This is a genomic window from Mycoplasma sp. CB776, from assembly GCF_054343395.1.
On record NZ_JBTGVD010000001.1, the window covers coordinates 1 to 57671 of the forward strand.

General features: G+C 23.0%; 53 protein-coding genes, 2 tRNA genes and 1 other RNA gene (1 of these 56 running past the window's edge). 31 read left to right on the forward strand and 25 right to left on the reverse strand.

All coding sequences use genetic code 4. From position 1 onward, the window contains the following. Positions 1-87: 87 nt before the first annotated feature. The 7 genes from ACXX86_RS00005 to dnaX form a co-directional block, all read right to left on the reverse strand. Positions 88-2541 (reverse strand): glucose PTS transporter subunit IIA, encoded by a 2454-nt coding sequence (locus ACXX86_RS00005; RefSeq protein ID WP_458560905.1) that lies wholly within the window; start codon positions 2539-2541, stop codon positions 88-90. A 100-nt stretch (positions 2542-2641) separates the two neighbouring features. Next, a complete protein-coding gene (rsmI, locus tag ACXX86_RS00010; RefSeq protein ID WP_458560906.1) occupies positions 2642-3364 on the reverse strand; it encodes a 16S rRNA (cytidine(1402)-2'-O)-methyltransferase in 723 nt (240 codons plus the stop codon). Continuing rightward, positions 3351-4202: a hypothetical protein gene (locus tag ACXX86_RS00015; protein WP_458560907.1), complete on the reverse strand. Its 852-nt coding sequence runs from the start codon at positions 4200-4202 to the stop codon at positions 3351-3353. The genes rsmI and ACXX86_RS00015 overlap by 14 nt, the downstream gene beginning before the upstream one ends. Beyond that, positions 4195-4836, reverse strand: coding sequence for a dTMP kinase (gene tmk / locus ACXX86_RS00020; RefSeq protein ID WP_436359012.1), 642 nt, complete (start codon positions 4834-4836; stop codon positions 4195-4197). The genes ACXX86_RS00015 and tmk overlap by 8 nt, the downstream gene beginning before the upstream one ends. Positions 4837-4840: 4 nt before the next feature. After that, a complete protein-coding gene (locus ACXX86_RS00025; RefSeq protein WP_436359014.1) occupies positions 4841-5413 on the reverse strand; it encodes a toprim domain-containing protein in 573 nt (190 codons plus the stop codon). Then, positions 5413-5694 carry a YbaB/EbfC family nucleoid-associated protein gene (locus tag ACXX86_RS00030; RefSeq protein WP_436359015.1) on the reverse strand — a complete coding sequence of 94 codons (282 nt, stop codon included), beginning with the start codon at positions 5692-5694 and terminating at the stop codon, positions 5413-5415. The genes ACXX86_RS00025 and ACXX86_RS00030 overlap by 1 nt, the downstream gene beginning before the upstream one ends. A gap of 13 nt (positions 5695-5707) precedes the next feature. Continuing rightward, positions 5708-8044 (reverse strand): DNA polymerase III subunit gamma/tau, encoded by a 2337-nt coding sequence (dnaX, locus tag ACXX86_RS00035; protein ID WP_458560908.1) that lies wholly within the window; start codon positions 8042-8044, stop codon positions 5708-5710. 131 nt (positions 8045-8175) lie between these two features. Between dnaX and trpS the strand changes: the two genes are divergently transcribed. From trpS to ACXX86_RS00050, 3 genes are read left to right on the forward strand one after another with little or no spacing between them, the layout of a single operon-like run. Next, entirely contained in the window at positions 8176-9162 is a 987-nt protein-coding gene (gene trpS, locus ACXX86_RS00040; protein ID WP_436359017.1) for a tryptophan--tRNA ligase, read from the forward strand. Position 9163: 1 nt separating this feature from the next. After that, positions 9164-10906 (forward strand): threonine--tRNA ligase, encoded by a 1743-nt coding sequence (gene thrS / locus ACXX86_RS00045; protein WP_458560909.1) that lies wholly within the window; start codon positions 9164-9166, stop codon positions 10904-10906. Next, positions 10906-11304, forward strand: coding sequence for an MAG3450 family membrane protein (locus tag ACXX86_RS00050; protein ID WP_436359020.1), 399 nt, complete (start codon positions 10906-10908; stop codon positions 11302-11304). The genes thrS and ACXX86_RS00050 overlap by 1 nt, the downstream gene beginning before the upstream one ends. Before the next feature lie 13 nt (positions 11305-11317). Here the strand turns inward: ACXX86_RS00050 and ACXX86_RS00055 are convergent, their stop codons facing one another. Genes ACXX86_RS00055 through asnS form a run of 10 tightly spaced genes read right to left on the reverse strand, consistent with a single transcriptional unit; the run spans position 11318 to position 22198 of the window. After that, positions 11318-12184 (reverse strand): DegV family protein, encoded by an 867-nt coding sequence (locus ACXX86_RS00055; RefSeq protein WP_436359021.1) that lies wholly within the window; start codon positions 12182-12184, stop codon positions 11318-11320. A gap of 53 nt (positions 12185-12237) precedes the next feature. Next, complete coding sequence (locus tag ACXX86_RS00060) at positions 12238-12993, reverse strand: sugar phosphate nucleotidyltransferase (protein ID WP_436359022.1); 756 nt, start codon at positions 12991-12993, stop codon at positions 12238-12240. Beyond that, positions 12977-13339 carry an HAD hydrolase family protein gene (locus ACXX86_RS00065; protein ID WP_436359023.1) on the reverse strand — a complete coding sequence of 121 codons (363 nt, stop codon included), beginning with the start codon at positions 13337-13339 and terminating at the stop codon, positions 12977-12979. The genes ACXX86_RS00060 and ACXX86_RS00065 overlap by 17 nt, the downstream gene beginning before the upstream one ends. Then, on the reverse strand, positions 13330-14322 hold the full coding sequence (locus tag ACXX86_RS00070; RefSeq protein ID WP_458560910.1) for a hypothetical protein: 993 nt from the start codon (positions 14320-14322) through the stop codon (positions 13330-13332). Before ACXX86_RS00070 ends, ACXX86_RS00065 begins: the two co-directional genes overlap by 10 nt. Then, positions 14323-15417, reverse strand: a complete 1095-nt coding sequence (locus tag ACXX86_RS00075) for a WavE lipopolysaccharide synthesis family protein (protein ID WP_458560911.1) — start codon at positions 15415-15417, stop codon at positions 14323-14325. It abuts the gene before it with no gap. Between the two features lies 1 nt (position 15418). Continuing rightward, positions 15419-16984: an MHO_4530 family protein gene (locus ACXX86_RS00080; RefSeq protein ID WP_458557307.1), complete on the reverse strand. Its 1566-nt coding sequence runs from the start codon at positions 16982-16984 to the stop codon at positions 15419-15421. Positions 16985-16988: 4 nt separating this feature from the next. Then, positions 16989-19181, reverse strand: coding sequence for an ATP-dependent helicase (locus ACXX86_RS00085; protein ID WP_458560912.1), 2193 nt, complete (start codon positions 19179-19181; stop codon positions 16989-16991). Further along, on the reverse strand, positions 19168-19869 hold the full coding sequence (locus tag ACXX86_RS00090; protein WP_458560567.1) for a hypothetical protein: 702 nt from the start codon (positions 19867-19869) through the stop codon (positions 19168-19170). The genes ACXX86_RS00085 and ACXX86_RS00090 overlap by 14 nt, the downstream gene beginning before the upstream one ends. Beyond that, positions 19842-20837 carry a glycosyltransferase family 2 protein gene (locus ACXX86_RS00095; protein WP_458560568.1) on the reverse strand — a complete coding sequence of 332 codons (996 nt, stop codon included), beginning with the start codon at positions 20835-20837 and terminating at the stop codon, positions 19842-19844. The genes ACXX86_RS00090 and ACXX86_RS00095 overlap by 28 nt, the downstream gene beginning before the upstream one ends. A 14-nt stretch (positions 20838-20851) precedes the next feature. Next, complete coding sequence (gene asnS / locus ACXX86_RS00100) at positions 20852-22198, reverse strand: asparagine--tRNA ligase (RefSeq protein WP_458560569.1); 1347 nt, start codon at positions 22196-22198, stop codon at positions 20852-20854. A 160-nt stretch (positions 22199-22358) separates the two neighbouring features. Here asnS and tpiA point away from each other — a divergent pair, with 160 nt between their 5' ends. The 13 genes from tpiA (at position 22359) to tsaD (ending at position 35064) form a co-directional block, all read left to right on the forward strand. Further along, the gene (gene tpiA / locus ACXX86_RS00105; protein ID WP_458560913.1) at positions 22359-23087 is read left to right on the forward strand and encodes a triose-phosphate isomerase; all 729 of its coding nucleotides are present in this window, start codon (positions 22359-22361) and stop codon (positions 23085-23087) included. Between the two features lie 100 nt (positions 23088-23187). Beyond that, entirely contained in the window at positions 23188-23454 is a 267-nt protein-coding gene (rpsO, locus tag ACXX86_RS00110; protein WP_436359033.1) for a 30S ribosomal protein S15, read from the forward strand. An 80-nt stretch (positions 23455-23534) separates the two neighbouring features. Next, on the forward strand, positions 23535-24761 hold the full coding sequence (locus ACXX86_RS00115) for a YbhB/YbcL family Raf kinase inhibitor-like protein (protein ID WP_458560570.1): 1227 nt from the start codon (positions 23535-23537) through the stop codon (positions 24759-24761). After that, positions 24761-25132: an IMPACT family protein gene (locus ACXX86_RS00120; RefSeq protein ID WP_458557300.1), complete on the forward strand. Its 372-nt coding sequence runs from the start codon at positions 24761-24763 to the stop codon at positions 25130-25132. Before ACXX86_RS00115 ends, ACXX86_RS00120 begins: the two co-directional genes overlap by 1 nt. A 14-nt stretch (positions 25133-25146) precedes the next feature. Next, positions 25147-25956 carry an energy-coupling factor transporter ATPase gene (locus tag ACXX86_RS00125; protein ID WP_436359038.1) on the forward strand — a complete coding sequence of 270 codons (810 nt, stop codon included), beginning with the start codon at positions 25147-25149 and terminating at the stop codon, positions 25954-25956. Further along, entirely contained in the window at positions 25941-26846 is a 906-nt protein-coding gene (locus ACXX86_RS00130) for an energy-coupling factor transporter ATPase (protein ID WP_458557299.1), read from the forward strand. Before ACXX86_RS00125 ends, ACXX86_RS00130 begins: the two co-directional genes overlap by 16 nt. A gap of 1 nt (position 26847) precedes the next feature. Continuing rightward, positions 26848-27771 carry an energy-coupling factor transporter transmembrane component T family protein gene (locus ACXX86_RS00135; RefSeq protein ID WP_458557298.1) on the forward strand — a complete coding sequence of 308 codons (924 nt, stop codon included), beginning with the start codon at positions 26848-26850 and terminating at the stop codon, positions 27769-27771. 12 nt (positions 27772-27783) lie between these two features. Then, entirely contained in the window at positions 27784-29901 is a 2118-nt protein-coding gene (gene ligA / locus ACXX86_RS00140; protein WP_458560914.1) for an NAD-dependent DNA ligase LigA, read from the forward strand. A gap of 56 nt (positions 29902-29957) precedes the next feature. Continuing rightward, positions 29958-30048 (forward strand) — tRNA-Ser (locus tag ACXX86_RS00145). A gap of 53 nt (positions 30049-30101) precedes the next feature. After that, positions 30102-31223 (forward strand): hypothetical protein, encoded by a 1122-nt coding sequence (locus tag ACXX86_RS00150; RefSeq protein ID WP_458560915.1) that lies wholly within the window; start codon positions 30102-30104, stop codon positions 31221-31223. A 78-nt stretch (positions 31224-31301) separates the two neighbouring features. Then, positions 31302-32924: a DUF2130 domain-containing protein gene (locus ACXX86_RS00155; RefSeq protein ID WP_458560476.1), complete on the forward strand. Its 1623-nt coding sequence runs from the start codon at positions 31302-31304 to the stop codon at positions 32922-32924. Beyond that, positions 32917-34110, forward strand: coding sequence for a replication-associated recombination protein A (locus ACXX86_RS00160; RefSeq protein WP_458557294.1), 1194 nt, complete (start codon positions 32917-32919; stop codon positions 34108-34110). The genes ACXX86_RS00155 and ACXX86_RS00160 overlap by 8 nt, the downstream gene beginning before the upstream one ends. A 6-nt stretch (positions 34111-34116) precedes the next feature. Then, positions 34117-35064: a tRNA (adenosine(37)-N6)-threonylcarbamoyltransferase complex transferase subunit TsaD gene (gene tsaD, locus ACXX86_RS00165; protein ID WP_436359051.1), complete on the forward strand. Its 948-nt coding sequence runs from the start codon at positions 34117-34119 to the stop codon at positions 35062-35064. Between the two features lie 8 nt (positions 35065-35072). On the opposite strand, the gene ACXX86_RS00170 is transcribed toward tsaD, so the two are convergent. The 5 genes from ACXX86_RS00170 to ACXX86_RS00190 all read right to left on the reverse strand — a co-directional run bounded on the left by ACXX86_RS00170 (position 35073) and on the right by ACXX86_RS00190 (position 41224). Beyond that, positions 35073-35915, reverse strand: a complete 843-nt coding sequence (locus ACXX86_RS00170) for a deoxyribonuclease IV (RefSeq protein ID WP_458559492.1) — start codon at positions 35913-35915, stop codon at positions 35073-35075. A gap of 25 nt (positions 35916-35940) precedes the next feature. Further along, positions 35941-36717 (reverse strand): Nif3-like dinuclear metal center hexameric protein, encoded by a 777-nt coding sequence (locus ACXX86_RS00175; protein WP_458560916.1) that lies wholly within the window; start codon positions 36715-36717, stop codon positions 35941-35943. Next, positions 36710-38041 (reverse strand): RNA polymerase sigma factor, encoded by a 1332-nt coding sequence (locus ACXX86_RS00180; RefSeq protein ID WP_458560478.1) that lies wholly within the window; start codon positions 38039-38041, stop codon positions 36710-36712. Before ACXX86_RS00180 ends, ACXX86_RS00175 begins: the two co-directional genes overlap by 8 nt. Positions 38042-38118: 77 nt before the next feature. Continuing rightward, positions 38119-39846: a DNA primase gene (gene dnaG / locus ACXX86_RS00185; RefSeq protein ID WP_458560479.1), complete on the reverse strand. Its 1728-nt coding sequence runs from the start codon at positions 39844-39846 to the stop codon at positions 38119-38121. A 13-nt stretch (positions 39847-39859) separates the two neighbouring features. Continuing rightward, entirely contained in the window at positions 39860-41224 is a 1365-nt protein-coding gene (locus tag ACXX86_RS00190) for a glycine--tRNA ligase (RefSeq protein WP_436359059.1), read from the reverse strand. Positions 41225-41281: 57 nt separating this feature from the next. Between ACXX86_RS00190 and ACXX86_RS00195 the strand changes: the two genes are divergently transcribed. Together ACXX86_RS00195 and ACXX86_RS00200 are read left to right on the forward strand one after the other, a co-directional pair. Next, positions 41282-41935: a uracil-DNA glycosylase gene (locus ACXX86_RS00195; protein WP_436359061.1), complete on the forward strand. Its 654-nt coding sequence runs from the start codon at positions 41282-41284 to the stop codon at positions 41933-41935. Positions 41936-41944: 9 nt separating this feature from the next. Beyond that, a complete protein-coding gene (locus ACXX86_RS00200; protein ID WP_436359063.1) occupies positions 41945-42700 on the forward strand; it encodes a hypothetical protein in 756 nt (251 codons plus the stop codon). 16 nt (positions 42701-42716) lie between these two features. On the opposite strand, the gene rnpB is transcribed toward ACXX86_RS00200, so the two are convergent. Then, positions 42717-42998, reverse strand: an RNA gene (gene rnpB, locus ACXX86_RS00205) — RNase P RNA component class B. Between the two features lie 81 nt (positions 42999-43079). On the opposite strand from rnpB, the gene ACXX86_RS00210 reads away from it, so the two are divergent. Genes ACXX86_RS00210 through greA form a run of 10 tightly spaced genes read left to right on the forward strand, consistent with a single transcriptional unit; the run spans position 43080 to position 53085 of the window. Beyond that, positions 43080-43580: an MAG0490 family ComEA-like DNA-binding protein gene (locus ACXX86_RS00210; protein ID WP_458560480.1), complete on the forward strand. Its 501-nt coding sequence runs from the start codon at positions 43080-43082 to the stop codon at positions 43578-43580. Continuing rightward, entirely contained in the window at positions 43505-44860 is a 1356-nt protein-coding gene (locus ACXX86_RS00215) for an MAG0480 family ComEC-like protein (RefSeq protein WP_458560481.1), read from the forward strand. Before ACXX86_RS00210 ends, ACXX86_RS00215 begins: the two co-directional genes overlap by 76 nt. Before the next feature lie 2 nt (positions 44861-44862). Then, entirely contained in the window at positions 44863-45792 is a 930-nt protein-coding gene (holA, locus tag ACXX86_RS00220; protein WP_436359067.1) for a DNA polymerase III subunit delta, read from the forward strand. 34 nt (positions 45793-45826) lie between these two features. After that, positions 45827-47365, forward strand: coding sequence for an alpha-amylase family glycosyl hydrolase (locus tag ACXX86_RS00225; protein ID WP_436359068.1), 1539 nt, complete (start codon positions 45827-45829; stop codon positions 47363-47365). A gap of 60 nt (positions 47366-47425) precedes the next feature. Beyond that, positions 47426-48541: a tRNA 2-thiouridine(34) synthase MnmA gene (gene mnmA, locus ACXX86_RS00230; protein WP_436359215.1), complete on the forward strand. Its 1116-nt coding sequence runs from the start codon at positions 47426-47428 to the stop codon at positions 48539-48541. 13 nt (positions 48542-48554) lie between these two features. Continuing rightward, positions 48555-51182 (forward strand): alanine--tRNA ligase, encoded by a 2628-nt coding sequence (gene alaS / locus ACXX86_RS00235; protein ID WP_436359069.1) that lies wholly within the window; start codon positions 48555-48557, stop codon positions 51180-51182. Then, positions 51183-51602, forward strand: a complete 420-nt coding sequence (gene ruvX, locus ACXX86_RS00240) for a Holliday junction resolvase RuvX (protein ID WP_436359070.1) — start codon at positions 51183-51185, stop codon at positions 51600-51602. A 1-nt stretch (position 51603) separates the two neighbouring features. Continuing rightward, entirely contained in the window at positions 51604-51933 is a 330-nt protein-coding gene (locus ACXX86_RS00245) for a hypothetical protein (RefSeq protein ID WP_436359071.1), read from the forward strand. A gap of 1 nt (position 51934) precedes the next feature. Further along, the gene (locus ACXX86_RS00250) at positions 51935-52555 is read left to right on the forward strand and encodes a BC85_0335 family putative methyltransferase (protein WP_436359072.1); all 621 of its coding nucleotides are present in this window, start codon (positions 51935-51937) and stop codon (positions 52553-52555) included. Between the two features lie 32 nt (positions 52556-52587). Beyond that, positions 52588-53085, forward strand: a complete 498-nt coding sequence (gene greA / locus ACXX86_RS00255) for a transcription elongation factor GreA (RefSeq protein ID WP_436359073.1) — start codon at positions 52588-52590, stop codon at positions 53083-53085. Positions 53086-53158: 73 nt separating this feature from the next. Here the strand turns inward: greA and ACXX86_RS00260 are convergent. Further along, positions 53159-53244: transfer RNA gene (locus tag ACXX86_RS00260), tRNA-Leu, on the reverse strand. A 33-nt stretch (positions 53245-53277) separates the two neighbouring features. On the opposite strand from ACXX86_RS00260, the gene ACXX86_RS00265 reads away from it, so the two are divergent. From ACXX86_RS00265 to ACXX86_RS00275, 3 genes are read left to right on the forward strand one after another with little or no spacing between them, the layout of a single operon-like run. Next, complete coding sequence (locus ACXX86_RS00265; protein WP_436359074.1) at positions 53278-55791, forward strand: DUF31 family putative serine protease; 2514 nt, start codon at positions 53278-53280, stop codon at positions 55789-55791. 3 nt (positions 55792-55794) lie between these two features. Continuing rightward, positions 55795-56688, forward strand: a complete 894-nt coding sequence (locus tag ACXX86_RS00270) for an RluA family pseudouridine synthase (protein WP_436359075.1) — start codon at positions 55795-55797, stop codon at positions 56686-56688. A 57-nt stretch (positions 56689-56745) separates the two neighbouring features. Further along, on the forward strand, positions 56746-57558 hold the full coding sequence (locus tag ACXX86_RS00275) for a hypothetical protein (RefSeq protein WP_458560917.1): 813 nt from the start codon (positions 56746-56748) through the stop codon (positions 57556-57558). A gap of 42 nt (positions 57559-57600) precedes the next feature. Here the strand turns inward: ACXX86_RS00275 and ACXX86_RS00280 are convergent, their stop codons facing one another. Further along, positions 57601-57671: the final stretch of an AAA family ATPase gene (locus ACXX86_RS00280; protein WP_458560918.1), read on the reverse strand. It continues 1861 nt past the right edge of the window; only the last 71 of its 1932 coding nucleotides appear in the window; the start codon falls outside the window, past its right edge; it ends in the stop codon at positions 57601-57603.

Genomic DNA, 57671 nt, shown 5'->3' on the forward strand with positions numbered 1-57671 from the left:
TCCCATACTTTAAATTTTACTTTAAAGTGGTGCACTTGATCTTACAATTAAGCAAGAAATCATTTTAAATGATCTCTTTTTTGTTTTTTATTTTACTTCAAAGACAATTTCATCTTTAGAAGAGTTTTTCAATTGTTTATTAATAACTTCTGTTTTTGTTGAATCTGAAGTAACAATATAAACAATATCAGTTTTTTCAACAGCTGTTTTTAAGAATTCCATATCAACTTCAGCAATTAATTGTCCTTCTTTTACTTCACTTCCTTGTTCAATAAATGAAGTGAAACCTTTTCCAGATAAATTAACTGTGTCAATTCCTATATGAATTAAAATATTAATTCCTTCTTTTGTGGTTAAACCATAAGCGTGTTTTGTTGGGAATACAGTAGTTGCTACACCATTAAATGGTGAATAAATTTTAACTATTTTTTTAGTTGCATCTGGAGAAACAATAACACCATCACCAAGCATTTTTTCTGAAAAAACACCATCGTTTATTTCAGAAATATCTTTAATAGTACCTGAAGTAATATTTTTAAATTTAACAACTTCTTTGTTATCTAAATTCATATTATTATTTGTATCTTGTTGAATTTCGTTTTCTTGTTTTTCTTCGTTGTCTAAAACAAGTTTTTCACCTTTGTGAGAACTAATTTTTGAATTTAATTGTTCAGCAACTGGTCCAAAAATAACTTGAACGTGTTTATCACCGATAAATTTAACACCTTTTGCACCTGCTGCTTTTAATCTTTCTTCATTTACTTTTGTTTTATCAAGAATATCATATCTTAATCTTGAAGCACAGTTATTAAAACTTTCAATATTTTCTCAACCACCAAAAGCAAGAACTATTTCAGTTTCTTGTGCATTTAAAGAAGATTTGGTTGTTTGTTTTGAACTTTTTTGATTTTTGAAATCTGCTTTTGTAAATAATTTAGTATTGCTTCCTCTACCAGGAGTTTCTAAATTCATTTTTTTGATTACAAAGTAGAAAACAAAGTAGTAAATTGGAGCATAAGCAATACCAATCACTGCTCATCATCAGAAGTTTGTTCCTTTAAATACAGGAATTGCACCATAAATGATTAAGTCAAGAATTCCACCAGAGAAAGTTTGACCTATATGAGCACCTAAAATGTTCATAAACATAAATGCAAATCCAGCCATTATTGCGTGGAATCCTCAGAACATATAAGGAGCTAAGAATAGGAATGTAAATTCAATTGGTTCTGTAACTCCTGTTACAAATGAAGTAAGTGCTGAAGGAACAACACTACTTAATGCTATTTTTCTGTTTTCTTTTGGAGCTGCCATTACCATTGCTGCAGCTGCAGCAGGTAAAGCAAATTGCATAAATGGATATTTACCTTGTAAGTATCTACCTACTTTAATTCCAAGTTGTTTTTCAAAGAAAGTAAATACAGGAGCAATTTCAGTTTTTCCATTTACATTATAAACAACATTGTTAAATTCTAATGATAAAGCACTATTTGAAATTAGAGAGTCTCCAGCTCATTTAGTTGGGTTTTTAGCCATTAATTTATAAAGTTCTGTTGCTGTAATGTAACTTTTTCAGTTTTCTTGTAATGCATAGTTTGTAGAAGATAAAGGACCACCTTCTTTAAGAGCATCTCCTAAAGAAGAGTACACATCTCCACCAACATTTGTGTATCATAATGGAGCATAAAATGCATGATGCAATCCAAATGGAATTAAAGATCTTTCAATAATTCCAAACACAAGTGATTCAAGACCTACTGGAGCTTTATTTAAAAGTTTACCAAATGCTGTTAGTCCAGCACCTATTCATGGTCAAAAGATCAAGAATAAAAAGGTTAATGGAATCATAGCAACGATTGAAACAATTGGCACAAAACGTTTTCCTCCAAAGAAGGAAATCATTTGTGGTAATTGGATTTTGTAGAATTTATTATATAAATAAGAAATTAAAATACCTACAATTATAGATCCGAAAATGGAAGTTTGTAAAGATAGAATTCCAAAACTACTTTTTACAATTTGTAATGAAGATTCTAAACTTCTACCAGCACCACCAAAAAGAACTACATAACCTTTTAATTCTTTATAAACAATTTCTCCTTGTTTATTAACTTCTACTACAATATTATTAACATTTCCAGCAGTTACTTGACTGCTATTAGATAATGTTTCATAAACTGGTGATATAAAAGGAACTTGTAAAGCTAAAAATACAAAGTATCCTACAATAGCTGAAAAGACAGCTGTTCCTGCATCATTTGTAAAGGAAACTACAAATGCAGCAGCAAATAATAAAGGTAAAGCGTCAAAAATTGGTTGACCTAATTGTTTAATAAAAATCCCAAATACTTTTCCACCACCTGATGATAAATTTTCAATGGTAGCACCTATACCAAGAAATAATCCAGCTATCGCCATAACAGCAATAGGTAGTAAAAAAGCACCTGAAATTTTTGATAAAATCAACTTAGCTTTTGCACTAAAGTTTTTGTCATTAACTACTACTTTATCTTTGCTTTTTGTTTTAAAGAAAAATTTCATTTTATCCTTTCTAAAATTACCTACTATAATAAAGTATAGTTAGGTGATAAAATTATATGTTATATTCTGTAAAATAAATTAAAAAAGATTCAAAAAATAGTTAATTTTTGGAAAATTGTTGATATTTGTTAATCTTTTGGCGTTTTTCTGTGTGTTTTTTATATTTAAAACAAATGGTTCACTCACCTTTAATAACTTCAGGTAAAGAATTTAAAACACTTTCTACAGTACCAAAATAGTGTTTTTCATGCATTTTAGTTATTTCTTTTGATAAAAAAACTTCAATTTCTTGATTAAAAATTGTTTGCAAATCTTTTAATGTAGCAACTAATTTATAAGGTGAAACATAAGCAATATAGTTTCCTTCTGTTAAGGATTTAAACTCTTTTTGTCTTTGATTGCTTTTATCAGCTAAAAAACCAAGAAAAGTAAAATTTCCTTCAAAAGGCGATAAAACAAAAGAAGAAACAAAAGAAGTTGGTCCAGGAATAACTTCTAAAGAAATGTTTAATTCATAGCATTTTTTTATTAAAAAATAACCAGGATCACTTATTTTAGGCATTCCAGCATCGCTAATTAAAGATATTTTTTTGTTTTCCAAAAAATAATCCATTATTTTATTAGTAATTTCTTTTTCATTAAATTTATGATAAGAAATTAATTTTTTATTTTTTATATTGTAATGATTTAAAAGTTTTAAACTCACTCTTGTATCTTCACATAAAATAATATCAACCATTTCTAAAGTTTCTAAAGCCCTTAGTGTAATATCTTTTAAATTTCCAATAGGAGTACCTACAATAAAAAGTTTATTTTGATTCATTTTTTAAAAACCTTTCTTTTAAACGAACTATAAAATTCATTTTTTGAAGTTCAAAATTAATATAATAATGTTTTTTTTCATTGAAATCATTAATTAACAACATTATGAATTCATAATCTTTGTAACTTAAATTTAAAATTTTTTGTAAATTAATAATAGTTTGTTTTTGAATAAAAGAATGCTTATTTAAAATTAAATTTTTAATAAGTGCAAAAAAAAGAAATCAAAAAATGGAATGATTTTCTTCTTGCCAATTTAAAATTAAAAAACTAAAAAAATCTTTTGTAGTTTTTATTTTATGTAGTTCTGATTCAAAAGAATTAATAAATTTTTCAATTTTATCTTTTGAATTATTTGTTAAACTTAATAATTCATTAATAACATCGTTTTTTGTTAATAATTCATGTTTTGGATTTTTTAAATTTAAAACAAAAGACCTAGATACTATAGTTTTTAAAACAGCTTTAATGTTTTTAGTTGTAAAAATAATAAAAGTATTTTTATTAGGTTCTTCAATAAACTTAAGTAATGAATTTAATGTAGCAATATGTAAATTTTCAACATTTTCAATAACTAAAATATTATTTTCGTTTTTTTCTGCAGAAGTAGTCATTTTTTTAATTACTTCTTTTAAAATATCTTTATCTAAAGGATTTTCCTTTGTAAAATGAAAAAAGTTTTTGTTTATTTTTTCAATGGTTGTGTTTTGTATTTTAGAAATTAAAAATAACAGAATATTTTCTGCTAATTGTTTATTTTGAGAATTTATAATTCATGAATGAAAGGTTTTACCTGTAGAAAAAGAATTTTCAATTATAGTTTTTGCAATATTATCCATTTTTTGATAACTCCAAAATTTTATCTATTTTATTTTTTACTTGCTCAAAAACTGTTTCTACGGATTTTGAAGCATCAATGATTATATAACGTTTTGAATCACTTTTTGCCATTTGATGATATGAATCATAAACTCTTTGAAAAAATTCAAGAGCATTTTTTTCTATTCTATCGTCACAATGATTATTTTGTGAAATCAATCTTTTTCTTGATTCTTCAGGTGATAAATCAAATAAAAAAGTATAGTTTGGATATGTACCATTAATAACTATATCGTTTAATTCTTTAATTTTGTTTGTTCCGATTAATTGTCCAGCACCTTGATATGCAATTGAAGAATCTACATACCGATCGCAAATAACAATTTTATTTTCTTTTAAACTTGGTCAAATTATTTTTTCTAAATGTAATCTTCTGGAAGCAGCAAATAAAACTGCTTCAGACATTGCATCGATGGAGTTGGTTGGATCAAGAATAATCTCTCTTATTTTTTCTGCTTCTTTTAAATTATTTCCACCGGGTTCTCTTGTATAAACAAAAGATAAATTAGAATAATTTTCTTTAAAATATTTTTTTAATTTTTCTAAAATTGTAGATTTTCCACTACCATCTAATCCTTCAAAAGTTATAAACATAATTTTACTCTTTTCTATTGTTTATTGATTCTTTGATTGTTATTATATCCATATAATCTAATGAAGCACCCATTGGGATTCCAAAAGCTATTTGAGAAATAATAATTTTTTTAGTTTTTTCTTTAAGGTTTTTATGAATTAAATTTGTTAATTTTAATCCATCAATTGTTGGAGAAAGAGCAATTATTATTTCTTGAAATTGAGAAGAAAAACTCAATATTTTTTCAATTTCAAGTTGATAATTTTCTTTGTTTTTAATATCGAAAATAAAGTATTTTCCTTTATAAAAATCACTTTGTTCTATTTTTAATAATTCATTGTCACTTTCGATTATTAATAATTTTTTCTCCCTTTTTTCATCTAAACAAATATCGCATTGTTTGTTTTTGGAAATAAAATTGCATGAAATGCATTTATTTAAATTTTGGTTGAGTTGCTTAAAAGAATTTAGTAATTTTTCTAACTCTTCATAATTAAGATTTAGAGTATAGAAAGCTATTTTTTCAGCCTGTTTTTTTGTTATTCCAGGAATTTTTTTTAAATTCTCAACTAACTCATTAAATTCACTTCCTATCATTACATCATTCCGTTTGCTGGTGCAATTTCATCATGTTTTTTATTTATTTTTTCAACAAGTTCATTTATTGCTAAAATAATAACATCTTCAAGTGTTTCTTTATCTTCAGGATCAATTAATGCTTCATGCACATTAATTGATTTTAATGTTCTGTCCCCATACATTTCTAATTTTATTCCTTGTTTTTCTAATTCAAAAACTGTAGAGTTTAATTCATTAAGTTTTTTTGTATAACTTTCTTGCATTTTTTTTGCTTGTTTTATCATTTCTTGTATATTCATTTTTACCTCTTTTTTATTTTTTAAATTTATCTCCGAATATGGAAATCATTTTTTCTTCTTCGATTTCTTTTTGAGTTTTATAAACTATTTCTGGTAATTCATTAAAAACATCAGGAAGAGTTTTTAATTCTTGCATTCTTTTTCATTTTTGAGACGCTAAGTCAAATAATTCTTTAGATATTGCAAAGAAATGAATTTCTTCTTCAAAAATTAGTTTATTTAACTCTCTAAAATTAATTTGAGACTTTACACTATTTAAAGCTCAAATTGAATTTTCATTTTCTGGACTAGCAGAAACTAAAATAAATTTATCAGTTGCAGTAATAATTTTAACATCTAATAAGTAATTAATGTATTCTTCATATTGTTTATTGCCAAGAGAAATTAGTTCCAAATTCTTTAGTTGCTCTTTTCTTTTTTGAAGAAAATCTTTTGAATTTGCTTTGGTTTTAAATAAACCAAACAAATTAATTACTTCATCTACAGTTAAAATATCTTCCTCGATAATTCCGATATCTATACTTTCTGTTTTGAGACCTGGTATTGGTTCATCTTCATCGTCTAAAAGGGAAAATGCAGATTTTTTTTCTTTTGTTTCTATTTTTATATTTTCAGTATTTTCTAAAGATAAATCATCATAAACTTTAATTTCATGCTTTTCAGTTTGTATATTTTCTTCATCTTTTTTGTTGTCTAAATTAATTTGATTAGTTTGATATATGTTTTCTTTAGTTTGTGTTAAATAATCTTGACTATTTATGATATTTTCTGTTTCTTGGTATTTTTCATCAATAGTTTCATTATCAAGTAAAATAACTTCTGTACTTTTTTTTAATAAAGTTGTATCGGTTAAGTCTTTATTTAAGTCTTGAGAAAAAATTGAAGTAATTTCTTGAGTTGCTTTATTGTTATTATCTTTAGAAGGATTGTTATTTATTTGAAATATGGAAGTATTTTTATTTTCTATTTCTTCATTTTGTTCTTCTGAAATTTCATCTTGTAAAAAACTTTCTTTAAAAATATTTGAATTTAAATTTTCATTCTTTATTTCTGTTTTTTCTTTTATTAAAGAAGTTCTATTAATAGGATTTTCCTTTATTTCTTTTCCTTCTAAGAATAAATTATCTATTTTGTGTAAATTATTTGTTGTATTTTCTTTATTTATAATATTGACAGAATTGTCAATTTCTAAATTTTTTATTGCCTTTGCAACTTCAGAAATACTTTCAACTTTTATTGTTTCTTTTTGCTCGTTTTTTAAATTTTCATCAGAAGAATTATTATTTAAAAACAGGAGTTTTAATAATAAAATTTCAATAAAAGTTTTGTTATTTTCAATTACATATAAATTTTTTAAAGAATTATTTAATTCAGTAATAATATTAAAAGCATATTTTATATTTATATTAATATTTTCAACTTCTTGCTGTGATAATGTTTCTAAAATATTAACTTTTTTTGTTTTAGAAAAAATTATATAATCTCTCAATACGATTAAAAAATTGTTGATAAATGATGCAAAATCTATACCCTTTTCAAAAAGCGAGTCAGCAATTTCTATAATTTTTTCTACAGAATTACTATTTAAATAATTTAATATTTGAACATAATCACCATTAGAAATAAGAGAGAAAATTTCTTCCACTTTTGTTAAAGTTAAATCATTATTAGAGAACAAAATTGCTTGTTCTAACAATGACAGTGCATCTCTTAAACCGCCATCAGAAAGTTTTGCTATTTTTTCTAAAGCCTTTATTTCAAAAGAAATTTTTTCTTTATTTAAAATTTCTTCTAACTGATTTGTGATTATGTTTTGATTAATTTTAGAAAAATTAAATTTTTGTAATCTTGACAAAACAGTTAAAGGTATTTTTTGTGGGTCTGTTGTAGCTAGAATAAAAATTATATGCTTTGGTGGTTCTTCTAGAGTTTTTAATAGAGCATTAAATGCTGATTTAGAAAGCATATGAACTTCATCGATAATATAAATTTTAAATTTAGAATTAGTTGGCAAATTTTGAATATTTTCTTTCAACTCTCTAATTTCATCAACTCCGTTATTTGATGCTGCATCCATTTCGATAATATCAAAATTTTTGTTTATGTTGCTAATGCAAAAATCACAAGCATCAATGTTTTCTCTATGAGCACAATTAACCACAGTTGCAAAAATTTTTGCAACTGTGGTTTTTCCAGTTCCTCTTGGACCTGAAAAAAGATAAGCATGAGAGATTTTATTACTTATGATAATGTTTTCTAATGTTTTAATTATAAAATCTTGACCTTTTACATCACTGAATTTAGTTGGTCTATAAGTTCTATAAAGTGCTTGATAATCTTGTTTTTCCATATAACTATTATTTTAATATAAAATGGTTTAAAACCATAAAATATTATTACTCCTTTTTATTTTTTTATAATCATTCTTTAATTATAAATTTTAATAGAATATTTTAAATAGATTATTATATAATTTAATATATGAAAAAAAGATTAGTAACAGGCGTTCAAGCAACTGGTAAAATAACACTGGGTAATTATATTGGAGCAATTAAAAATACAGTAAAACTTCAAGAAGAATATGAGTCTTTTATTTTTATCGCTGATTTGCATAGTTTAACGTTGCCAATAGAAAGAAAAGATTTAAAACAATTTAGAGAAGATGTTTTTGCTTTATATTTAGCTTGTGGTTTAGATCCAGAAAAAAGCACAATTTTTTATCAATCTGATGTTGATGCTCATTCGGTTTTAAATTGATTTATTTTAGTAAACACCACTATGGGTGAACTATCAAGAATGACGCAATTTAAAGATAAAAGTAGTAAAATAAAAAATCAAAATGGAACATATTTAATTCCAACAGGGCTCTTTATTTATCCTACTTTAATGGCTTCAGACATCCTTCTTTATAATGCTGATATTGTGCCAGTAGGAATTGATCAAATTCAGCATTTAGAATTAACAAGAAACATTGCCGAAAGATTAAATAAAAGTTATAAAATGAATTTTAAATTACCAGAAGCTTATGTGCAAAAAACGGGTTCAAAAATTATGGGTTTACAAGATCCAACTAAGAAAATGTCCAAGTCTAATACTAATCAAAATGACTCCATTTTTTTATTGGATGATCCAGAAATTGCTTATAAAAAAATAATGAAAGCTGTTACTGATTCTGAAAACAAAGTTTATATTTCAAAAGACAAACCTGGGATATTGAATTTATTAACGATTTATAGTTCTTTGAAAGATATCACTTTAGAAGAAACTGAAACATTATTTAAAGAAAAAAATTATAAAGAATTTAAAGAATCAGTTGCTACTGTAGTTAAAGAATTTTTAACTAATTTACAGGAAAAATACAGAGATTGTAAAAAAGATATAAAAGAATTATCATTAAAAGGAAAAGAAAAAGCTAATTTAGTAGCTTTAAAAACAATTGAAAAATTTAAAGAAAGAATAGGATTATAAAATGAAATTTAATAAAGAATTAAACCATACAACAAGTCACTTATTAGCTGCTGCAGTTATTGAATTATATCCAAATGTTCAATTAGGATTTGGTCCTTCAACTGAAGAAGGTTTTTATTATGATTTTAAATTTGAAAAGCCAATAAGTGATGAAGATTTAAATAAAATTGAAAAGAAAATGAAAAGTTTAGCTTCTGGTGGTTACAAAATGGTAAAGACAAGTGGAGAAAATTATTCTTTTACAGATAAACCATTTAAAAAAGAATTATATGATGAAATAATTGCTAAAAATCAAGAAGCAACCTTTTATTCTTTAATAAATCCTTCTAATAACAAGATTCTTTTTGAAGACCTTTGTTCAGGTGGTCATGAAGATTCAACATCAAAAATTAAACATTTTAAATTACTATCAATAGCTGGTGCATATTGAAGAGGAAAATCAGAAAATGAACAGTTAACAAGAATTTATGGTACTTCTTGAGAAACTAAAGAAGAATTAGATCAATTTTTAGAAATTTTAAAAGAAAGAAAAGAAAGAGATCATAGAAAAATTGGGAAAGAATTAAATATTTTTACTTTTTCACACCTTTCAGGCCAAGGACTTCCTATTTGATTAGAAGATGGAATGAAAATTAGAAATGCAATTAGAAATAGAATTTTATTTTTTGACAAAAAATATGGATTTAAAGAAGTTTTAACTCCACATTTTGGTTCAGAAGAACTTTACAAAACTTCTGGTCATTTAGAACATTATAAAGATGATATGTTTAAACCTATAGAGGTAGAAAATGAAAGATTAATTGCACGTCCTATGACTTGTCCACATCATATTATTTTATTTGATAGACAAAAAAGAAGTTATAAAGAACTACCTATACGTTATTCTGAGCAGTCAAGACTATATAGATATGAAAAATCAGGAGCTTTAACAGGACTTGAAAGAGTAAGAGGTATGGATTTAACTGAAGGTCATATTTTTGCTAGAAAAAGTCAAATTGTAGATGAATTTAAACATTTATATAAAATGATTATTGAAACATTAAATATGTTTAATATTAAATTAGATTATGTTTCTTTTTCTAAAAGAGATCCTGAAAATAAAGAAAAGTTTTTCAATAATGATGAAATGTGAAACCAAGCAGAAAGTGATTTGGAAAAAGTTTTAAAAGAATTGAATATTGATTATGAAGAAAAAATAGGAGAAGCAGCATTTTACGGACCAAAAATTGATTTTCAAGTAAAAACAGTTTTAAATCATGAAATTACTATGTCTACATTACAGTTAGATTTTCTGCTTCCTGAAAAATTTAAAATAAGTTTCATAAATGAAAATAATGAAAAGGAAACTCCAGTTTTAATCCATAGAGGTTTAATAGGGACATATGAAAGATTTATTTCTATTGTTCTTGAACAAACAAAGGGGAATTTACCATTTTGAGCAAGTCCAAGACAATTTGTTGTAATTCCAATTCAAAATGATAAACACTTAGAATTTGCAAAAAAAATAAAAGAAAAATTACAATTATTAAACTTTAATGTTGATTTAGATGATAGAGACGAAAGAATTAATAAAAAAATAAGAGAAGCGCAATTAATGAAGACAAAATACCAAATTATTATTGGTGATAATGAAATTAAAAATAATTTGGTTACTTATAGAAAATACGGTGAAGAAAACTCAACCAGTGAAAATATTGATAATTTTATAATAAAAATGCTTCATAAATTACATTATAAAAAATAATGAGAATTACAAAAGCTCCAAGTTGATTATTTACTATTTTAATAGTTATAATTCCTATTTTAGTTATTTATTTTCTATTTTCTCCTGAAATTCAAAAAAAGGAAATCATAGAATATAAATATTTATGTTTAATAGGACTTTCTTATGTTATTTTATCTTTTATAATAATAACAATTTTTGTATATCTTAAAGTTTTAAAAATAAATTTTTTTAATTTTAATTTCCCATTAATTTTATCTTTATTTGTCATTTTAATTACTTATCAATTTACTGAATATTGAATTATTTTAAGAATATTTTTAATTATTTTGTGTTCTTTTTCTATAATTCCAATAATGTTAGTAACAGCAATTTTAAATAAAAAAAATACCCAAAAGGCAAATTTTTCTAAAAAATAATAAGGGTATTTTTTTATATTTTAATTTTTGATAATTTAGGTCAAATACCTAATGAAGAACAACCTACTCCAGTATGTATCATAACGGTAGCAGAAGCTATTTCGATATTTCCAAGTTCTAATTTTTCTTTATTAAATAAGTTAATAATTTCGTTTTTCATTTCTGAATCATTGGCATACATAAATTTAAATTCAAAATTTTCTAAATTATGTTTACCACCTATAAAATCGATTAATTTTTCTAAAACTTTTTCATAAGAACCTTTTAATGTTCTTTTTAATCCACCAAAATTAATTCCTTCTTCATCTACTTTGAGTAAAGGGATTAATTTAAGAGAATTAAGTAAGAGTTTTTTTACTCCCTTTAATCTTCCACCACGAATTAAAGAAGTTAGATCTTTAACAATTAAAAAATTCATACTTTTTTTAGCAACTCATTTTGATATTTCTAAAAGTTTATTTAGTTCAACGCCTTCATTAGATTTTTGAACTAAAAATTTACCCAGTTCTAGTGCTTCATCTGTAAAAAAGTGATTATCTATAATGTGAAATTTGTCTCCATATTGTTTAGATTCTACTAAAACTGTTTGATAAGTAGATGAAAGTTTTGAAGAAGTTAAAAAAACGATAACATTTTCATATTCGCTATTCATTTTTTTAAGTTTTTCTTGTATGGTTGCTAATGCAGGTAAAGAAGTGGAAGCACTGCTAGATTTTTTGACTAATTCTCAAATTTGTAAATTTGTTAATTCTTCTCCATTATCTATATAATCTTTTCCATCTATTGTAAATTGCAATGGAACCATTTCAAAACCATTATTTTCTATAGTTTGTTTAGAAATACCACCAAATGAGTCTAATAAAATACCTAATTTTTTCATAAGTATAATTATATAACTTTTTCCTTGATTTAAAAATATTTAGTTTTATTCCGTTAATTTTTAGGAGATTTGTTATTTAAATAATTTTCAAGTTGTTCAGGAGTTCCAAGTGAAATATAAACGTTTTCTTTTAAAGGCATTCATCCTATTTTTTCTTTATTTTCTAGCATTAAATTAAAAATATTAGACATATAAAATTCTTCTTTTATTTTTTTATTATAAATATGCATTTTTATGCAATAATCAATAAATTTTTTTCCATTTTTAAAAAAATAAAGACCAGAAATTGCTTGATTAGAAATAACTTCTTTTTCTTTTGTTTCTAAAACTAAATTATTTTTGTATTTTATGAAAGAAAAACTATTAGATGTAGAATAAAAAGTTGAAACAGCAGCATCAAATTTGTTTTGTAGAGAAAATTCTAAAAATTTTTGTGCTTCTTTTTCTAAATAAAAATTATCAACATCAGCAAAAATAACAGGTTTTTTATTATCTATAATTTTTCAAATAGAAAGAGCAGTGGAAGCAGCTCCAGTAGTTGTTTGATCTACAGTAAAAATTTTAATTTTATATTTTTTTTGTAAAGAACTAATTTCTTTTTTATAAATTGAAGTAAATTCTTTTTTCATTGCTAGAATAAATGTATTTTGCTTGTCAAAAGATTCAATTGCTAGTTCTAAGAATGTTTTATTTTCTACTGTAATAAAAGGTTTATCAGTTGTATAACCTTTCTCTTTAAATCTTTTTCCGTTTCCAGCCATTAATATTACAATCTGTGCTTTTTGTGTTTTTTTATCTTTCTTTTGCATATTTTTTTAAAAAATCTTCATTAATTTTATCTCATCCTTCAAAGTGGATGGAACGATCGCATATTGTAATATCACCATTAGGTTTTCCAAAAAAAATTTCATCATATTGAATATTATGATTCTTTAATCATTCTAAAGTTACTAATCCTATATTTTTCATAACTTTTCCTATATTATGATCTTGAGTTTGCATATTTCTTGCTGTATTAATAATAATTGTGTGACCTTTTTGTTTCATTTCATCTATAAATTCTTTTGCTCCGGGCAAAGGTTTTACTTCTGAATAAGATTGATTTTCTTTTTTTATTTCACAAATAGTGCCATCTAAATCTATAACTATTCTCATTTACCCTCCGATTTTAATAAATCATTGAAAATTTCAATAGATTTTAAATAAAAGATTTTTTGATGAATTTTAGATTCTTTATGTAACGGAATCATAGTTAAAAATAATAAACCTTCAATTAATTTAATTTCATCAAAAGAAATTTGAAATATTTCAATAATTTTTTTATTAAAATAAAGCAAAATTTCTTTATTTTCTTTGTCAGAAAAAGGAAAATTTTCTTTTAGAATAAAATTATTAGAATTTTCTTGGAAAGAAAAATTATTGTGTACAATTCAGTCGTATTTTCCAGAAATACTATGACTTAATTTTGCTAAATCGTATCTCAAATCTCCTATAACATCTCTGTAATAATCAAATCTACCTCTTGGATCTACTAATTTAATTTCTTTTGTTTTTTCATCAAATAAAATGTTACTAAAGAAAAAATCTCCATGAACAATTGAAAGTAACTCTCTATTTATTAATTTTTCTTCAATTAAATTAAAAACTTTTTCTTTAATTTGATTGAAAGGTTTTAATTCTTTATTATTGAAAATTATTTTTTTATTAATATCTACAAATTCTGATTCATTTATTTGATTTATTCTATTATTTGTTTTTTCGATATAAATAAAACGAGATAAAGAATCATCTTTATTTTCATAAGGGTTTAAAAAAGAAGTATCTTTAAATTGTTTTAACACATAAAATAATTTGTCAATTAATTCGTAAAAATTATTTATATAAACTTCTTTTTGTAAATAGTTATAAATATTAGGAAAATCTACAAAATCCATAACTATTGTACTAAAATCATTTAGTTCTTGATATAAATAAATGTTTGGGATGAATTTTTTCAAGTTTTGAGGTAATTTTATAAATCAATAGTATTCATCTAATATTTTGTTTTTATCGGCAGAACTTTTGTATATCAAGTTATTTTTCTTTTCTATTGAGTTAAAATATCTTGATAAAAATTCTTTATTTATTTTTTCTGTCATTTATAACTTTCTTTTAATAATGTTATTTTGTAATTTTTCTTTCTTTAATTTTAAAATATTTTTCTTAGAAAAGATAAAAAATATTTTAATTAAATGTTGTTTGAATAATTCTTTGATGCAAAATTTTATTGCTAACTTAAAAAAAGTAAATTGAATTTTAGAGTTTTTTGTAGGTATTTTGTAAGGTATGCTAGGAAGTTGTTCTTTTCTTTCAAGCTTATATTTATTTGCTATTTTTCAATTAGGTTCATATGTATCTATATAATATTTTAAAAAAGAAATATATTTTTTGTTAAAAGGTTGTAAAGAAAATTTACTAATTGTTTTATACCTGGGTTTTAAATTATAAAAACCTATTTGTTTAGATTCTAAAGTTATAAAATTTTCATTTATATATTTATCAAATTCTTCTTTTTTACTTAAATCATCACCAAAAACATTGTCTAAATTTAAATCTGTATTTTCTTTAAAAACAAACTGAGGAAAATAGTTTTCTGGATGCATTTTTACAGGAAGAAAGTCATTTTGCTTATTAAAATAAGCAAATTCATTTAAGTCTTTTATTAACTTAACTGGTTCTCAAAATTTTTTCACATCTGTTGCTAATCCAAAATTTAATCAGTCAGATATATGTAAATAAGCATAATTAATTTTTCCATAACCCAAAACATTGTAATCACAACTAAAAAAAGTAGAAGAAATTAATCTTTTTTCAAATATTTTATATTTTTCATCTCTTTTGTGGAAAAAACTTGCAAAATCATTTAGAATATTATCGTTTTTGAAATATAAATCATTTCTAATTCTTAAAACATATTTGGTTTTAACTTCTTTTAAACCATTTTGAGTTGCAACAATAATTCTATTAATATTAATACCATATTTAAATTTAGTTATATAAAAACCACCAGGATCCTTGTTTAAAATAAATTTACTAACTTTAGGATTTTCATCAATTTCATCATTTTCTCAACATGATACTAAAATTGGTGATTTAGGAAAACGTTTTTTTAATGAATTAATGCTTTTTTTAGTATATTTATCATATTTTCCGTTAATTAAAATTGTTACATCTTCTTGATTGATTTTTTGCATTTTAAATATTGAAATAATAGTTATAACCTATTTTTTCAAGAATCCTTTCGTTTTTAATTATATTATTTTTGTTTTCATAAATTATTGTTATTTTGTTGGTAGAACAAATTTTATTTAATGTTTCTAAAGAAATTAAAAAGGAATCATCTTCTATGTTATTTAATATTTCATAAGAAATTACTAAAAATTTAGGTTTTATTTCTTTTAAGATAGAAAACAACGATAAATTTATTTTTTGAACATAAATTCCTCATCTGTCAAAAGCTAATTCTTTATGTTTGGATGCTTCTTTAAATTTTTTTAAAAACATAGAATAACTTTTAATTCTGATAATTAAATTAGAAGTATTTTTATCTAATTTATTTCAATAATTTAAAAATACATCTGTATATGTATAAATAAAATTATGATTTTTTTCTTCACTTTTTAACTCAATATCTTTTTTGAGAATTTTTTCAGCTATTTTTATTTTTTCTCTAACAAAAAGAAATTTTTTAATTTCGGGGCGAATGTTATCTATTTCTATTTCACCAATTTTTCTTTTGCCTCTTCTTAATTCTAATTTGTTTGTTGTTATTACATCTCTTTTAAGAATTTCTTTAAATTCTTCAATAGCCTTATCGTATTTTTCTAATTCTTCTGTATATTCTAAAAAATAAGGATGTTCAAGTTCAATAGTTTTATTAACATTTTTAGATTTTCATAGTGAGAAGTTAATCATTTTTTTTATTTTTCCTGAACTTGAATTTTGTTGAGTTTTATTATCAATAATAACAACAGATTGTTCCGAAAAGAAAAAATTATTTTTTAATTTTGAAAATAATTTATATAGTTTATATTTTATTTTGTTTATTTTTCTTTTATTATTTGAATTAAAAGCTAGAATTAATATTCCTTCTTCTAAAAACAGTTGTTTTATTTTAAAATAAAGTAAAAAATTATTATACACAAGTTCTTCTAAAATGTTTTTGGAAATAGATTCATTTATAAATCATGTACTTAAAGAAAAATTGAAAAATAAGGAAAATCTTTTATTAGTTTTAAAATTTTTGATTTTCATAATTTTAATTTTTTTTACAATTTTTTGTAAAAATTTAATATTTATTTTGCTATATCTATTTCTATAAATAAATATATATTTTCCACCTTCATTTGAAAAAATAAATTTATATTTTTTATTTGTTTCTTTTTTGTTTTCTTTATCAATTATATTTAAATCTAACTCTTTATTAGATCAAGTTTTCATATTTTCAATAAATTTGCTACGATCTTTTGCATCAATTAAAAGTATAAAATCATTTAATTTAACTCAATTTCCTGTATAAATATTTAATTTATTTTTAAAAACTTCTAAAACACTGTCTTTAAATTTAGAATCTATTACTCTTATTCTTTCGTTTTCTTCATCAAAACTTAAAGGAATGATAATAGAACTATTTTTTAAAATATGTTTTTCATTTTTGGAATAAACAAAAAATAAAATTCCTGATGCCGTTATACATAACAAAATAATAATAACTACTAAAATAATACCTAAATGATCTAATTGAAAATTATTTTTAGTCATAATCTTAGATAGGTGTTATCCTTTCTAAAGATTTGTGCTGTTTCATTATTTTTTTGGTCGCATCTTTTTCAGGTAAGTTTTTGAACTTAACAATTATTGTATCACCTTCTTCAGCAAGAACTATTCCTTCTCCAAAAACAATGTGATTTACTAAATCACCAGCAACTAAATTGATTGTTTTATCATTTCTTTTATAGTTTAATTGCCCATCATTAGTTCTTTTTGTGAAATTTTGTAAAATTTCAGATTTTATTCCCATTTCTGAAATAAATCTCGAAGTTTGAGAATATGCTTGATTTTCAAAGTAGTTTCCACCAGAATCAGAAATAAATAATCTTTCTTTAGCTCTTGTGATAGCTACATAAGCAAGTCTTCTTTCTTCTTCTATATTTTCTTCATCTTTTAAAGTTCTTTTATTTGGACAAATACCCTCAGCCATTCCTACTAAAAATACATTTTGGAACTCCAAACCTTTGGAACTGTGTATTGTCATTAAAGTTACAGTATTTGGTTCATAGTTCGAGTCATCACTATCTGTTAATAAAGAAATTTCGTGTAAATAATCATTTAATGTTAAATTAGGATTTTTAGATTCTCAAGATTTAATCCCTTGCATTAAACTATGTAAATTATTTAGAGCATCTTGTTTATCTAAAATGTTTTTAATTGAACTTATGTATTTAATTTTTTCAATAAATTTTTCAAGAACAAAAGAGATGCTTTTTTCACTTTTTAGCAGTTTTCTTGCAAAGTTAATAGAATTTAAAAAATCAACCAGTTCTTTTTGGAGAGAATGATTTAAAGGTAATTCTTCAAATCCTTCTTCTTTCATATAAGTTTTTCTATTAGTGAAATAATCAATTAAACAATCAAAAAGTGGAATGTTTCTTTTGTTTGCATACTCAGTTAATTTTTGAATTGCTGAAGGACCAATTTTTCTAGAAGGGATGTTTATAATTCTTAGTAAACCAACAGTTGAACCGTCATTCATAACCTTTAGATAAGCAATTAAATCTTTTATAACTTTTTTTTCAAAAAATTTAGTTCCACCTAAAAGTTGATAAGGAATATTTTCTTTAATTAAAGCTTCTTCAAAAGCTCTTGAATAAAAACCGGAACGATATAAAATTGCTATATTTTTAAGTTGAACTTTTTTTCTTTTTAAATCATTTATTTCTTCTGCAACTCATCTGGCTTCAACTTCTACGTTGAAAGAATGGTGAAATACAATTTCTTCATTTGAAATATTATCGGTGAATAAGTTTTTTTCTAAACGATTTTTATTATTTTTAATCAAAGAGTTTGCTGCATTTAGTATTTGATTGGTAGAACGGTAATTTTGATCCAGGGTAATTGTTAAGGCACCTGGGAAAAATTTATCAAAATTTAAAATTAATTCTACATCAGCACCTCTTCAAGTATAAATTGTTTGATCAGGATCTCCAACAACTGTTAAAATATTTTTTTCTCCAGTTAAATGTTTAATAATTTCGAATTGCAATTCTGATGTATCTTGAAATTCATCAACAAGAATATGAGAAAATTTATTTCTTCATTTTTCCTTTATTTCTGGAAATTGTTGAAAGATTTTAACGGTAAAAATCATTAAATCATCAAAGTCTAATGCTTTTAATAATTTTAATTCTTTTGAGTATTCAGTATAAAGATCAACTATTATTTCATCATCTTCTTCTAATTTATCTATATCTATTTCTTCTGGCAAAATTTCTAAATTTTTTCATTTAGAAATTTTTTCTAAAACAGTTGAATAATTAATGTCTCTATTTGTTATTTTTAATTTTCTATATATGTTTTCTAAAATATTTTTTTGATCTGAAGAATCAAGAATATCGAAATTCGAATTATAATCTTTGAGATTGGTGATTTCTCTTCTTAAAATATAGTTACATAAAGAGTGGAAAGTACTTATAAAAACTTCATTTCCTTTTTCTTCAACTAAATTTATAACCCTTTCTTTCATTTCGTTTGAGGCTTTATTAGTAAAAGTAACTGCTAAAATTTTTTTAGCATCAGTAATTTTATTTTCAATTAAGTAAGCTATTTTTCTTGTCAATACTCCTGTTTTACCACTACCAGCTCCAGCAATTATTCGAAGATGACCTTGATTATAAACAACAGCACTTTTTTGTTTATCATTTAAATTTGAGAGAATTTTTACATTATTATCATTCTTCATAATAATCTCCTTTCGTGTCTCACTGCACTTTGGTTCAATTTAGGTTTTTGATTTCTAAAGGTTTTTGAGTTTCGATGAATTTATTTTTGTATACTAATTTGCTTTTGGAAAAAATATTTATGATGTTTTTTTTTGGATTAAATATGTTGAAAAAAAATAAAATTAAAAGCAAAATAAAGTTAAAGTTAGAAAAGGCGATAAAAATATTTATTAAAATTTTTTCTAATGAATTCAAATTACTAAATTGCTTATTTTTGTCTTTTAGTAAACTATTGCTAGAAACAATTTTCTGTGATAATTGAGGATTAATTAAAAGAATAAAAAGAAAAATTAATATAACTCAATTCAAAGAAAAAAATAAATTTCTTTTTAATAAGCAAGAAAGCAATTCTTTTTTGTTTACTTTTTTTTCTGTTTGTAATTCTAATTTACAAATTATTTTTCCAATACTCTTGCCTTGATTTAACAAAGGAATAAGTAATTGGAAAGCTAAAATAAATATAATTTGAAAAAAAAGTCAAAAATAATAAGCTAAGTTATAATCGTTTTTAAATATTAAAAAGAATAAAAAACCTAAAGAAGAAAAAGCAAAAGAGAAATATAATAAAATATCAATTAAAGAAGAGAGAAACTTTATTGAAAGACTCGCTTCTGCTTTAGTTAAATTTTTTTGGAAATTGAATGTCATTTTGATGGGGCTGTATTTTCTGTAATAAGTTTACTTTCGTTACTGTTTAATAGGATGTATTTATTTACTGATAAAAGTAAATTAAATTCATTTTTTCTTAATAATTTTAATTTTTCATAATATTTTAAAACAGTTATTGGAAATTCTTCTTGTCTTGTTAACAGTCTAGTCAATAGAGATTTTTTAGTTACTCCTAAAATTACAGGAATAAAAATTTGTAAAAAGTAAAGTTTGGCATATAAAATCTCTTCCATAAATTCAATTTTATTTTCTCTTGTGAAATTTTCAATATTTTTTCAGTCCCTAATAACTTGTGAAGGGTTAAAAATGCTTATTTCATTATTTCATTCATTAACGATGATTTCATCGATATAGACATAACTTTCTAAAAAGGGTAGTGTTTTGTATAGTATTTCAATCAAATATTTAGAACTAGCATCTTTGAAATTTGTGTTTGCTGTTATTTCTAAAAATTTATTTGTGTTAAAAAATTTGTTAAAAATAATTGGAAAAGTGTATGCAACTACCTTTTTGTCTTCTTGAATTTTAAAAATTTTATTGTCTTGAATTCTTTTTTTAGGTTCTAATTGAAAAAAACCTTTAAATTTAGGCTTAAATTCAATAATGTCAACCTTGTATTTTTTTTCAATTTCAATAAATCTTTTGACAAAAAAGTTTTTTAAATTAGTTTCAGGAAAAACAACAATAAAATATTCTCCAACTGCTTTTGTAAGCATATCAAAAATATCACGAATAACACCTTGTCTTTTTGTATTAATTAAAATTTTTAATTTATCTTTGAAAAGTTCTTTATATTCATAAACTAAATTCAATTCATCATTTGTAGGTTTGTTAATTGTTACAATCACTTCAAAATCTTCGTTTTTTTGTTGAACATAACAAGAGTCTAAAAGAGATTTAAGTTCATTTTTTTGTTTATATGATGGAATTAATATTGATAATTTCATTTTTACTCCTTTATTTACATTTTTAAGTTATTAACTGTTCTTGGGAAAGGAATAGTATCTCTAATATTGTCGATTCCTGTAACATACATAACAAGTCTTTCAAAACCAAGTCCAAATCCTGATGAACCAGCATCACCAAATCTTCTTAAATCTAAATATCATTTTAAATCGTCTTCTGGGATTGATAATTCACGAACTCTTTCTAGTAATTTTTCATAACGAACTTCTCTTTGGGAACCACCGATTAATTCACCAATACCTGGAACTAATAAATCAAAAGCAGCAACTGTTTTATTATCATCATTTTGATACATATAGAAAGCTTTGAATTCTTTTGGATAATTTATAACAGCAACAGGCCCGTTAAATAATTTTTCTGCTAAGTATTTTTCGTGTTCTGTAGCTAAATCTAAACCAAAATAAATATTTTTTTCTTCAAAAATATCTTTTACTTTTATTAATTCTGCTATAGCGTCTTTATAATCGATAATAGAAAGTGTTTTGTTTAAAAATAAATTTAGTTTTTCTCTCAAGTTTTTATCAACAACTTCTTCTAAAAAATCAAATTCTAATTTATGTTTTTCTAAAGTGTTTTTAATAACAGTTTTTAGCATATGGTCAGATAATTTAATCACATCTTGCAATTCGTAAAAAGCGATTTCAGGTTCAACCATTCAAAATTCTGCTGCATGCTTTTTAGTGTGAGAATTTTCAGCTCTAAATGTTGGAGCAAAAGTATAAACCTTTTTCATTCCAATTGCATAAGATTCAGCGTGTAATTGACCAGTAACACCTAAAGTTGCTTTTTTTCCAAAAAACATTTTTTCATTTTCTGAATCCACAACAAAAGTTTCTCCTGCTCCTTCTCCGTCGTTAGAAGTTATGATAGGTGCTGAAACATAAAGGAAATCATGATTAGAGAAAAATTTATGAATTTCTATCGCCAAAGTAGAACGAATTAGCATTATAGCTTTTATTAATTTTGTTCTGTGTCTTAAATGAGGTATTTCTCTTAAAAATTCCATTGAAATTTCTTTTTTCTGAATTGGAAAATCTTCATCTGTATTTTTTAATAACTTAAATTCATCAGCTTGAAGTTCGATAGGTTGTTTTGAATTTGGAGTGTAATTTAAAACACCTTTAACATAAATAGCTGCTCCATCCCTTGCCTTATCGACTTCTTGTAAATTGATTTTTTCGTTTTTTAAAACTACCTGCAAATTAACTATTGTAGAACCATCATTTATTTCTAAAAATTTAATTTTTGTATTTCCTCTTAAGTTTGTTAGTCATCCTTGAATACTAAAAATTTTTTTATCATTTTCTTTAGCATTTAATATTACATTTTTTATACTTTTCATTGTTGCCTGCTTTCTAACATTTATTATTATATTAATATTATTTAAATTTTACTATAAACTGAAGATTTTGTTATTGAAATTTATAATAAAATAATTAATTTTTTTATTAATTCAAGAGTTTTAGTATAATTTGAATAATGATTATTTTTTAAGGAGAAAAATGAAAAAATTAACAATTATTGGTAATTGAAAAATGAATAAAAATGCTCAAGAAACAAAAGCATTTTTAGATGAATTTAGTAGATTATACAGTGAAAACAAAACAAAAATTTCAGATGAAGTTACTTTCGGAATTGCTGCACCTTTTACTAATTTATTTTTATTTGAAAAATCAAATTTAAAAATAGTAGCACAAAACTTTTCAAATTTTGATTCTGGTGCATATACAGGGGAAATTTCTGCATCTATGTTAAAGGATTTATCTGTATCTTTTGTAATTTTAGGACACTCTGAAAGAAGACAATATTTTGGTGAAACAGATGAATTAGTTAACTTAAAAGTTCATCAAGCATTAAAAGAAGGATTAACTCCTGTTGTTTGTGTTGGAGAAACATTAGAAGAATACGAAAATAATAAAACAAAAGATGTTATTTTACATCAATTAAAAAATTCTTTAAAAAATGTAGAAGATTTTTCTAAAATTGTAATTGCTTATGAACCTGTTTGAGCAATTGGTACAGGAAAAACAGCAACTGCACAAATAGCACAAGAAGTTTGTGAATTTATAAGAGAAAACACATATAAAGATGTTGTTATTCAATATGGAGGTTCAGTAAGTCCAACAAATATTGAAGAATTAATGAATCAAAAAGATATTGATGGAGCACTTGTAGGTGGAGCTTCATTAAAAGCAGATTCTTTCATAAAATTATTAACATTAAACAAATAATGTGATAAAATTTAAATATTAATAAAATTAATATAAAATATTTTTTCTCGGTTTTAACATTCGTTCAAGTTTTTGCTGGGATTAAATCAAAGGAGAAAATATGGTTTCAAAAGAACGTAAAAGAGAATTAACAATTGAATTCGGTGGAAACGAAAAAAACACAGGTATGATTGAAGTTCAAGTTGCAATTTTAACTGAAGATATTGAATCATTAAAAAAACATTTTGAAGTTAATAAAAAAGATAAACATTCAAAACGTGGATTTATGGCAAAGGTTAATAAACGTAAAAAACTTTTATTATATTTAAAAGAAAACAATTTTGATTCTTACAAAAAAACTATTGAAAAACTTAATATTAGAAAATAGTTTTTTCAATTTATTTACAAAATACACAAGATTAAATTATTTAAGTTTAATTTTGTGTATTTTTTGTTAAAATTTAATTTATGAAAATAATTGTAAAAAATGTAAAAAATGGTGTTTTGGAAACTCAATTTGGTAATTCTAATTTAAAAGACAATTCTGTAAGTTTCCCAATAAAATGGTCAAAAGTAAAAAATGCTAAATCATATGCTATAACATTAATTGATAAGGAAGCTTCTAAATCTTTAGGAGTACCTTTTATTCATTGAATTGCTGCAAATATAAAGAAAAATAGGGTAGATTGGGATTTTTCATTTCAAAATAAAGATAAAATTATTCAATTTGAAAACTCTATGTCAGCCTTCGCTAAAAAACATTTACTGGAACAAATTGTTTCAATCGAAAATAATGGCGTTTATGTAGGACCATTCCCTGTAGAAAGTGACCATAATTATGAATTAAGAATTTATGCTTTAAATACAGAAGACATTTTAAAAAATTCAAATTTTAATAAAGAAGATAAATTATTTTTTGACGATTTTCAAAATTTGATAAAAGGAAAAGTTATCGATTCAGGATTTTATACTTTTTTATATAGAACAAAATATGTTTTTATCAATGATAGATTTGTAGAAAATAACAAAGAAAGTCAGGAATTAAACAAAGGACTTGAAAAAGATAAAATTTTCTTTTATAAAGGTAATAAAAAGACAAATATTGAAATTAAATCTAGTGCTTTTTATAGAGAAAACAATGAAATATTTTTAAATAAATTTTATGTAGCACAAAAACATAATAATTTGTTTCATTCAATATCTCTACCTTTAGAATTTTCCAAAATAAATGAAGCTAAAAGTTATGTTGTGACACTTTTAGGAAACGCTGAAGTAAAAAACTATGCTACACCTTTAATATTTTGAATTAGAACTGAGCTAGAAAATGAAAATGTGAATTTAGAAACTGATAACTTTATAAAAATTCCTTCAAGAATAATTAATCAATTTAACATTAATAAAGAACAAAAATATCATTATATTAATACTTTTGGTACTCACCTTGCACAAAGAATAGCTAGTGATTTTGGAGAAAGTGATGAGATATTTAGGTATATAGCAAACGATTATGGATTGGTAAAAATACCAAATATTTCAGATTCAAACGGAATTTATACATTAACAATTTATGCATTAGATGAAAAAATCAATTTTGTAAAAAGAGAAAATTTTGATGTTATTTCATTGGGAGATGTTTTAGAAAGTATAAAATCCCATGTTGTAGGAGAAGGAAATATTCAATTTAAAATAAAATAATGAATAACTTATTTGAAATTAAAAAATCTAAATTTTACTCCTTTTTATATGAAATTAAAGACAAAAACGAAGTAAAAACAATAATTGAAAATCTAAAAAAAGAACATAAAAAAGCTAGACACATTTGTTATGCTTTTTTATTCACTGATATTAATGGAATAACACATTATGGAATGAGCGATGATGGGGAACCGCAAGGAACTGCAGGAAAACCACTTTTAAATTTGCTTCAAATAAAAAAAATAGAAAATAGCCTCATTGTTGTTGTTAGATATTTTGGTGGAATCAAACTCGGAGCAGGAGGTTTGATTAGATCTTATATAAATTCTGCTAATTTATTATTAAATAATAATAAAAAAAGCAATAAATAGTATAATTAAAAATTATGATAAAACTTAAAAACGTATCTTTTAGTTACAGCGATGAAGAAAATGCAAAATTAGCATTAGATGATATAAATTTAGAATTCAAAGCAGGAAAATATATTGCCATTTTAGGGCACAATGGTTCGGGAAAATCAACTTTATCTAAAATTTTAACAGGAATTATAAAACCTAAAAAAGGTGAAGTGTGAATAAATGATATTTTATTATCCAAAAGCACTTTAAATGAAGCAAGAAAATATATTGGAATTATTTTTCAAAATCCAGATAATCAATTTGTTGGTGCAACAGTTGAAGATGATATTGCCTTTGGTTTGGAAAATAGATGTGTTAATCCAAAGGAAATGAAGGAAATAATTTTCAATTTAGCTCAAAAAGTTGATATGCTAGATCATCTTGAAAGAGAACCACAAAATTTATCTGGTGGTCAAAAACAAAGAGTTGCAATTGCTTCCATTTTAGCTTTAAGTCCTAAAATTATAATCTTTGATGAGGTTACATCAATGCTAGATCCTAAAGGAAAACACGATGTTTTAAACATAATTAGGGAAATTCAATCTACAAGAACAAAAACTTTAATTTCTATAACTCACGATATGGATGAAGCTGTTTTAGCAGATGAAGTGATAGTTTTAGCAAAAGGTAAGGTAATAGCACAAGGATCTCCAAAAAACATTTTAAATGATAAAAAAGTATTAGAAGAAGCAAAATTAGATTCACCATTTATTTATAAAATTTCTTCTTTAATAAATAAAATAAAACCAACATATGATGAAAATGAATTAATAGAGGAAATATGCAAATTAAAATAAAAAATATATTTAAAATTTATGATAAAGATTTACCTTCAAGATTTAATGCCTTAGATGATGTTTCAACTGAAATAAATAAAGGTGAATTCATTTCAATTATAGGACAAACAGGTAGTGGAAAAACCACATTTATCGAACATATGAATGGTTTAATTTATCCAGACGATGGTGAAGTGGAATTTATTTATGTTAATGAAAACAAAAATAAAGAAAATATACAGAAAAATGTTATTTTAAAAAAGAAAAAACTTTTTGCAAAAAGAGTTAAAGGTAAAGAGTTAAAACAAATAAGAAAAAGGGTTGGTGTTGTGTTTCAATTTGCAGAATACCAACTATTTGAGCAAACTATTGAAAAAGATATTATATTTGGTGCTGTTTCAATGGGAGAAGAAAAGAAAAAAGCTATTGAAAAAGCTAAAAATATAATTAAACTTGTTGGTTTAGATGAATCTTATTTACAAAAATCACCTTTTGATTTATCAGGTGGACAAAAAAGAAGGGTGGCAATTGCAGGAATTTTAGCAATGGATCCTGATATCATTTTTTTTGATGAACCAACAGCAGGTTTAGATCCGGTAGGGATTCAAGAAACTTTGGAAATTTTTGATAATTTACACAAAGCAGGAAAAACTATAGTAATTGTAACTCATGATTTAGATAATGCTTTAACTTGAACAAATAGAACAATTGTATTCAAGGAAGGTAAAATAATTAAAGATGGAGACACTTACGAAATACTTAGTGATACAGAGTTTTTAGAAGATAATAAAATGCAACCAACTAAATTGTTAAGTTTTGTTAATAAACTAAAACAAAAAGGAATAAATATTCCAAAAGTTAAAAATATTAATGAGTTAATTTCAGAAATAAATAAGTTAATAAAGGAGTAATATGAATATAGTAATTGGAAAATATGTACCTAAAAATACGTTTTTGCATAAGTTAGATCCAAGAATAAAGTTAATATTTAATATTATTTTTATTACTTTGTTTTTTGTAACAACACATCTATTAACTCTTTCTTTTTTAATAATTCCTATGATGATTTTGTTTGCTGTTACCACTAAAAAACCTTTTCACTTAATAAAAGTAGCTAAATTACCTATTTTTATATTTTTATTTATGTCTATAATTTATTCTTTTATATTAAATGATTTAAGTAATTTTAATAAACCAGAATTCATTATAAAAGGTTTAGATCACGATCAATCTTATAAATTTATAAGTCAAGAATGATTTTCATTGAACTTAAAATTTACAACTTTAAAATATACTAATTTATCTTTTATAAGGGCTTTTGTTCTTGGTTTAAGAATTTATTGTATGATTTTAATCACTACTCTTTTGATTTATACTACTAAACCTGTATTATTAACAAGAGCTATTGAAGATTTGATTTTCCCATTAAAACTTGTAAAAATTAACACCAATGTAATAGCGATGATTATTTCAATTGCAATTAGATTCATTCCTACTTTATTACTTGAAGCAAATAGAATTATTAAAGCACAAGCTTCAAGAGGAGTTGATTTTAAACACGGAAAAATTAATGATAAAGTTAAGGCAATGATTACCTTAACAATTCCACTATTTGTTTTATCATTTTCTAGAGCAGAAGATTTATCAAACGCAATGGAAGTAAGAGGTTATGATCCTTATGAAAAAAGAACAAAATATCGTCGTCTTTATTTAAAATGATTTGACTACTTATTTTTATTATTTTTAATTAGTTTTATAGTTTTTGTTATATTAGTAGAACAAAATGTAATAGGACCATTACCGCTATTTTGAATTTATACAGCTCAACAATTTTAATAAGGATGATTTATGAGAAAAAAAACAAAAGATAAAATAAAAGGAAAAACCGATTTAGAAATTAAAAAAATTATTGAAGATTTAAGACAAGAAATTTCATATCATGATAAATTGTATTTTGAAGAAAATACACAAGAAATTAGCGACTTAGAATATGAAGACAAAATGAAAGAGTTGAAAGAATTAGAAAATGTGTATTTTTCTTTATTTTCTTGAGAAGAAAATTTAAATTCACCAACTCAAAAAATTCATTCTATAAGTTCTACTCAATTTGAAAAAGTTAAGCACTCTTTTGCGATGTTATCTTTAAATAAAGCTTATTCATATGAAGAAATTCAAAAATTTTTGAATGATTCTCAAGAAGTTATAAAGGAAATTAAAGATTTTTATATTGAACCTAAAATCGATGGACTTTCTATTGCTCTTCATTATAAAGATGGTAGATTAATAAAAGCATTAACTCGTGGCAATGGTGTTGAAGGAGAAAATATCATTAATAATATATTAAAAACAAAAGATGAATTTTTTCCGAAAACAATAAAATATGATAAACCAATTGAAATTAGAGGAGAAATATATATTGATAAAGATGATTTTATTGATTTAAATTCACAAATTCAAGCAAAAATTGATGAATATAACCAGCAAAAAATCGATGAAGAATCATTAAACTCTAAAATTAAATCTTTAGAAAGAAAAAATTTGTTTTTAAATCCAAGAAATGCAGCCGCAGGAATAGTAAGAAAATTGAAAAACGTTTCCACTGATGAAATGCACAAAATTAAAGCATTTTTTTATCAAGTTGTAGAACCTATTAACCATAATATTAATTCTGTTTCGCAAACTATCAACTTTTTAAAAACAAATCATTTTCCTGTAAATACAATAGGAAAAACTGTACATAATTTACTTGAAATACAGGAAATTATAGAATATGTGGATAAAAATAGAGATGATTTGAAATATGAAATAGACGGAATGGTAATTAAGGTAAATGATGTTATTTTCTCCGAAGAATTGGGTTATACTTCTAAATTTCCTAAAGGAGCTATTGCATATAAATTTTATGATGAAATCGTAAAAACTAAATTACTTTCAGTTGATTACCAAACAGGAAGAACAGGAAAAATTGCTTATGTTGCCAATTTAGAACCAGTTTTTTTAAATGGAACTAAAGTTGAAAAAGCTTATTTACATAATTTTCAAAACATTTTAAATCTTAAAATTAGAATTGGAGAAGATGTTTATATTAAAAAATCTGGAGAAATTATTCCACAAGTAATTTCATCTGTAAAAAAATTCGAAAATACCAATATTGATATTTTAACTCACTGTCCAAGTTGTAATTTTCCTTTACATAATACAGAAAAAGAACAATTTTGTGAAAATGAAAATTGTTCAGACAAAATTGTTAGAAAAATTATCCACTTCTTTTCCAAAAATGCTTTCGATGTTTCAACACTTTCTAAAAAAACTATTAAACAATTTTATGACTTTGGCGTAATAAAAAATGTTATTGATGTATTTGAATTAGAAAAAAATATTGCTTTAATTAGTGCTAATAATAAAAAATGAACTAAGAATTTTAAGATGCGTTCCACAACTGTATTATTAAAAGCCATAAATGATTCTAAAACCATAGAATTTAGTAAATTTATTTATGCACTTGGAATTAAAAATATAGGTGTTGAAGCATCTATTGAAATTAGTAAAAGGATCAATAATATTGATGAACTTTTAAATTATGATTATGAAAAATTTTTAGAAGTAAATAAATTTGGTGAAACCATTGTTAAAGAATTAAAAAATTATTTTAGTATTCAAGCAAATAAAGAATTTTTATTAAAATTAAAAGAGCAAAATTTGAATTTTATAAAGGAAAACAACAAGATTGAAAGCAAAAATTTAGAAAATATTTCTTTTGTTGTTACTGGAACTTTATCCATAACAAGAAATGAATTTAAAAAATTAGTAGTATCTAATTCCGGGGTACTTTCTAATACAATTACTTCTAAAACAAACTATTTAGTTGTTGGAGATTTACCAGGTGAATCTAAATTAAAATTAGCAGAAAAACACAAAACTCCAATAATTAATGAAAAGGAATTTTATAAACTTATTGAAAAATAAAAAAAATGCTTATTAATTTAAGCAAATTATTATATAATTATATAGTAAAAACTTGGGGGGCAATACTCAAGAGGCTGAAGAGGACGCATTGCTAACGCGTTAGGGGCTTAACCGCCCGCGCAGGTTCAAATCCTGTTTGCCCCGCCATTTTTTTATTACTTTTATTACATTATAGGTATTTTAAAATGGGTTTTATTTGATTGACAATAACAGTTTTTTATATAATTGCTTTTTTATACGTTATTTTAAGTGAAAAAGAAAAAAATAAAATTTTTAAAGTAAAAAAATTTATTGAATTTTCAGATTTATCAGAAATAATAAAAATGAAAATAAAAAATAAATTTTTGAATCCTACCATTTATATAGAAATAGCAGTTCTAATATTAACTACTATTTTTTCATTCGTTAATATTTTTCATTTAATATCTAACAATTTAATTGAGCAATTTCAAAATATTTTACAAGAAAAAAAACCAGATATTTTTATAAAAAACTGATTTTGAAATATTAAATTTTTTGAATTTATATCTTCATTAATAATTAACACTTTATTTAAATCAGCTTTAATTTTCATTTATTATATAATTTGAAAAAAATTAAATGAATGATTATTTGATAGGAAAAAACCTATTGAATATAAAAAAAATAGACAAAAATTCAATAGTTTCTTTTACCGTAAAGATATTATTATTTATATTGTAAAAAAAATAATAATAATTTTATTTTATGTATTAATTTTATTTTTATTTTCTTTATTTATTTTACTTTTTTCTTCCGGTTTAGAGTGGTTACTTATACTATTTTTAATGCTTTTAATTTTTATTCCTACTATTATAGGAATAATTATAATTTTCTATTCTAAATTTAATAGACACAAACATACTAAACACGAATATTTTAATTTTTTACAGGAAAATAAATCATTTTTAGAAGAAGAATATCAATTTATCTTTGTATATAAATATGTTGAATCGATTAATGATTTTTTAATTTTTAAAAATGAAAATAAAAATCAGTGAAAAAAATTTAAACTTGAATATAAAAAAAGAAAAATTGATAAAAAAGACTTTTGAAAATTAAAATGAAGTTTAAAAATTTTTAATGAATTTAATAAAAATGTAAATAGAATTATTGCAAAAAAAGAAATAATAAATGAATGAAAATATATTTTACCAAGTGAATTGCAATTGTGTCCAGAACACGGAAATACTATCATTTTTCATTCTAAATATAATTTATATTATTGTTCTTATGGAGAGTACTTTTCCTTAATTTATTTAGAAAATATGGGAAAATGTAAATATTTTATTTTAAAAGAGTAAATGTAAAAATAAAATTTGAAATTTTACTGTTTAAATGTAAAATTAATATAATATTATTTATATATGGAAAGGTAAAAAATGGGAAATAAAATAAAAGTTAGAATTATAGAACATGAACCAAGAATAAAATTTGAAATCTTGGAAGATGCAAAAAAAGGAGATTTTTTCTTTATAGATGAATATAAGGATGAAGGAGTAGAAAGTTATTTAAATGAAGTTCGTTCAAAGATTGACGAGGATTTATTTAATACAGCTAAAAATCAAGCACTTTTAGAGTATAAAACTAGTGAAGAATTCATTAATTTAAAAAATGATTTAAACGAAAAAAATAATATAATCAAAAATCATAAACAAACACTAGAAAATGCAATTTTAAAGGCTATTGAAGATTTTAAAACAAAAGACGAATTTACAGAAAAAATAAAGAGAATCGATGATTTAATTTCTGAAAAAGAAAATTTAATTAAAGAAAAAACAGAATTAGAAACTAAATTAAAAACATCTAAAAATGATATTATAAATGAGTATAAAACTAGTGAAGAATTTACTGATTTACAAAAAAAATTAACTGAAAAAGATAATATAATAAAAAATCATAAACAAGAATTAGAAAACGCCTCTTTAAAAGCTATAAAAGATTTTAGAAATAATGAAGAATTTACAGAAAAAATAAAGAGAATCGATAATTTAACTTCTGAAAAAGAAAACTTAATTAAAGAAAAAATGCAATTAGAAAATACATTAGCTAATGCTGAAATTAACATTATAAATGAATATAAAAAATCTCCAGAATATCTTGAATTATTTGATTCATTGCAAAGTATAAGAAAAGAAAACGCAACTTTAGTAGAAAGAATGAATAATATTAAAGTTAATATGCAAAGTGAATCACAAGTAGAAATGACTAAAAAAGAAATTCAACATTCAAATGAAATACAAAAATGAATTAAGGAAAATACCGAGTTAAAAACTACTATAAATGATTTACAAAGGAAAAAAAATGTAAATATAAAACTTATTGGGGAAGATTTAGAAAACTGAATAATTTCTCAAGCTTCTGAAAATCTTTCATTTGATAACAACTGTTCTTTTTATAAAGATAATGAAGTTAAAGATCATACTAAAGCAGATTTTTTATATGATATTTATAGTAGAAATAATAATAAAAAATTATTAGGAAAAATAATAATAGAAGCAAAAAGTCAAGGTGAAACAGGTAATAAAAAGAATTCTGATTATTATGATAAATTAAAAAGAGACCAAACTAAAAAACAAGCAGACTTTGCTATTTTAGTTAGTGAATTAGAACCAGAAAAGGATTTTTTAATTTCTAAGGTATTTGATTATGAAAATATGTATGTTATAAGACCTGCCTATTTAATTCCTTTTTTATCACTACTTAAACACTTTATAATGGAAAGGGAAAAAATAGCAGATGCTGAAATAACTTTCCAAGAAAAAAAGGATATTTTAGAACAATTTGATAAAATGAAAAATGAAATTTTAGATAATTCTCTTAAACACATAAGAACACAAACTGAAAAAATCTTAAAAAACGCAGAAACAATAGAAAAAAACGCAAAAGAAATAAAAGAATCTATTAGTTTAGTGGTTGATATTCACCTAAACACAGTAAAAAATAAAATAGAAAATTTTGCTATTCAAAAAATAACAAAAAAAATAGATAAAATTTATGAATAAAAAATTAGATTTGAAAAAATTTAAACCAGAAACACTGGATGAAATTATAGGTCAAGAGCATATTAAATTTCTTTTAAATAGAGTAATTGAATTAAAAAACAGAACATCTTTTATTTTTTATGGAGAAAGCGGAATTGGAAAAACATCAGTTGCAAATGTTTTAGCTTTAAATCTTAATTTAAAATACACTACATTTAATGCAACTATAGAAAATAAAGATTCGCTTTTAGAGAAAATTAAAAATAATGACATTTTGATTATTGATGAAATTCATCGTTTAAATAAAGATAAACAAGATTTACTTTTAAGTTATTTGGAAAAAGACCAAATTATAATTTATGCAACAACAACAGAAAACCCATATTTTAAAATCAATCCAGCAATTAGAAGCAGAATGCAAATTTTAAAATTCAACAAGCCTTCTTTGGAAGAAATAATAAATTTTTTTCATTCAAAAAGCTTCATTTTAGCAAAAGAAATTATAGAAAAAATAATATTTTTATCAAATTTTGATATAAGAACTATTTTTTGAAATTTAGATTTTGTTTTAACTTTAAGCAAAAATGAACCTTTAAGTGAAGAAGTTATCGAAAAATTATTACCAAATGTTAATTTTTACAGCGATAAAAATGCTGACTCACATTATAATAATTTAAGTGCTTTTCACAAATCATTAAGAGGGAGTGATCCTGATGCAGCTTTATATTATGGTATGTTAATTATTAAAAGCGGAGATTTTGATGGTTTATATAGAAGAATGCTTTGTGTTGCATATGAAGATATAGGTCTTGCTCATCCTAACATTTCTTTGAAAGTTATGGCAGCAATTGATTCAGCAGAAAGACTTGGAATGCCTGAAGCTAGATTGTCGCTTTCTACTATCATTATTGAATTGGCATTAAGTCCAAAAAGCAACTCAACTTATCAAGCAATGCAAAAAGTTTCTGAATTAATTGATAATGGTAAAATATATGAAATTCCAGATCATTTAAAAGATTCTCATTATAAAAGTGCTAAAAAATTTAATCACGGGGTAAATTATTTATATCCACATGATTTTTTAAATAATTATGTTGATCAACAATATTTACCTTCAGAAATAAAAAACAATAAATTTTTTGAATTTGGTAATAATAAAAATGAACAAAAATTAAAAGAATATTTGAATAAAATAAAGGAAAAATAAAGAAAAATGACAATATTAGGTATAGAAACTTCACACGATGACACATCTGTAGCTATTTTAAAAAACGGTAAAATACTTTCTAATATTACATTTAGTCAAATCAAAATTCATGCTAAATATGGAGGTACAATTCCGGAAATCGCTTCAAGAGAACATGTTAATAATATAGCTATTATTTTAGAAGAAATAAAAAAGATAATAGACTTAAATAAAATAGATTATATAGCATTTACAAAAGAACCTGGTTTAATTGGTTCTTTGCAAATAGGGAAATTATTTGCAGAAGCAATTTCATTAATTTTAAATAAACCTTTATTTCCGATAAATCATTTAAATGGTCATTTTTTTTCAGGTGCAATAGATAATGAAATAATTTATCCGGCTATTTCCCTTTTAGTCTCTGGGGGACATACTCAAATTTTATATGCTAAAAATCCTAAGCAAATAGAAATAATTGGCGAAACTTTAGATGATGCAGTTGGTGAGGCATATGATAAAATAGCTAGAAAATTAAATTTATCCTTTCCTGGCGGACCAATTATTGATAAAATATATTTTGATAATATAGGCAAACAAAGTCAATTTGTTAATAATATAAAAATTTCAAAACCAAAAACGGAAGGAAAATACGATTTTTCTTTAAGTGGTATAAAAACACAAGTTATAAATATTATAAATAACTTTGAAAATAGAAGATTAAGTGTTCCTGTTGAAGAAATAGCTTATTCTTTTCAAAAAACTATTGTTGATTATTTAATAGAAAAGACAAAAATGGCAATTGAAGAATTTCAACCTAATTCTATAGTTCTTGCAGGTGGAGTTTCTGCTAATAAACATTTAAGAAATGAATTTGTTAAACTACATTCAAATTCTATAATTCCTAAATTGGAATATTGCACTGATAATGCTGCTATGATCTGTAAGGCAGCAGAAATTTTGATAAAAGAAAACTAGGGTAAAACCTAGTTATTTTTATTTTCTTTATCTAGCAGAAAAGCAATTTCTTTATCATAAATTGGTCCTTCTTCTTTTCAAGGAGTCTCTAATATAATAGGTATATTATCAAATAAAGGATCGTGTACAATTTTTTTAAGAATTTCTTTAGGAATAAAACCTTCTCCAATGTTTGCGTGTCTATCTTTGTGCGAATTTAAAGGATTTTTCGAATCATTGAGATGAATAACTTTTAAATGTTTTAAAATATTTTTTTGTTTTAATTCATTTATAAATTCGTCATAATTTTCCAAATTATAACCTGCATCTCAAATATGACAGGTATCAATGCAAATTCCTGTTCTGGGATTATTCACTTCATTCAAAACAAAAAGTAATTCTTCAAAGTTAATTCCTACTTCAGAACCTTTTCCAGACATAGTTTCAAGTATAATTTCTACATTTTTTGTATTATTTAAAATAAAAGTTAGGGATTTAATTAACTGTTTAAGTGATTCTTCTCTAGAAAATGTAGTATGGGAACCAGGGTGTAAAACTAAATATTTAGCACCTATATAATTCATTCTTTCTATTTCTTCTATTAAAAATTTATTAGCAAAATCAGCTTTTTCAGGATTTGCTGGATTAGTTATATATGGTGCATGTACCACTATGTCTTCTGGTTTTATTATTTCTTTATAGTCTTTTAAATATTCAAATAGTTTGTAGTTAGAAACATTTGTTCTTAAAGTTGTTTGTGGTGCTCCTAAATAAATCATTGTGCAATTTGCACCATTTTTTATAGATTCTTCAATTGCTCCATATAAGTAATTGGGTTTTTTGAATGAAACGTGTGATCCTAATTTAATCATATTTTTCCTTTTAATTTTTAAATTATTATATATTTATTATAAATTCATTTTCCAAATATTTTTCTACTTTTAAATTGGTTAAAGATTTTTTTATTATTTTATACATAAAATCAATATTTACTTTTTCAATTGAGTGCGGAACTACCAATAAATCAATTTTTAGATTATTGATTGTTAACAATTCATTTCATTTTAAGTCTGAAGTGATGTAAAGAGCTTTATTTTTAATTACTTTATAAGTTTCTAATATATTTTCAATACCAGCAGCTCCTGGCAAAATTACAATTTTTTTAATTTTTTTATTTTTTTGCAAATTTGTTTGCAAATTATTTAAATTTAGCATATTTTTAATTTTGTTTATCAATTCAAAAAAAGAGATTTCGCTTTTTAAATTAACAATAGAATTAAATTTATTTACAGGAGTTAAATCACCTTCTAAATTGATTTTTTCAAGTATAGATTTAACACCGCTATTTGGTAAAAAATCCAAATTGGTATGAATTGAAAAAACATTAATTTTATATTTCTTTATTAATTTATGCATTGATTTTTTGTAAGGTTCTTTTTCAAAAGTGTTTTTTAAATATCCTTTATAAAAAAGAAAAGTGTGATAAGTTAAAATAAAATTAAAATTGTTTTTTATCGCATAATCTAATGCTTTTTTAGTTAAATCTAAACAAATGAGAACTTTAGAAATTTCATTATCAAAAAAGTATGAAAACCCTATCTTATCTCAATCTTCTTTAGAATTTTGAGGGAAAATTGAATCAAGAAATAAAGAAAATTCTTTTGAATTATTCACCTTGGTAATAATCTTTTAATTTTCTTTTTTTCTGAGTTATTTTTAATTTTCTTAAAATTTTTGATTCAATTTGTCTTATTCTTTCTTTTGAAACACCTTTTTCATTAGCTAATTCTTCTAAACTATGTATTCTATATCTTTCTCCGTGTTCGTTTTCACCAACACCAAATCTTTTCATTATTAAGATTCTTTCATCTTCATCTAGATTTTTATGAAGCATTTCTTTTAAAATTTGTTCCAATTCTTTTCCTGAAGCAAAATCAACAGGAGAAATTACAGTTTCATCTTTTATGAAGTCAGAAAAGAATGAATCATCTTCCTTACCAATTGGTTTATCTAATGAAATTGGATCAATATTAATTTTTCTAATATATTGAACTTTTTCAGCTGTAAAATCATCTTCCATTTTTTCAGCAATCTCTTCATCTGTTGGTATTCTTCCTAAATTTTGATGTAATTCTCTTTCAATTTTAGTCAATTTATTAATTGTTTCTACCATATGAACAGGAACTCTTATGATTCTTGCTTGATCAGCAACTGCCCTTGTTATTGCTTGTCTAATTCATCAAGTTGCATAGGTTGAGAATTTATATCCTTTTTCAAATTCATATTTTTGAACGGCTTTTAAAATCCCTGAATTACCTTCAGAAATTAAATCTATAAAGGATAAACCCCTATTTTTGTATTTTTTGGCATTATTTATAACCAGTCTTAAATTTCTATTAATTAATGTGTGACGAGCTTTTCTACCTTTTCTACCACCTTCTTTAATTTGCTTAGCAAGAGCAATTTCTTCATCTTGACTTAATAATTTTCCATATTTACCAATTCAACGCATATATCATTTTATAATATCATTAGTTTCGGTTAATTTATTTCTGTATTGAGAATCGTTTAAGTTAAAATCTTCTTCAAAAATTTCATCATCTTCCATAGATAAAACATCATCAGAATCATAATCTTTTAATTCTAAATCATCAATTTCATCGATATCATCAAAATCAACATCTTCATCAGATATCTTTTTATTTTTAACTCTTTTTTTAGATTTAGATATTTCTTTTTCTATCTCTTTTTCATTTATTTCGTCAAAATCATCTTTATCACTTTCGTCATTTAAGATTTTTTCAGAAATTAAAATTGGAAGTAAGTCCACTGCTTCATCTTCATCTATATAAATTTTTTTTGCATATAAAAATTTAAAAACTTCATCTTGAGTAAGGAAAGTTTTGTCTTTTTTCTTCTTTTTTTGTCTTGCTAACTCTTTTTGTAATGCATTTATAACTATTATGTATGAATTTGATAAGTTTTTATCTTTAGCCATTTGTCACCTTAAGTTTTTTAGATTTTAATTAAATTTATCAATTAAAAAGTATAAAAAATTATACCATAAAAATAATTTTATTTATTCAATAATGAAATAAATGATAAAATTTTTTCATCAATTCTTTCTTTTTCATTTACATCAGAACAATTTTCTTTTTCTTTTTCTAATTCTTTTATTATATTTTGTATCTTGAATACTTTTATTTTTTCATTGATTTTTTTGTAATTGTTAATTAAAACATTTAAATCATTAAGATCTTTTGCATAAGTTTCTATAAATAATTGACTTTCATTTAGAGCTTGTGTTTTTTCTTGAACTGTTTTATATTTAAGAATTTTATTAATATTTTTTTTATCAGAAACAAGAAGATTGAATTTTTCAGAATTTTGCATAAAATTTTTTTCAATCTCTTCTATAAGACAAATGGAAGTTATTATTTGTTTTCTTATTTTTTCTACATTACTCTCTAAATTTAATACTTTTTTTTGTTTATTTGGGTTTTGATTATAATTTGAAAAACTTTTGTATTTTATTTCATTGTTTTGGAGATTAAAAATTTTAGGATTTATGTTTAATTCTCTTTCAATTTTTTCTAAAATAAAGGATTTTTCTTTATAATCAGCTAAAACTAAAAAATCTTTAAAGTCTTTTATAAAATTATCAACTGATATAAAATCATTTTTATCTACATTAATAATCATTTCTTTATATAAAAAAGAAAGGGGTGATATTCTATTATTAAGCATTTCCTTGAGTTTTTCTTGTCCAAAAATGTTTAAATATTCATCTGGATCATAGTTTGTATCATTTTTAATGATTTCTACTTTTATATTATTTTTTAATAAAATTTTTAGAGATTTTTTAGTAGCTTCTACACCAGCTTTATCGCCGTCTAAAAGTAGAATTACATGTTTGTTTAGCAACAATTTAATATGTTCTTCAGTTAAAGCAGTACCCATTAATGCAACGGCATTTTTTATGTTTGCTTTATAAAGAGCGATAACATCTATGAATCCTTCACAAATTATTAATTCATTTTTTGTTCCTAAAAAATCAATCGCATTTTTATAATTAAAGAGTATTTTTGATTTTGAAAAAATTTTATTTTGAGCTGAATTTAAATATTTAACTTGATTACTTTTATCAGAAATAACTCTTCCTGAAAATCCTACAATGTTTCCAAATTGATTTTTTATAGGAAACATAATTCTGTTTTTAAAAAAAGAGTTTTCGTTTTCAGTTATAAGTGATGCATTAATTAATATGTCTTTTTGGTTATTTTTTAAAGATAAAAGTTCAATAATTTTATTATCATTTGGAGCGAAACCTAATTCAAAAACCTTTATTATTTCGTCATTTATAAAGCGATTTTGAATAAAACTGGAAATTTCAAAATTACTTTTTTGTTGATTTAATAAGAACAATTTAAATAACATATTGGCATCTTCATTTGCTTTAATTAATTTTTGTTCAAACTCATTATATAGGGGTTTATTTTCAAAAGAAGACATTTCATCCAAATTCAAATTTAAGTTAAAATTTTCGTTTAAGTATTTTAGTGCGTTGGTAAAAGAAAAATTATTAAATTTTATTACAAAATCTAGAACATTTCCTGATTCTTGACAACTAAAACATTTAAAAATTTTTTTAGAAGGAGAAATAGTTAATGATGGTTTGCTATCTTGGTGAAATGGACATATGGCCAAATAGTTATTTCCTCTTTTTTCTAAAGGTAAAAAACTGGAAATAACTGAAATTATATCCAATTCAGTTATTATTTTATTTACTAATTCTTTATTCATTTACCTTCCTAATTTATTTAATATATTTTTTAATATCTGCAATGAAAATTCTCTCTTGCTGCATAGTATCTCTGTTTCTAATAGTTACTTTATTATCGTTTAAAGAATCATAGTCAAAAGTTATACAATAAAAAGTTCCTATTGAATCTTGACGACGATATCTTTTACCAATAGTTCCACTTTCATCGAATGAAGCACTTATATTATCTTCTATTAATGAATTAAAAATTTCCATTGCTTCTTTTGATAATTTTTTAACAAGAGGAAGAACTGCTACTTTATATGGGGCGATATCTTTATTTAATTTTAAAACTATTCTTGTATCATTATTTTCTATATTTTCTTCTTCATAGGCATCTACAATTAAAGCTAAAAGTAATCTATCCATCCCAATAGAAGGTTCGATAATATGCGGAATGTATTTTTTATTAGTTACTGGATCTAAATATTCTAATTTTTCTCCTGAAAAATTACTGTGTGATGTTAAATCAAAATCACCTCTATGTGCAACTCCGAGTAATTCACCTCAACCAAAAGGGAATAAAAATTCTACATCACTTGTTGCTTGAGAATAATGAGCTAACTCTTCTTTAGAGTGTTCCCTAAATTTAATAGATTCTTTCTTAATTCCTATATTTAAAAGGAAAGCTCACACTTTTTCTAAATAATTTTTGTATATTGCTAGTGAATCTTCTGGAGAACTAAAAATTTCAAGTTCCATTTGCTCAAATTCCCTAGTTCTAAAAATAAAATTTCCTGGAGTTACTTCATTTCTAAAGGATTTACCAATTTGTCCTACTCCAAAAGGAATTTTCGCCCTCATTGTTCTTTGTATATTTTTAAAATTAACAAAAATTCCTTGTGCTGTTTCAGGTCTTAAATAAATTTTATCTTTTTTATCTACTACAACTCCTTGATGAGTTTCAAACATAAGGTGAAATTGTTTAATTTCTCCTCAATCTGTTTCACTATTATCATAGTTTTTAACGTTATTTCTTAAGTGTTTTGTAATTTCTTCATTTGATAATTTATTGACATTTATTTCTGGAAAAAGTTCTTCCATAATGTGATCAGCTCTATATCTTTTGTTATTTTTTTTATTTTCTATTAATGGATCGGAAAAATTTGAAACATGACCTGATGCTTCTCAAACTTTTGGATTCATTAAAATTTTAGAATCTAATCCATAATTTTCTGGTATTTTAGTTATAAATTCTCTTCATCAAAAGTCCTTAATATTTTTAGAAAGTAGAACACCTAAAGGACCATAATCTCAAGTATTTGCTAAACCTCCATAAATTTCAGAACCTTGAAAAACAAAACCTGAATTTTTTAAATGATTTATTATATTTTGAATATTCTTTTCTTTATTACTCATAGTTATTAAATTATAATAAAAAAAGTGTTATTTTTATTTTTTATTTATAATTTTAATATGTTGAATCAAGAAGAAGTTTTTAATTTTTTAAAAAAAGAAAAAAGTAAAAAATATTTTTTGAATATTTGTGAAAAAATTGAAAAAGAATATGAAAAAGCAACTATTTTTCCTGATTATAAAGATATTTTCAAAGCTTTTGAAATTACAAATTTTAATGACTTAAAAGTTATAATTTTAGGACAAGATCCTTATCATACAGAAGGTTTTGCGGATGGTTTGGCTTTTTCAAGCAAATCTAAAAGAATTCCCTCATCGTTAAATAATTTATATAAAGAAATAAAAAATAGTTATCCTGATTTTCAAAGTGAAAATGGAAATTTAGAAAGATGATCTAAACAAGGTGTTTTATTACTAAATACTATTTTAACAGTAGAAAAAGGAAAACCTCTTTCTCATAAACATATTGGTTGAGAAACTTTTACTTTTAATTTTTTAAACTTTATTTCAAATAAACAAAAAAATCTAATTTTTTTATTTATGGGTAAAAAGGCTGAAGAAGTTATCCCATTAATTAATTTAGAAGATCAAATAATTTTAATAACATCCCATCCTTCGCCATTTAGTTACTCAAAAAGTTTAAAAAATTCACAAATTTTCAAAAAAATTAATGATATGTTAATAAATCTTCATAAAAATTCAATAAAATGATAAAATTTAATTATGGTAGTAAAACATAAAGTTGAAGTTAGATTATCAAAAACTGAGCATGAAATGGAAGATTGAATTGAAAATAACACTGAGTTATTTTGTAAATTAACTCAAATGGAATTTGCTGAACAATTTTTCATGAATACAGCATGTACGATAAGTCATTATGTAAAGAAAATCGGTTATGAAAATTATAAAGAATTTAGAAAAACAGTAACTGAAAACTATATAAAACAAAAGGAAAAAGATAAAAATCCTTTTGGAGATGCTTTATTTAAGACTGTAATTGGGTATGATTTAGATTTTTTAATTGAAGGATTAATGACTAATTATAAAAATTTACAAAAAATATTTTTAGTTTTAGAAAAATATTCAAGATTTCACCTTTTTAAATTAGGAGAAGATAACTATAATGTAAATGAATTTATAAAATTTTATTCTGAAATTAAAAGAAAAGAAATTATATTGAATTCTAATACAAATGTAATAATTGAAAATAATGTTATAAATGATGATATTTATATCATTTTTGATAATTTTTATGATGATTTTGCACTAAAGGGTTTTGTATCCAATTTACTTGAAAGAGATAAAAATATAATACTCTTTTCTTATAAAAAAGCATTTGTGAATAATGAAACATTAATTTTAGTAGATTTACAAGAAATATATGGAATAAGAAAAATAAGTCCTTATTTATTAAAAAATTCTTTTAATTTTATAAGCGACTTATTAGTGAATATTCAAAAAGAAAAACCAGTTAAATAAAAACTGGTTTTTTTGCATCTATAAGCCGCGTTCTGTACTTTATAAAAGTGTCAATTATTTATCTAGATTTAAAACCTCTTTATTTTTTTTCATTTCAAAAAATAAAGTTCCCCTACCTTAATTTGGGTTTCTAGCTCATGGAGTTTACCGCGTTTCACCTTAATTTAATAAGCTCGTCTCTGTGGCACTTGTCGTCTAAGCTTGGATTTATTAGATCCAACATGAACACTACTATCATCTCAGATAGTGCTAGCGCGGACTTTCCTCTACAATATATTTGCAGCAATTGACCAATGCTATATTATTTTAGCAAAATAAAAGCATTTTTCCTATTTTTTTCCTTTTTTTGACTTTTATCTCAAAAAAAGAAATATTTAATATGGTTAAGAAAAGAAAAAAATTTTTTATATCTTCCTTGTTGCTTTTTTCCTTGGTTTTGGTTGGTGGAGTTTCTTTCTTTATTTATAAGCAACAAAACAAGAAAAATTTCTTAAAAAAAGAAAAAGTTCTTTTAGAAATTTCAGGAGCTGTTTCATATCAAGGGGGATTATTTTTTGATAAAGGAGTTAAGTTAAGAGATGTTTTATTTAAATTTAATTTAAAACCTAATGCAGATATTAAAAAAATAAATCTTGAAGAAAAAATTATTGAAAATAGAAAAATTTTTATTCCTTTTATTGATTATAAAATAAAGAAAAAAATTAATAAAGTTACAGAAGAAGAGTTTAAAAAAGTTGGTATAAGAATGAATATAATAAAAAAAATAATACTTTTTTTAAAAGATAAAGATACAGAAAAACTAAAATGGGAAGATTTTTTAAAAATAAATGGATTAGGTGAAAAAACTCTAAAAATTCTGCAAGAAGAGTTTGAGATTTAATTTTATTAATTATATTTATTATTTTTCTTCAAATAAGTTTCACTTTTTTAAATTATTTATTTTTATTTTTTAATTTAATCATTTTTATATATTTTTTAAACATAAAATCAAAACTTCATATCACTTTTTTAATTTTATTTACTATTTACTTTTTTACTTCGTTTTTTAGTCAAAATAGCGAAAAAAGGACTTTTGTAATTGAAAAAAATAATATTCAATTTTATAAATTATCGAAAAAAAGTTTCTTTTTTGATTTTGAATCTCAAAAAGTGCTTATTAATTATCCTAATATACAGGAAAATGCTTTATATAATGCAAAATTAGAAATAGTAAAAATTGAAAATAGTAGTGAAAAATTAAGTTGGAATTTATTCTTAAAATCTAAAAATATTTTATACAAAGTTCAAAAAGTTTTATATTTAAATTTTCAAGAAAAAAATTTTTCTTTTTTAGATAATATAAAACAATATATACTCAGTGGTAAAGAAAATTATGTAAAAATTGTTCCAATGCTTTTAATTGGAGAAAAAACAAATGAATCTAATGAAATAATTAAAATTATTAAAGATTTATCTATTTATCACCTATTTGTTATTTCAGGATTTCATATTGGTTTAATAAATATTTTCATTAAGAAAATTTTTAATTTTTTGAAAATTAAAGAAATCTGACTTTTTATTTTTTTCTTTTTATTTTGTTTTTTCTATTTAATGATTTTAGATTTTTCAATTTCAAGTGTACGTGCTTTTGTTTTTATAATTTTTAATTATATAAATTTAAAATTATTGAAAAATAAATTTAATAGAATTGAAATTTTAATATTCATAGCTTTAATTTTTATAATTATAAATATTAATGTTATTTTTTCTGTCTCATTTATATTAACTTTTTTAATAACTTTAAATATTCTTTTTATTTTAGAGTTTAAAATAAAAAATAAATTTCTTAATATTTTATTAATTTCAATTAGCAGCAACATTATTGGTTTTTTAATTATAAACATCGTAGATTTAACACATTACAATATTTTATCTATATTAAATTCAGTAGTTTTCAGTCCTATTATTTCAATTCTTTATATTTTTTCCTTTATATTTATTTGAAATAAGGAGATATTGGACTTTATTTCGTTGGTATTTATTTATATAATTAAATGATTTTATCCTTATCAATATTATATAAATTTGAATTTTTCTTTTATAATATCATTAATTGTTATTTGTAATTATTTTTTAATTTTAAATATTATCAATTTTAAAAAAAATAAAGAAAAGGGGTAAAAATGTATTTTTTTTATGGTAATGAACAGTTTTTAATAAATAGAGAAATAAAAAAAATTATTTCCAAATTACCAAACCACAAAATCACAATTTGTTCTGGAATTTCTTTTGATCAATTGCTTGAAAAAATAGATTCTAAAGACATTTTTATTAATGAAGAAGTTTTAGTAATAAAAGATACTGATTTATTTTTAAATCCAGAAGTAAATAAATTAATAGATTTATTAAATTCCATAAAAATAAATAAAGAAAAAGTAATTATTTTTAGTTGTTTTTTTGAAAAAAAAGAGAGAAAAATAATAAATTCATCACTCTTTAAATTTTTATTGTCAAATTCTTTCCATAAAGAATTAAATAAAATAGATATTAAAGAAAAAAATGAATATATCAAAAAAATAATAAAAGCTAAAAAGGGAGAAATTTCAGAATTAGATTTAATATATTTAGCATCACTTTTACCAAATGACTTAATGTTTATTTCAAAAGAAATTGATAAATTGCTAATTTATAATACAGTAATTACTAAAACAAGTATTCAAAAATTGGTTTTTTTAACTGATCTAGACAATGATTTTGCATTAATAAATTCCTTATCAAATTTAAATATAGAGGAAATTTGAAAGGTTTATAAAGAAAAAACACTTGAAGGTTTTTCAATAAATAATTTAATTGGTCAAATATTTTCTTTTTTTAATGTTTTATTTCAAGTTATTCATTTTGACAATAAAAAAATTAGTGAAAAAGAACTTGCTGAGAAAATAAAAATTCATCCTTTTAGAATTAAAAAAGCAAAAGAATTTTTAAAAAATAATAGAAAAGATGAAAAGTATGTTTTTAACATAATTAAAAAATTATCTGAATTAGATTTTTTAATAAAATCAGGAAAAATGCAAGAAAAGGAAGGTTTTGAAACATTTTTAATTTATTTATAATTTTTAAACAAATTAAAATATAATTATTATTATAATGAGAAGCGAAATAAGAAAAAATTATTATGAAATATTAAATACAAAATTTTATGATTCAACATCTTCAGGTGTTGGGGATTATAAAGGGATATCTTCTAAAGTATCCTATTTTTCAGAATTAGGAATCGATGAAATAATCATTCCTTCTATTTTAGATAACTATGAAGAAATTAAAGATCCAAAATTTATTAAAATCCATTATGGAGATATTTTAGATTTTAAAGAAATGATAAGCATTTTTAAATCTAGAGATATAAAAGTAAATATGGTTTTTGATTTTAAAAAATCTGATAAATATTTTGAAAATTTTAGCAATTATAAAACAATTTATAGTAGCAAAAATAAAGAAGATTTACAGGAAATTAGTAAAACTTCTGAGTTTATAATGAAAAAAGATGTAACTAAAGTTATTGACTTAGAATGATTAAGAACTGAAAAAAAAGAAAAATTTAAAGAAATTATTAATTTTTATAATCAATTAGGAATTGATGGCATAGTTTTTAAAAATATTTTATATATAAATAAACCAGAAATTAATTATAATGAAAATTCTCATATTATAATTAACGACTTAATTGAAAATATAAAACTAATTAATAATAAAATTAAAATTTTTGCTTCTTTAGATTTTTCCTTTTATAAACATAATTTAGAGACGAATATATTATCAAATTTTAAATTTGATGAATTATTTTTAGATTATTATTCAGAATACTGACTTCACAAAAAATATCCAAATGATTATTTAACTAAGTATAATTGATTAAAAAACTTTCTTTTTTTTAGAAAAATATTGAAAACTAATATAAAAACTTCTTTTGTAATGAATAATGAATTTTATGGGAGAATAGCATCTAGACTTTGTGCTTGCAAAGACAAAGAAGAAATGCTTGCTTTTAAGAAAATGATTTTTTCTGTTTTTATTTTAAATAATCATAATAATTATTTTTTTCAAGGAGATGAAATCGGTCAGGAAAATATTATCTTCAAAAGCGAAGATGAACTAAATGAAAAAGATTTTAGTTATAGAAAAAGATTTTTAGAATACAAAGGAGTTACACCGGAATCTTATTTTAATGTTAGATCAAAGTTAAGTGCTAAAAATAATAATACATCTTTTGCTTGATTTGGAAATAAAGGGCTTGGATTTAATAAAAATGAAATAAATTATTTCAAAAAACCTGAAAATTATAAAAGCAATAATTTATATGATAATTTTACTAATGAAGAGTCTTTATGAAATTGAATTATTAAATTACTAAAATTTAAAAAATTATTTTTTAGCGATTTTGATAGTTCTAAAAATTTAAAAATTTCTTTAAATTTTCCAAGCATTTCAATTTTAAAATATAAAATTAATTTTATTAGAACTGAAATATTAATTCTTATTAATTTAACAAATAAAAACAAGTGATCAATCTTAAATTTAGAAAAATATAAATTAAAATATTCAAGTTCAAACTTGAAAGTAAATAATAAAAATAATATTAAGTTATCAAAATATCAAGTTTTAATTTTTGAAAGGGAAAAATATTAAAAATATAAAAATTTAAGCAAAATAGGCTTAAATTTAATATTTTTTATTATAATAGTGTTTATTATGGCAAGAGTTATTGTAGGATTATCTGGTGGAGTAGATTCATCGGTAGCAGCTCACTTATTAAAGGAGCAAGGTCATGAAGTTATTGGTGTATTTATGAGAAATTGAGATTCATTAATAAATAATGATATTTTAGGCAATGATTATAATCAAGAACAATGTCCACAAGAAAATGATTGAGCTGATGCTCAAGAAGTTGCAAAAAAATTGAATATACCAATATATAGAAAAGACTTTATTGAAGAATATTGAGAATATGTTTTTCAAGACTTTATTGAACAATATAAAAAAGGGAGAACTCCAAATCCTGATATTTTATGCAATAAATATATAAAATTTGACAAATTTTTAAATTTTGTTTTACAAGAATTTGAAGGCGATTTTATTGCTACAGGTCATTATGCAAAATCAGAAAATGGTTTTTTATTTAGATCAAAGGATAAAGAAAAAGATCAAACTTATTTTTTAGCACAATTAAATAATTTTCAAATTTCTAAAACATTATTTCCACTTGCAAATTTAGAGAAAAAAGAAGTTCGAAGTATTGCTGAAAAATTAGGTTTAATTACTGCCAAAAAGAAAGATTCTACAGGAATTTGCTTTATCGGAGAAAGGAATTTTCAAGATTTCTTGCAAAATTACATCCCTTCTCAACCAGGGCAAATTGTTGATATAAGAAATAATAAGGTTGTTGGTGAACATATAGGTGCTATGTATTATACTTTAGGACAAAGAAAAGGGCTACATCTTGGTGGTATGAAAGAGCCTTTCTTTGTTGTGGGTCATAATATAGAGAAAAAGATTATTTATGTAGCCCCAGCATCGGAAAAAGAATGATTAATATCAGATAAATTAAAAGCAACAAATTTAAATTTAAATAATTGAGATTTTAATACAAATAACATCACAGCTAAATTCAGATATAGACAAGAAGATATTCCGGTTACAATAGAAATATCTGAAAATAAAGAAAATATAACTGTTTTTTATCCGCAAGGTTCTGAAGCGGTAACTCCTGGGCAACAAGTGGTATTTTACGATGGTGAAAAATGTCTTGGAGGAGCAATCATAGACAAAATATACAGAAAAAACAAGGAAATTGATTATTTATAATAAAGGAGATAAAATGTTAACATCAAAAGAAATAAGAGAAAAATGATTAAGATTTTTTGAATCAAAAAATCATTTAATTGTAGAAACAAAATCATTAGTTCCAGTTAATGATCCTTCTTTGTTGTGAATAAATTCAGGTGTAGCAACTTTAAAAGATTATTTTTCAGGAAAGAAAATACCGCCAAAAAATCGTTTAACTAACTCTCAAAAATCACTAAGAACCAATGATATAGAAAACGTGGGTTATACCACAAGACATCATACAATGTTTGAAATGTTAGGTAATTTTTCAATTGGTGATTATTTTAAAGAAGAAGCAATAGAATATGCATATGAATTTTTAACCAAATGCTTAAATTTTGATTTAAAAAAATTATATTTCACATACTTTGAAGAAGATGAAATTACTAAAAATAAATGAATATCTTTAGGAATTGATGAATCTCATATTATCAAAGGAACAAGAAAAACTAACTTTTGAGATATTGGTTCAGGTCCTTGTGGTCCATGTACAGAGATTTTTTTCGATAGAGGTGAAAAATTTGATTCAAGAGGGATTGAATTATTAAAAGAAGATATTGAAAATGATAGATATATAGAAATTTGAAATATAGTTTTTTCTCAATTTAATAATGATGGTGAAAATAACTATACTGAGTTAGCACAAAAAAATATTGATACAGGAGCTGGTTTTGAAAGATTGGTATCAATTTTACAAGATGCTCCAACTAATTTTGATACAGACTTATTTTTACCAATTATTAAAGAAGTTGAAAAAATGACTTCTTATAAATATGATCCAAATAACTATTTTATTAAAAATAAAGAAGTAGAATTTTTTAATATTAAATTTAAAATTATTGCAGATCATATAAGAGCTGTTGTTAATGCTATAAATGATGGAGTAAAACCATCAAACGTTTCTCGTGGTTATATAATTAGAAGGTTAATTAGAAGATCTTATAGAGCTGGTTTACAACTTGGAATCAAAGAAAAAACCTTTTTATATAAATTAACTCAAATTGTTAAAGATACTTTACCATATGAAATTGATGTTAAAAAAGTAGAAACAATTATAAAAAATGAAGAAATGTTATTCTCTCAAACCATCGAACAAGGACAAAAACTTTTAGATCAAGAATTAGAAAAAAATAAAGGAAATTTTGATTTTTCAGTAGCTTTTAAATTATTTGAAACATATGGATTTCCGATTGAATTAACTCAAGAAATCCTTCAAGAAAAAGGCGTATCACTTGATATTTCTCAATTTGATAAATATAAAAAGGAACATGCTGATATTTCTCGTGGAGAGAAAAAACAAGGGATGAAAAAAGTTATAAATTCTTTAAATTTAATTAAAGGCAAAATATCTGAATTTGTCGGTTATGAAAATAGTAAATTAAAAGCAAAAATTAAGTTTTTAGCTTCTTCTGAAAAAGAAATTGATTTTACTTCTGATGAAGATTTAAGTTATGTTATTTTTGATAAAACTGTTTTCTATGCAACTGGCGGTGGTCAAAAACATGATCAAGGATTTATAAAACAAGATAACAACATAGTTAAAGTAATAGAAGTTTTTAAAGATAAGTTTCAAAATAATGTCCATGTTATAAAAGGAAAATTGAACAAAAAATCAGAGGTAGAATTATTTATTGATAAAGATAATAGAGTAAATTTAGAAAGAAATCATTCAAGTACTCACTTATTATTCAAGTCATTAAGAGAACAATATGGAATGTTTATTAAGCAGTTAGGTTCAGATAATAATGAAAATAGATTAACATTTGATTTCCCATTAGATAAAAAACCATCAGAAAAAGAAATTGATGAAATCGAGAATAGAGTTATTTCTTACATTAAAAGTTCAGTTGATAGAAGATATTTAGAAACTTCTATAAAAGAAGCAGAAAAAATGAATGCTATAATGACGCTTGAAGAAGCTGAATATATGGATAAAAATAATGTTAGACTTGTTGAATTCAAAAACATTACTACCGATTTATGTGGTGGAACCCATATTTGTAATACAAGTTTAATAGAAGATTTTAAAATTGTATCAGTAGAAAATAAAGGAACTGGGATTTTTAGAATTAAAGCTATAACATCAAATAAAATGATTTCTAAATATTTTGAGCAAGAAATTGATAAGAATCAAGAAATTTATAATAATTTATGTCATAAAATTCAAAAAATAGAACCAAATTATAAAATAACTGATTTTGAAAATAACGGAGATAGAGAAACACTTAAAAAAGTAAATGAATTAATTGAAAAAGCAAGAGAAGATTTTAAAAATATATCTAAAACTTCACAAAATATTGACATAAATTTAGATATAAACCCAATAGAAATTAATAATAAAAAATATTATATAAATTTAAATTTAGAAGCAAGCACAATAAAAAATTTAGCAGCTAGTTTAAGAGAAAACAATCCAGAAATAACATTTATTTTAGGTTCTGCAAAAAATGAAAAATTACTATTAACTATAAGTTCAAAAATAGAAGATTGTAAAGAATTATTTAATAAAATTTTAAAATTTGTAAAAGGTTCTGGTGGTGGAAGTTCAATTTTAGCTCAAGGAAATATAGAAAATAATTTAGATTCAGAGAAAAATATAATTTCTATATTGAAAAATTAAATGAACAAGAGAAAATTAGCATTAGACTTAGGAACTAAAACATGTGGTTTTGCAATAAGTGATCCATTTAACATTTTAGCAACTGGACTTGAAAATTTTAGGTTTGAAGAAAATGATTTTGATAAAGTAGTTAAAAGAATAAGTGAATATTTAAATGAATATGAAATTGATACATTTGTATTAGGTTATCCACTCAAAATGACAGGAAACAAAAGTGAAAGAACTATTATGGTTGAGAATTTTAAAGTCATATTAGAAAAAACTTTTCTTTTACCTGTGATTTTAATTGACGAAAGAGAAACAACAAAAAAAGCTGAAGAAATAATGATTTCAGCAGGCATATCAAGAAAAAAAAGAAAAAAAAGTAAAGATAAATTAGCAGCACAACTAATTTTAGAAGATTATTTGATAAGGTTATAATATGAAAATAGATTTAAATGATAAAAGTAGAAAAACAGAATTAATGTTTACTGATGAAACAGGGAAAGAAATTTCCCAAAAAATAACAATGTTGTTTTCTAATGATGTTGTTGGGGAAAATTTAATATTTTTCTTAGATGAAGAAAACTCTATAAATGTTTTGAAATTTGACGAAGATAAAGGAATTTATAGCAATTTAGAAGAAGATGAATATGATATTGCTAATTATATTTTTGATGATTTCATTGAAGAAAATAAAGAAAATTTCTATTTAAATGATACTAAAATAGACATATTTAAATTTCTTTCATATGAACTAGAAGAGGAATAATATGGAAATTTGAAAAATTATTCTAATTACTTCTATGTTTGTTGTTTTATTTATAGGATTTTTAATTTATTTTATTTTAAAAATTTATACAAATAAAGAAATTCAAAAATATAAAGAAGAAAATAAAAAGTTCGAAGTAGAAAATAAACATTTTCTTAAAGAAGAAATTCAAGAAGAAATAAAAGATGCTACAGAGTGAATGGTAGAAGAATTTGAATTTTTTATGAATACTATTGATGCAAATAATTACAAAAATTTACTTTTTGTTGAAGAAAAAGGTTTTTTATTTTATGTAGTTAATAAACAACTTCAAAATTTAAATTCCTTTTTAAGCAGTTCCAAAATAAATGACTTGCAAAAGAGATTTAATATGAATATTAATAATTTTAATATTGATTCTTTAGATTCTTGCTCATTAGATTTTGTTTTCATAGATACAGCAAATATTAATGATAAAATTGAATGAGATAAAATGCTTTCTTTATTAAAAGAAAACAGAATGCTTGTTTTGAAAACAAATAAAAAAAGTTTCACAAAAGAAATCAAAGAATTTGTTAAAAATAAAAATTTAAAACATAACTATATAAAAATTTCTAATACTTTTTTATTAATAGTTATTTAATTTGGTAAAATTGAATATAAATTGGAGGCAAAATGAAGAAAAAAAACGATAATGAAATTTTACTAACACAAGAGCGTTTAAACCAATTTAAAGAAGAATTACACAATCTTATTAATGTTGAAAGACCTAAAGTAATTGAAGATATTAAAGATGCTAGAAATCAAGGTGACCTTTCTGAAAACGCTGAATATGATGCAGCAAGAGAAAAGCAAGGATTACTTGAAGCAAGAATAACAGAATTAGAACATATTATTTCAAAAGCTAAAGTAATTGTTGAAGTTGAAAAAAATAATGTAGTTTCTGTTGGTTCAAAAGTTAAATTAAGAATTTTTGAAGCAAAAAATAAAGAAAATGAAGGAAATATTATTGAAGTACAAATCGTAGGTTCTTTGGATGCTAATCCTGAAGAATTAAAAATTTCCAATATAACACCATTAGCTTTAGCTGTTTTAAATCATTCAGTTGGTGAAAAAGTTGATGTGGATGCTCCTGATAAATATTCAGTTGAAATTTTAGAAATTTCAAAATAAAAGTTAGTTAGAAATAAAAGAGAAATTTTACTCTAACTAACTTTTTTATTCAAAAAGGCGTTTTAAAAACAAATGGTGGCTCATATCGGACTTGAACCGATATGCAATCTCTTGCGGGAGGTTTTGAATCTCCTGTGTCTACCATTTCACCAATGAGCCAATAATAAAAATTATACATAAAAAGAGTGAAAAATGGAAAAAAATAAAAAGAAAAATAAAAAAGGACTTTTTTGGTTGGGAATATCTTCTATAATAGCAATCCCGGTTATTTCAATAGTTGTTGGTTCCTATTTCATTATAAAAAATAGTTATGATGACTTCATAAACAACAACGATGGAAACAACACTAAAATTCAAAATAATGGTGTTGATAATTTTATAGCCATTGAAGCAAAAAGTGGTTTAGATGAAATATTACCAAGTGAAATTTCAAAACCAGATAATATTTCATATTTAAGAAGTTATTTAAGTTATAGAATAAAACCGAATATAGAAACCACAGATATTTTAGAAAAATTTGATATTGATTTAGAAGAAGTACCAAATAGTGCAGATGACTTTAATGGAACAATTAAAGTTAAAATGACAAGCAAGTATAAAAGAACAGAAACTATCGCAGGAGAAAAAGAATTTATAGTTTCTGGTTTTAAATCTACAAAAGTAGGAGACATCAGATTTAAAACAAGAATTAATAATGCTTTACAAAATTTATCTTTAACAAGATTACAAGAGTTATCTTCAATAAATCATAATTCCCTTACATCTGAAAACTTTTTAGATTATTTTACTTTAGATGATGCCAAATTTAATATTCAAACAAACTCATCAACAAAAACTAAAGAAATAATTTTAAAAGAAAATGAAAATTATAAAGCAAAAATAGAGGTTCTCAATAACACTTATAATCCTATTACAAAGAAAATTAGCATAATTTTCACTCTTACTCACTCTTCATTTCCTGATTATTCCTACGGAAAAGTTATAACTATTAATAATGTTTCTTTTAAAGATGAACAAGAAATATTGAATAAAAAAACGATTTTATTTAATGAAAATGTAACTGATTATTTTAAATTAAATAAAAATGCTAATGATATTTTTCCATCTGTAATTTCTGCTGCAAAAATTTCTAATTTTAACCAAATTTTTAATTTGAATAACAATGTAAATTTTAACGAATTTGATTTTAAAATATTAACTCAAACACTCGATGATCAAGATGGTAATATAGATATCCTGATAACTGAAAAAAATTCAAAAATCCAAAAAGTATTTAATTTTAAAGTATTTAATTTTAATACAATAAGTTCCAAAATTTTTGAATTTACAAAAATTAATAAAAATTATATAAATAAATCATACAATATAGAAACTAAACAAGATTTAGTAGTAAGTAGTTTAAATTCTAGTGATAAAACCTTAAGATATGAAACCATAGGTGACAAAATTCAGAATTTTTTTGAAAGCAATGAATTTAAAAACAGATTTTCTCCTTTTGGAGTAGATTATGCTAAATTCTTTTATTCAACTTCTTCAAAATTTGAAATTTTTAATAAAAGTTTAAATTTTGTCATTAAAAATTGAAATGGCGATGAAAATAGACTATATATTCCTTTTGAAGGAAATCCTTCTGACAAAAATAATATTGCTGTTGATTTTCCAGAAAATGGACAAATTAAAAGCAAAGAAGAAATTTTAGATGATTTAAAATCTAGAACATTATCCATTCATTATATTGTTAATGACAATGCTAAAACTTCAAGAGTTATAAGTGGGACAGCTTGAATTTTTGATAAAGAAAAAAATACAAATACATATTATTTAGCTACTAATATACATGTGGTTTCTGATTTATTAAAATATAAAGATAAAGTTTCTTCATTTGCTTATAGTTATAATTCAAAATATAGAAGTTTACCTCATATAAATACCCCTATTACTCCTAGTGGAGTGTCATATTCGCAAGTATTTAGAAGATTTGATCGTAAAATAAATGAACCTTATGCTTACAACATTAACAAATCACCTTATATAACAAAAGAAGCTGAAGAATTTTGAAAACATTTAGAAGTTATTCCATTAGGAGAAAATTCTCCAGAAAAAGGCAAATATACAGATTTTGCCCTTATAAAAGTAACTTTCCCAGAAGATAAGATTGTAAGAAATATATTCAATAAACCTACTTATGTAGAACAATTTAAACCAGATCAAGCTAAATATTATGATGAACACAAATTAAATTTTTTAATAACAGACAGAATTGACTTTCCTAAATCAGTTAATAGTGAAAATAACTTATTACCTTTACCAATGGAATTAACATTCGCCGGTTATTTAGGTGGTGATGAATATGTAGAAGTTAGTCAATCACCATATTTAAAATATGATAATGATAGTTACAGAATTCAAGAAATTGATAATAAACAATATACTTCTCTTAAAGAAAATATCCATTTACCTGGTATATATAGTGGTCATGGAATGAGTGGTTCTCTTGTATTAAATCAATTTGGGCAAGTTGTAGGTATTTTTTGAGGTGGATATTTTGGAGATGAAAATGAAAAAGGATTATCCTTTGGAACAGGAATTATAGATACAATTTCTATAAAAAGAAATAATCAAAAAACAGTTTTAAGAAAATGATTAGATCAAACCAAAAATATAGTAACAGATTTAGATGATATAGATGCAAAGGTAAAATATTAAAATATGGAAGAATTAGTATTAGAAGTTAAATATAAAGAAAGAATCGATAAATATATTAGTGATAATTCTGATATTTCTAGAAATGATGCAAAAGAATTAATTTTAGGCAAAAACGTTTATATAAATGATGAAATATTAGTTTTAAAACCTAATTTTATCGTTTTTGAAAATCAAAAAATTTATATAAAGGAAATTCCTGTAAAAGAAATTAATGTTGAACCAGAAAAAATGGACTTAAATATTATTTATGAAGACGATGATTTAATTGTTATTAATAAACCAACGGGTATGGTTGTTCATCCTGCTCCTGGGAATTTAAAAGGAACTTTAGTAAATGGACTATTATATTATTTTAATAATAATTTATCAAATATTAATGGACAAATGCGACCAGGAATTTTACACAGAATAGATAAAGACACATCAGGTTTATTGATTGTTGCTAAAAATAACAAAAGTCATTCCTTTTTAGCAGAACAGTTAAAAAATCACTTAATCAAAAGGAAATATAAAGCTATTGTTGAAGGTTTTATTTCCAATGAAATAATGCACATAAATTTACCAATTGGTAGAGACCCACTTCATCGCCAAAAAATGACTGTAATTAAACAAAATTCGAAAGAAGCAATTACACATGTGTTTTTAGAAAAACTTTTTACTTATAATCAAAAAAACTTTTCTTTAATAAGATGTGAACTAGAAACAGGAAGAACTCACCAAATTAGAGTACATATGGCATATATTAAAAACCCAGTATATGGAGACCCACTATATGGAAAGAAAGTTGATGAATTTAACCAAAGATTACATGCTTATGAAATAGAATTTACCCATCCTAATGGCAAAAAAATGATTTTTAATGCACCACTGCCAAAAGAATTTGAAATTAGCAATTAAAGATAATGATTGCCAAATTTTAAATAAAATGGTATAATATTCACAAAAGGAGACTAAATGATTTTAAAACCAGAAAAAACACTTCAAGAACTATGAGATGAAAAAGATAAATATAAAAATAGCTTATGATTTTTTAGTAGTATATTAATCTTGATGATTATTCTTTCATCTGCTTTATTTGTAGTGACAGCTATTTTTTATAGCAATTATTCACAAGAAGAAAATACAACTTTCGCTAGCTTTCTACAAACAATTTTAATTTTTTCAGTAACTTCTACTTTTTTAATTTCTATAGTTACTTTTTTATTTTTCAATTCATTTATAAAAATAAACAAGAATAAAAACTTTTCTTTTCTTGGTGGATTAAACCTTTTATCTTTTTATTTAATTTGAATTTTAATTTGATTTGTAAGTTTATTGATAAGAGAACCAATAATAAGAAATGCAGCAAATACTAAAAGTTTTATTTTTATAACACCAATAATTTTATTTACAATATTAGCAGTATTTTCATTGATTATGTGATATCCATGAAAACTTTTAAGATCAATTCAAAGATCTTTTGTTTTAGCTTATCAATATGAACAATTTCAAAAATTTACACAAAATTTTGATTTAAATGCAATTTTAAAAGATTTTCAAAAACAAAATATTTATTCTAATGAAAATATAAAAGAACCTTTAAATAAAGAAGGACAAACTGTTGAAGTTACAAAAGAAGAACAAGATCCAAAAAAAGAAGAATTAAAACAAAAATTATCCAAATTAGATAAAGCACAATTGGTAAAAATAGCAGAAAAATTGCAAATTTCAGGTGTTGATTCTTTAAGTAAAGAAGAACTAATTAAGATAATAGTTAGATTAAGTTAAACAGAAAAAAATTCCATCAAAGTGGAATTTTTATTTCAATTTTTAAAACTGAAATTTAATAAAATAAGAATTTTTATCTTCATTTTTTTCAATTTTAATTTTTAATAATTTAG